We start from the raw sequence: 57671 nt of genomic DNA, 5'->3' as shown, positions 1-57671 counted from the left end.
CGATTCGTCCCTGCTGGACATCCGGCACAACCTGCGCACCGTGATCAGCCTCTCGGTGCTGCTCGTGCTCGCCACCGCGCTGCTGGTCGGCGTCGGCTTCGAGCTGTTCGTGACGGGCGCGACGCTGGCCGCCGGGGTGGCGCTGGGCGCGGCCATCGCCCCGCCCGACCCGGTCGCCGCCCTCGCCGTGGGCCGCCGGGCCGGCCTGCCGCCCAACATGATCACCCTGATCCAGGGCGAGGGCCTGCTCAACGACGCGACCGCGCTGACCATCCTCAGCGTCGCGGTCGCCTCGGTCGACGGCGAGCGTTTCTCGTTCCCCACCGCCGTCGGCCAGTTCGTGATCTCGGCGGCCGGCGGGGTGGTGGCGGGCGTGCTGGTCGCGTACGCCGTCCGGGCCCTGCGCCACCTGCGCGACGATCCGCTGAGCGCGAACGCGATCTCACTGATCACCCCGTTCGCGGCCTACCTGCTCGGCGAGCGGGTCCACGTCTCCGGCGTGCTCGCGGTCGTGGTGGCCGGCCTGATCATCCGGCACGACGCGCCCCGCCACTCCTCCGGCGCCAGCCGCCTGCAGACCACCGCGGTCTGGCGGCTCATCGACTTCCTGCTGGAGGGGCTGGTCTTCCTGCTGATCGGCCAGCAGCTGCGCCAGGTGGTCGGCCGGCTCGACGAGTACCCGACCGGCACGATCTGGACCGCGGTGGCCGTCTCGGCCGGCGTGGTCCTGCTGCTGCGTCCGGTCTGGCTGGTGCTCACCCAGCTGCTGCCCCGCTGGACGCACTCGAGACTGGGCGGGCTGGTCGACGAGAAACACGAGGAGAAGGCGCTGAACACGACCGAGGTGGTGGGCCTGAGCTGGGCCGGCACCCGGGGCGTGATCACGCTGGCCGCGGTCTTCACGCTCAAGGAGAACGTGCCCGACCGCGACCTGCTGCAGTTCTGCGCCTTCGTGGTCGTCCTGGTCACCCTGCTCGGCCAGGGCCTGACCTTCGCCCCGCTGCTGCGCCGGCTGGGCCTGCGCGCGAACAAGGCCGACCTGGCCCGCGAACGCAACGAGGCCCGCTCGGCCGCGGTGAAGGCGGCGCTGGGCCGGCTCGACGAGATCCAGCACGAGAAGCACGACCACATCGAGGACCGCGCGATCGAAACCATGCGAAAGCAATTGACCGTACGGCTGGAGCGCTACCGCAAACGCCTCGACCTGCTCGAAAAATCCGACTCGGACGAGGTCCCGGTGTCGCCCCAGTACGAGGCCGCGCTGGCGGTCCGCCGCGAGGTGATCGAGGCCCAGCGCGAGGAGTTACTACGCTGGCGCGACGCCGGCAACCTCACCGACGAGGGCCTGCGGGTCCTGGAACGGGAACTCGACCACGAGGAGCGCTTGGCCGAGCGCTCCTGACTTGGAGGTGGTTTGGTCGTGACAGCCGTGTTCGTCAACGGCAATCCCGAGTCGGCCGCGATCTGGGATTCGCTGCTGGACCATCTGGATTGCGCCGACGTGCTCCGTCTCAGTCCGCCCGGCTTCGGCGCGCCGATACCGGACGGCTTCGCGTGCACGGTGACCGGCTACCGGGACTGGCTGGCCGGTGAGCTCGAGGCCATCGGCGAACCGGTCGACCTGGTCGGGCACGACGTCGGCGGCAGCACGGTGCTGGGCGTGGCGATGACCCGGCCGGAGCTCATCCGTACCTGGGTCAGCGACTCCGTCGGCGTCTTCGACCCGGACTACACGTGGCACGCCTTGGCTACCACCTGGCAGACCGAGGGCGCCGGCGAGGCATCGGTCGCCGAACTGCTCGGCGGCACGATCGACGAGAGGATCGCGCGGCTGGCGGCCGCCGGGATGCCCGAGACCGCCGCCCGAAAGGTGGCGCCGGCTCAGGGTCTGGAGATGGGCCGGGCGATTCTGACGTTCTACCGGTCCGCTGCCCAGCCGGTGATGGCCCGGCTCGGCCGCGACCTCGAGGCCGCCGCCCGCCGCCCCGGCCTGGTCATCCTCGGTACGGCGGACCGGTTCGTCGGCACCGAGACCATGCGACGGCGCTCCGCCGCACGAGCCGGGGCCGCCGTGGCAACGCTCGACGACGTCGGCCACTGGTGGATGGCGCAGGATCCCGGAGGCAGCGCCGAAGCGCTGCGCCGTTTCTGGCACACCTAGCGGCGGCGGAGGGTTTCCGAGGGTGGGACGCCATAGGCGGCGTGGTAGCGGGCGGTGAAGCTGCTGTGGCTGGCGAAGCCCCAGCGCATCGCGATCGAGGAGACCGTGGTGAGGGCCGGGTCGGCGGCCTGCAGCTGGCGGTGGGCGTGGTCGAGGCGTACCCGGCGCAGGTAGGCCGTCGGGGTGGTGTCCAGGTGCCGGCGGAAGGCCAGCTGCAGGGCCCGGATCGTGACCCGGGCCGCCAAGGCGATGTCGGCCGGGGTGATGTCGCGGTCGGCGTTCTCGTCGATGAAGGTGATGGCTCGGCGCAGGTTGGCGGGGTGGGCGTCGTGCCGGTCGGCGATGGTGGGCTCGTGCATGGCGGTGTTGGGGAAGGCGCTCAGCGCCACCGTGGCGAGGAGGCGGACGGCGGAGTCGGCCACCAGTGACTCGGCCGCCTGGAGCGTGCCGGCGACGGTGACCCGTACGTAGTCGTAGGTCTGGCACCAGGTCGCGGCCGCCTGGGCGGAGATCGGCCGGTAGCCGGTGAACCGGATCGAGCCGGCCTTGCGGCCGGGCGCGACGTCGGCGAACTGGGCGAAGATGTCGGCGGGGAAGAAGGCGTACTCGCCGTCGAGATCTTCGACGCGCACGTGGCCCCGGACCGCCGGCGGGGGCAGGAAGAGCGTGCCCGGTCCGCAGTGGAGAGTCTCCCGGCCGATCTGGCGGGTCATCCGGCCGGACCGGCAGCGGGCGACCGAAATCAGGTCGGGGGGCGTCAGATCGGCGTCGAAGTGCATCCCGAAGGTGAGATGGTGCAGCGACAGCGATCCGAGGTCGGTCCGCGCGAGCCGCAGATGATGCTCGTCGCCGGTCACGTTGAGCCGCATCCGGGTGTAGGTGCGTTCCAACATTGCGTGTGCCTCGTCGAGATCCTCCGTCTCGAACACCGAAATCGGCCGCACGGCCCCAGCCTGGCCGAAATCCCCCGTCGCGAACATCCCCCGATGGCGGCGACGACTTCGCTGCCGCGACAGGACGGGCGACCCGACTTTCGTTTTCGGTGTAGTTGGCGGAAGGCGTACCGACCAGGGTGGGAGCAGGCTACTTCCATCGATTTCGAGACGGCGACGGCACTGCGAGGGGCAGGATGCGAACCACCAAAGTGCGAGATCTGGACACCGGCGTCACCACGGTCCGGCTCACCGGCGACTTGACCGCTACGACCCAGACCACGGTACGCGCCACGATCGGTACCGCCGCCGCGGAGTGTCCGCCGGCGGTGCTGGTCGACCTGTCCGATGTGTCCCGGGCCGACTCGGCTCCGCTGAACGTCCTCGCCGCCGCGACCCATCAGGCGCAGCGGGCCTGGGGCGTACCGGTCCTGCTCTACGCACCCACCCCGCAGGTCCGGCGGTGCCTCGGCGCGTTCCGTACCCTCGTCTCGCTCTACGACGACCGCTGGCATGCCTTGACCGCGGTCCATGCCCACGTGCCGCGCTGGATCCGGCAGCGGCTGCGGCCCCAGCCGACCGCCGCGGCCGAGGCCCGGGCGGTGCTCGACGAGGCGTGCCTGATCTGGAACCTGGGGCTGCTGAACGAGCCCGCCCGGCTGGTCGCCTCCGAACTGGCCGCCAACGCGATCCGGCACGCCGCCACGGCGTTCGAGCTCACCGCCGGGTATACCGGCCGCTATCTGCGCATCGCCGTCCGGGACGGCAGCCCAACCATGCCGCGCCCGGTGGACACGCGGCCGCCGACCTGCCATGTCCCGCCGCCGGAAACCGGGCGCGGGCTCCGGCTGGTCGAGATCACGAGCACGTATTGGGGCGCCACCCGGATCCCCGGCGGAAAGATCGTCTGGGCCCTGCTCCGGACGAATCGCCGCCGCTCCCCGGGGTCCGCCGGCGCGGCGGACCCCGGCACGCCGTAGGGAGCGGCGCCGTCCGGGAACGGCGCAGGCCGGGAACGGCGCAGGCGGGAGCGGCGTCGGCCGGGGAGCGGCGCCGGCCGGGAGCGGCGCCGGCCGGGAGCGCCGGCCGGCGGCCCTGCCGTCGCGCGGGGGCGAGGCAGGGCCGGCCGTCAGTCCGGGATGTTGCGGCGCCGCAGCCCGGCCAGGCCGGCGACACCGACCACCAGGGCGACCGCGAGCATGGTGAGGACCGGGGTCGCCGAGACGGCGCCGCCCGGCAGGCGCGGCACGTGGGTGAACGGGGAGATGTCGAGCAGCCAGTGGTTGAGCTGCAGCGTCTCGCCGACCAGCAGGATCAGCAGGCAGGCCGCCGGGGCCGCCCACGCCGCCAGCGACCAGCGTGGCAGCAGGCCGAAGATGAGCACGGCCACCGCGGCCAGCACCCAGACGGCCGGCAGTTGGAGCATCACGCCGCCGAGGATGTCGCCGAAGTCGCCCTGGGTGTAGACCAGGCCGGTCACCACGCCCTCGGCGAAGAGCGCCAGCGCCGGGCCCAGCAGCGAGAAGAGCAGGTGGCTGCCGGCCCAGGCCAGGCGGGACACCGAGGTGGCCAGCACCGCCTCGGCGTGGCCGGTGGTCTCCTCCTCGCGCAGCCGGAGCGTGGCCTGCACCGCGTAACAGGCGGCGATCAGGCCGACTATGCCGGCCGTGCCCGCCAGGTAACTGTCGACGATCTGGTCGGAGCCGCCGAGCCGGGCGAAGATGTCGGAGAGGCCCTTGTTGTCCTTGGCGATGTCGAGGACGCTGCCGCCCACGCCGCCGAAGATCAGGCCGAGCAGGCCGAGGCCGATCGTCCAGCCGATCAGCAGGCCACGGTGCAGGCGCCAGGCCAGCGCCAGCGGCGTACGCAAGGAAGGTGTTGCATTTGCTCTGCCCAGGCGCGCGGCGAACAAGCCGTCGCCCAGGTCGCGCCGGCCGCGCAGGTCGACCGCCACCGCGATGGCCACGGCGGTGAGCAGCGCCGACAGGACGACCGGCCACCAGTTGAGCGCGCCGTACGGGAAGATGTGGGTGACCCAGCCGATCGGGGAGACCCAGGAGAGCCAGGACAGGCTGCCGGTGCCCAGCGCGGAGATGTCGCCGCCGACGCGCAGCGCATACGAGGCGCCGAGGACGGCGATGGCGATCGAGCGGGCCGAGCGGGCGCTGCCCGTCAGCTGGGCGGTGATCGCCGCGATCGCCGCGAAGATCCAGCCGGCGGCCACGAACTCGGCGCCGAAGGCGAGCGAGCCGCTCACCGAGCCGCTCTTGCCGGCCAGGCTGGCGAAGATGAGCAGTCCGGTGAGGAGGGACGCGCCGGCCGTGGTGATCAGGGCGGCGGCCAGCGGCGCGTGCCGGCCGACGACCGTCGAGCCGATCAGCTCGGTGCGGCCGGCCTCCTCGTCGGCGCGGGTGTGCCGGATGACGGTGAGCAGCGCGGCCAGGCCGATCATCACGGTCCCGAAGCCGACCCGCCAGCTGGTCAGCGCCGCGAACGAGTCGCCGCGAAGCAGGCCGTAGAGGGCGACGAACCCGGCGTTGCCGGCCGAGACGTGCGCGAAGTTGATCCGCTCGGCATCGGTCGGGAACAGGCCCTGGAACGAGTTGAACGTGCCGATCGGGAGCAGGCCGAGGACCAGGATCCAGATCGGCAGGATCACCCGGTCGCGGCGCAGGATCAGCCGGATCAGCCGGCCGGTCCCGGTCACCGCTCGTCCCGCTGGTACTGCCGCAGGAACAGCTCCTCCAGCGACGGCGGCTGGCTGACCAGGCTGCGCACGCCCACCTTGACCAGGGTCTGCAGGGCCGGCTCGAGCGCGTCGGTGTCCACGTCGAAGCGGATCTTGCCGTTGTCGGTGCGCAGGTCGTGCACCCCGGGCAGGGTGGCCAGGCCGTCCGGCGGGCCGGTCAGCTCGGCCTGGATCGACGTGCGGGTGAGGTGCCGCAGGTCGTCGAGGGTGCCGGTCTCGACCGCGCGGCCCTCCCGGATGATCGTGAGCCGGTCGCAGAGGGCCTCGACCTCGGCGAGGATGTGGCTGGAGAGCAGCACCGTACGGTCGCCTCGGCTTTTTTCCTGCAGAACGACCTCGCGGAAGACCTCTTCCATCAGCGGGTCGAGGCCGCTGGTCGGCTCGTCCAGGATGAGCAGTTCGACGTCGGAGGCGAGCGCCGCGACCAGCGCCACCTTCTGCCGGTTGCCCTTGGAGTAGGTGCGGCCCTTCTTGCGCGGGTCGAGCTGGAAGCGCTCGAGCAGCTCGGCCTTGCGCCGCGGATCGAGCCCGCCGCGCAGCCGGCCGAGCAGGTCGATCACCTCGCCGCCGGTCAGGTTCGGCCAGAGCGTGACGTCGCCCGGCACGTACGTGAGGCGGCGGTGCAGCGCCGTCGCGGCCGACCATGGGTCGCCGCCGAGCAGGCGGACAGTGCCGCCGTCGTGCCGCATCAGGCCGAGCAGGATGCGGATCGTGGTGGTCTTGCCGGCGCCGTTCGGGCCGAGAAAGCCGTGCACCTCGCCGGTGCGGACCCGCAGGTCGAGCCCGTCCAGGGCGGTGACCTTGCCGAACCGCTTGATCAGTCCCTCGGCATCGATGGCCTCGGACATGGGTTACTCCTCGTTGGGGGTGTGGAGCCGGTCCAGCGCGGCACGCGCCAGAGCGGCCTGCTCCGCGGTGATCAGCGGGGTCGAGAAGATCTCCAGCGCGGCCTTCACCACCCGGGTCCAGCCCTCGGGCTCGCCGGTGTCGGCGCCGAGCACCCGGGTCAGCAGGTCGCGGGAGGTCATCATGGACATCTTCATCACGCTGAGCACGGCGAGAAACGCCTTCGGATCGTCGGTTTTGAGGTCGGTGGTCGCCAACCACCGCTCGCCGAACTCCATGACCCGGTCGAACAGCGCCGAGCCGGCGGGCGAGTGCTCCAGCACCGAACGGGTCATGTAGCGCTGCAGGCGCAGCGTGTCGGTGGTGATGCCGTCGACCGACTGGAACTCGGTGAAGCGCAGCCCCATGCCGATCAGCTCGCTCAACACGTACTCGTCGCAGGCGTCGCGGAGGCCCTCCTTGGAGCCGAAATGGTGCCGCAACAGCCCGGACGAGACGCCCGCCTTCTGCGCGATGTCGCGGATCGTGGCGCCCTCGATGCCACGGTCGGCGAACAGGTCGATGGCCGCGTCGCGGATCCGGGCGCGGGCCGTCAGGTCGCTGGGGCTACTCACACCTGCAGATTACTACACAAGTGTGTAGTCAGTGTGCCCCGTTCACTGTCACGGTTTTGACTGCTCCGTCACTCAGGCCCCAGCGGGCGAGCAGGTCGGCGTACGTGCCCGAGGCGATCACCTTTTCCAGCGCTGCCTGGAGCACCCCGCGGAGCTGGGTGTTGCCCTTGGCGACCGGGATGCCGAACAGCCCGGGCTCGTACTGGGCGGTCGAGGCCAGCTGGAAGTAGTTGCTGGTCCGGTTGTCCGTGGCCAGGTGCGACGCGGGCGGGTAGTCGTTGAGCACCGCGGCCGCCCGGCCGGTCCGCAGTTGCAGCAGCGCGTCGGCGTTGGTCTTGGTCTGGATGATCTGGATCGGCCGGCCACCGCACTGCTTCTGCGAACGGCGCAGCAGGTCGGCCTGCGTGGTGCTCTGCTCGACGGCGACGATCTGCCCGCACAGGCTGTCCAGCCCGCTGACCCCGGCCGGATTCCCGCGCTGCACCACGATCGAGGTGCCGGCCGTGAAGTAGTCGATGAAGTCGACCCTCTTCTCCCGCGCGGGAGTGTCGGTCATGGACATGAACGCGGCGTCGTAGGTGCCATCGGCGATCCGGTCGAGGGTGGTCTGGAACGATCCCTCGACCATCTGGACCCGCACGCCGAGGACCCGGCCGAGCGCGTCGGCGAGATCGGGCTCGAAGCCGACGATCGTACGGCCGTCCGGGGCGAACTGCTCCATCGGCGCGTAGCTCGCGTCGGTCAGGAAGCGCAGGGTCTTCGTGTTGCGCACCGACAGCGGCAGCTTGTCGTGCAGCGCCTGGTCGAACTGGACGCTGTTGTCCACCGAGGCGGTGGAGGCGGTAGCCGACATTTCGGACGAGCCGCAGCCCGCGGTCGCGAGCACCAGAAGAGCCGCCGCAATGATCTTCCTCATCGAACCCCCTCCAGAGTCGGCACCTGCGCCCACGGCACCGGCCGCGAGTAGAAATACCCCTGCGCGTCGTCACACCCGGCCGCCGCGACCCACGCCGCCACCTCGGCCGTCTCCACACCCTCGGCGGTCACCCGGCAGCCCAGCCCGTGCGCCAGGGCGACCACCCCGCGGACGATCGCCCGGTTCTCCGGGGATTCCTCGACGAAACTGCGATCGATCTTGATTTCGGTCAGCGGCACCCCGCGCAGCCGGCCGAGGCTGGTGTATCCGGCGCCGAAGTCGTCCACCGACAGGCCGATCCCGGCCGCGGCCAACTCCCGCAGCGCGTGCTGGGCCGCCGCCACGTCGTCCACCACCGCGGTCTCGGTGATCTCCAGAACCAGCCGCTTGGGAGAGTTCCACAGGTCGATCACCGAGGACGCGAACGAGGGCGTCTCCAGGTTGCGGGCCGAGACGTTGACCGAGACCGCCCAGTCCCGGCCGGCCGCCGTCCACGCCCGCTGGTCGGCCAGCGCCCGGCGCAGCACCCACGCGGTCAGCGGCTCGATCAGCCCGGACTGCTCGGCGGCCGGCAGGAACGCGGCCGGCGGCAGCAGTCCGCGCTCCGGGTGCTGCCAGCGCACCAGCGCCTCCACCCCGGTCACCACGCCGTCGGCGAGCCGCACCTTGGGCTGGTAGTGCAGCACCAGCTCGTCCCGTTCGAGGGCGTGCCGCAGCTCGGCCTGCACCACCAGCCACTGGGTCGGTTGCGCCACCCGCTCGCCGCTGTAGATCACGATGTCGGCGGCGCCGCGCTTGCCCTGGTACATGGCCGCGTCCGCGTGCCGGAGCAGCCGCTCGACGTCGTCGCCGTGCGCCGGGTAGAGCGCGACGCCGAAGCTCGCCTCGATGCTCAGCGGCACGCCGTCCAGCACCATCTCCCGGGTCAGTTCGGCGCGGACCCGCTCGAGCAGGGTGCGCACGCCGGCCGCGTCCAGCCCGGGCAGGATCAGCGCGAACTCGTCGCCGCCGAGCCGGGCCACGGTGTCCTCGGCGCGCAGCGCGCTCCGCAGCCGCCCGGTGATCACCCGCAGCAGCTGGTCGCCGGCGTGGTGCCCGAGCGTGTCGTTGACCTCCTTGAACCGGTTGAGGTCGACCACCACCACGGCGCCGTCCCGCCGCTCGCCCACCGCGTCGGCGGCCCGCTGCCGGAAGGCCTCCCGGTTGGGCAGGCCGGTGAGCCCGTCGTGCAGAGCCTCGTGCGCCTGCCGGGCCGCGTACCGCCGCAGCGACCGGGTGGTCGACCAGGAGATCAGCGAGACGGCCAGGTAGAGCAGGCCCAGACCGACGCCGAGGCGCCGGTAGGTGACGACCATCTGCTGGTGCAGGCGGGCGGCGATTTTGTCGTACGGCAGATAAAGCTCCAGCACGCCGATCGCCTCGCCGGAGGCCCGGGCGAAGACCGGCTGCAGCACCTGGATGATCTGCCCGCCCGGCGCCTCGGCGTCCCGGACCAGGGTGGCCGCCGACGTGCCGAGCGAGGCCGACTGGAAGGCCGGGTCGGTGACCGGCACCCCGCCGGAGGTCGAGCCATCGTCCGAGAAGATCACCTGGCCGTTGAAGTTGCGCAGCCGCATCCGCAGCACCGAGCCGTGGTAGAGCGCCAGGTCGGTGGCCTTGGCCAGGCTGTCCCGCTGGCCGGCGGTGATGCCCTGGGTCAGGTCGGCATCGTCCAGGGCCGGGGCGATGGCCATCTCGGCGATCACCGCGGCCTGCGCCTTGCCCTGGTCCTGGCCCTGCTTGGCGGCGTCGCCCCGCACGCCGGAGAGCAGTACCAGGCCGAGCGCGCCGACCGGCAGCAGGCTGACCACGGAGTAGATGGCGAACAGCCGCGACCCCGATCGCGTCCCTCGCCGCCCGCCTCTGCCTCGCCGCACGGACCGCCTATCGACCGGGTTGCAGCCCGGTTGAGAAGTCTCCGGCTACCAACGTGCCGCGTTCAACACCAGTCGCCTAGGGCTTGTCGGCGAAGAGGCTGGTGGGTCGGGTCGCGAGGATGTGCTCGACCGCGGCCAGCCCGAAGCGGACGCCGCCGGTCAGGATGGCGTCGTCGGCCAGCTGCGAGAGCCGCCAGTCGGGCGGATCGACCAGCAGCGTCCGGGCCTGGCGTTCGGCGGCGCCGCGCACCAACTCGGCGGCGGGGGCCGCGGCCGGGTCGGCGAACAGGCCGGTGCCGATCACGACCAGGGCCGGGTCGAGGGCCAGTAGGACGGGCGCGACGCCGTCGGCCAGGCGGCGGCCGGTCGACTCCAGGACCGCGACGGCCTCCGGCGTGCCGGCCGCGGCGGCGGCTATCACGTCGGATTCGCCCGCCCAGCGCAGGCCCGGGCGGTCCGGGTCGTCGCCGCCCGCGACGGCGGCCGGCAGCGGGAAGTGGATGAAGCCGATCTCGCCGGCCGCGCCGTGCTGGCCGCGGAGCAGGCGCCCGCCGGTGATGATGCCGGCGCCGAGGCGCTCGGCCAGCAGGATGAACATCATCTCCCGGACGTCGGCGCCGGCGCCCCGCCAATGCTCGCCGAGCGCGGCCAGATTGGCGTCGTTCTCCACCGCGACCGGGCAGCCGAGCGCGTCGCCGAGGACCTGGACCACGTCGGTGCCGGCCCAGCCGATCAGGTTGTCGGCCTGGCGGATGCGGAGGTTGCCCGGGTCGACGACGCCGGGGGTGCCGATCGTGGCGGCGCACACCCGGCCGGCCGGGACCTCGGCGGCGGCGAGGACGGCCTGCGCCGCGGCGACGACCGCGCCGGCTCGGCCGCGGCCGCCGGCGCCGTCGCGTACCGCGCGCTGGCGCACGGCGAGCACCCGGCCGTCCAGGTCGGCGAGCGCCGCGCGGATCGCCCGGGTGCGCACGTCGACGCTGATCACGTAGCCGGCCGAGGGGCGGAACCGGAACAGCCGGGCGGGCCGGCCGGGGGAGCGAAGCCCGCGGGCCGGCGGGCGGTCCGTCTCCTCGACCAGGCCGGAGCCGATGAGGTCGTCGACGATCATCTCGACCGTGGGGCGGGACAGGCCGGTCGCCTCGGCCAGGCCGGCCACCCGCGGCGGCTCGTCGGCCGTACGGACGGCGCCCAGCACCGCCGCGGCGTTGGCGGCGCGCAGGTCACCCACCCCGACCACGGCCGGCGACGGCGATCCGGCCACCCGCCCGCCGAGCGGCCAGACGAAGTCGGCACCTGAGGGGACCTGGTCCACCAGACTCCTTAGGGACGGTAACAGTTGGGTAACGGCGGCTTGCCCGCCGCGCGTCGCGAAGCCTATCGTCTCGGCAATTAAAAAAAGAAATTGCGTTATTAAACCTCTCCGAGGAGGTCGGCATGGGCGGGGACGACGATGTGGTGCGCGTGATCCTGGTCGGCGCCGGCATCCGCGGGGACATCTACGGTCACTGGATCGCCGAGCACCCCGAGCGGGCCCGCGTGGTGGCGGTGGCCGATCCCGATCCCGAGCGGCGCGCCGACGCGGTCCTGCGCCACCCGGGTGCGGTCGCGGCGGCCGACTGGCGAGAGTTGATCACCAGGCCGAAGGTCGCCGACGTCGCGATCATCACGACCCAGGACGCGCAGCACGTGGCGCCCGCGGTCGCGTTCGCCGAGGCGGGCTACGACATCCTGCTGGAGAAGCCGATCGCGCCCACCGAGGAAGAATGCCGCCGGGTCGTCGAGGCGGTCCGGCACAACAAGGTCGTCTTCGGCGTCTGCCACGTCCTGCGCTATGCGCCGTACACGCAGGTCCTGCGCGACATGGTGGCGTCCGGCCGGATCGGCGAGATCGTCAGCGTCGACCATCTCGAGCCGGTGGGCTTCGCCCACTACGCGCACTCGTACGTGCGGGGAAACTGGCGGCGCGCGGACCAGAGCGCGCCGATGCTGCTCGCCAAGTCCTGCCACGACCTCGACTGGCTCCGGTTCATGGTGGGCCGGCCGGTCCGGTCGATCTCCTCGTTCGGCGGCCTCAAGCTGTTCCGGCCGGAGAACAAGCCGGCCGGGGCGGCCGACCGGTGCACCGACTGCACGCTCCAGCAGACCTGCGCCTACTCCGCGGTCCGCATCTACAACGATCACCTGGCGGCCGGCGACCTGCACTGGCCGCTGCGGGTGCTCACCCCCCGGCCCGACGCCGAGTCGGTGGCCGAGGCGCTCCGCTCGGGTCCCTACGGGCGGTGCGTCTGGGCCTGCGACAACGACGTCGTCGATCACCAGGTGGTCGCGCTCGAGTTCGAGGGCGGCGCGACCGCGACGTTCACGATGACCGCCTTCACCACCAGCAGGCCGCGGCAGACCCACCTGTTCGGCACGCTGGGCGAGATCTATTGCGACGGCACCCGCATCCGGGTGACCGACTTCCGCACCCGCCGGACCGAGACGCTCGACGTCGAGGTGCCGGTCAGCCCCGACGACCCGCTGCTCTCCGGCCACGTGGGTGGCGACGCCGGCCTGATGGACGCGTTCATCAGGGCCGTCGCCACCCGCGACACCGGCTGGATCGGGGCCTCCGCCGACGAGGCGCTGGCCGCGCACCATCTCGTCTTCGCCGCCGAGCAGTCCCGGCGGGAAGGCCGCACCGTCTCCATCGACTGATCTGCGAAGCCCTATCCAGGGGAGATCATCATGAGCCCGCTGCCGCGTACCCCTCTCTCACCGATCGGCCGGGGATTCTCCCGGCGTGCCCTCCTCTCCGGCCTGGCCGCGGCCGGCGCCGTCACCGTGGCCGGGTGCAGCTCGCTGACCCCGGGATCCTCGGCGGCCGGCTCCACGGCGAGCGCCGGGCCGGTCTCCACGGCCGTGCCCAGTGACCCGGTCACGCTCACCGTGGCCGACGCCGACGACACCACGATGACCCAGGGACTGCTCGACGCGTTCCGGGCGAAATATCCGAACGTGACGTTCAAGCGCCAGTACACGGGCTGGGACGACTACCTCAAGAGCATCAACCTGACGATGTCCGCGGCGACCCCGCCCGACATCGCCCAGTTCACCCCGGGCATGCAAAACCTGGTGCCCGGCGGCCTGCTGCTCAACGCGGACGGCTATGCGACCGCGTACGGGTGGAGTTCGAAGTTCCCGGGCCTCGACCAGATCACCTTCAGCCCGGACGGCAAGACCGTCGGGACCGGTTCGCTGTACGGGGTTCCGGGCGGCCTGTCCTTCGAGGGCGTCTACTACAACAAGCAGAAGGCCGCCCGCCTCGGCCTGACCACGCCGGCCAAGACGGTCGACGAGCTGGAGGCCATGTTCGCCAAGGCCAAGGCGGCCGGCGAGCTGCCTCTGGTGGTCGGCAACCTGGACGGCGGCCTCAACCACCCGTTCAACGAACTGCTCTCGGTCTTCCTGGCCCCGGCCGACCGGGAGGCGTGGGCCTTCGGCCACTCGGGCGCCTCGATCGTGCTGCCCGGGGCCAGGACCGCGGCGGAAACCATCCAGCGCTGGGTGACCAAGGGATACATTTCCAGCAACGTGAACGGAATCAGCGACAACGACGCCACCGCCGCGTTCGCCAAGGGGCAGGGGGTCTTCCGGATCAGCGGTAACTGGGCGGCCGCCGCGGTCGGCAAGGGGCTCGGCGACAACGCGGGCTACTTCACGATGCCGCAGGCCACCGCCGATGCGAAGATCCACACGACCGGTGCGGGCGTGTACTACTGCGTGTCGGCCAAGACCAAGAGTGCCGCGGCCGCGGCCGCCTTCCTCGACTTCGTGGGCAGCGCCGATGCGGCCCCGTTGACAGCGAAGGCCGGGTTCATGGCGCCGAAGGCCGACGCCATGCCGAGCCAGGCCGGGCTGTTCGGCTCGCTGCTGACCGGCTGGCAGGCGACCGTACGAGATCAGGGTCTCGAACCGTTCATCCAGAACGCGTCCACGCCGACCATGTCCGACACGCTCACGAACGCGTTGCAGCAACTGGCCGGCGGCAAGGCCACGGTCGACCAGTTCCTCGCCCTGCTCCAGGCCGACTTCGACAAGTACCACCAGCAGTGATGCTGGACATCGCGCCCGCCCCGGTGACCGCGCCGCCGCGCGCACGACAGCGCCGGCGCCGCCGTCGCCGGTGGTCGGGCCTGCTCTACCTGGCGCCCGCGCTGTTGCTGTACACGCTGTTCACCGTGCTGCCCGCGCTGCACACGGCGTATCTCTCGTTCTTCAACTGGGACGGGGTGACCCTGCCGTCGTTCGCCGGTCTCGGCAACTACCGCTCGGTGGTCGCCGACCCGGAGCTGCGGGCGGCCGCCGAGCACGCCGGGACGCTGATCCTGTTCTTCTCGGTGCTGCCGATCGCGCTGGGGCTGGTCTGCGCCGCGATCGTGGCGCGCCGGCGGCGGCGCGGCCTCGCCGTGATCCGCGCGGTCGTGTTCCTGCCGCAGGTGCTGCCGCTGGTCGCGGTGGGCATCATCTGGCGCTGGGTGTACGCCGAGCAGGGCACCGTCAATCAGGTGCTGCAGGCGGTGGGGCTGGGCCGGTGGGCCCAGGCCTGGCTGGGCAGCTTCGACTGGGCGCTGGTCGCGGTCGGCGTGGTCGGCACGTGGGTGGTGTCGGGGCTGTGCATGGTGCTGTTCCTCTCCGGCACGCAGCGCATCGACGGGGAGATCTACGAGGCCTCCCGGGTCGACGGCGCCGGCCCGGTCCGGGAGTTCCTCTCGATCACGGTGCCGCTGCTGCGGCCCGAGATCGCGGTGGCCTTGTCGATCACCGTGATCGCCGCGCTGTCCAGCTTCGACCTCGTCTACATCACGACCGGGGGCGGCCCGGGCACGACCACGGTCGTGCCCGGCATCCTGATCTACCGCCTCGCGTTCGGCGGCGGCGCCGTCGGCCTGGCCAGCGCCCTCGCCGTGGTGCTCACGCTGGTGATCTTCGCGGTCGTCCTGGTGATCACCAGGCTGTCCCGGGAGCGGCCGTGAGCCTCCCGCGCCGGCTCGCGGCGCCCGCGGTCCTGACGCTGTTCCTGGTCGCCGTCTTCGTGCCGTTCCTGTCCCTGCTGTCCGCCTCGATCCAGCCGGCCGGCACCCCGCTGACCGGGCTGGAGGCGCCGCACGGGCTGCACCTGGAGAACTTCGGCACGGCGTGGAGCAAGGCGGGCTTCGGCCGGCTGCTGCTCTCCAGCGGCCTGGTCGCGGTCGCCGTAGTGCCGGCCTCGGTGCTGTTCGCCACGCTCGCCGGCTACGCGCTGGCCACCATGGAGGTGCCCGGCGGCCGCAAGATCTTCGGCTACCTCCTGCTGGGCCTCGCCCTACCGGCCGAGGTGACCGTGATCCCGCTCTACTACGACCTGCGCGCGCTCGGCCTGACCGACACCCGCTACGGCCTGGCGCTGGTGGAGATCGCCGCCTTCATGCCGTTCGGTACCTTCTGGATGCGCTCCCACTTCGCCACCATGCCGACCGGCCTGATCGAGGCCGCCCGCCTGGACGGCGCCACCTCCTGGTCGACCCTGTGGCGCATCCTGCTGCCCAATTCCCGTCCCGCCGTGACCACCCTGGGCGTCCTGTATTTCGTCTGGTGCTGGAACCAGTTCCTGCTGCCGCTCATCCTGATCCAGGACCCGGCCCGCCGCACCGCCCCGGCGGGCCTGGGCTACTTCACCGGCGAATACAACGTCGACATCCCGTCCCTGGCCGCCGCGACCCTGATCGTCATCGCCCCGGTCGTGGCGATCTACCTCTTCTTCCAGCGCCACTTCATCCGAGGAGTCCTGGACGGCGCGCTCAAGGGGTGAATGCGGACACGGGTGTCCCGGTCGCTTTCGATTTGCGGCGCTTGCGTGTTCTATTTGCGATGCCACCGCGTCACCGGATGGCGGCCTCCCGCACCCGCGTCGAGGCCCGCCATCGCGCGACCGCCCACACCGCCAACGCCGCCGTCGCGCACCCCGCCGCCAGCAAGCACGCGCCCGTCCAGCCGTAGCGGTGGTGCAAGACTCCGGTCAGGGCCGAGGAAATGGCGCCGCCGGTGAAGACCGTGGTCATGAAGACGGTGTTGATGCGGGCTCGGGCGTCGGCCCGCAACGCGTAGATCTCGTGCTGGCTCATCACCTGGTGGGCCTGGACCGCGAAGTCGAGCAGCACGCCGGCGACCGCCAACACGATCACGCTGCCGTGGCCCGCCGCGGCCAGCAGGGCCATCAAGGCCGCCAGCAGCAGGGCACCGCCGCTGCCCCGCGACCCGTAGCCTCGGTCGGCCAGTTTGCCGGCGATCGGGGCCGCCGCCGCGCCGCCCGCGCCGATCAGGGCGAAGACGGCGATCTGCGACTGGTTGAAGCCGTGTTCGTCGATCAGCTCGTACGCGATCCCCGTCCAGAATGCGCTGAACGCCCCGAAGAGCAGGCCCTGGCACACCGCCCGCCGGCGCAGGGCCGGCTCCGAGCGGGCGAGCTCCAGCACGCTGCGCAGCAGGGAACCGTAGCGCGCGGCGTGCGAAGGGGGACGCTGCGGCAACGCCCGGTACAGAACCACCGCCAGGGCCAGCATCAGCGCGGCCGAGATGAAGTAGATCGCCCGCCAGCCCCACAGCCCGCCGGCGAAGCTGGACACCGTCCGGGCCAGCAGGATGCCCAGCAACAAGCCGCTCATCACCTTGCCGACGATCGCGCCCCGCTGCGACGCCGGCGCCAGATGCGCCGCGAACGGCACGAGGATCTGCGCGACGACCGACGTGACGCCGATCAAAACCGAGAAGACCAAGAAGATTGCGTACGCCGGGGCCAGCGCCGCCACCAGCAGCGACGCCGCGGTGCCGAGCAACAGCCGGGTGGTCAGCCGCCGGTTCTCGACCAGGTCGCCCAGGGGCAGCAGCAGGAGCAGGCCCAGCGCGTACCCGATCTGGGTGAGGGTGACCACGACGGTGGCCGCGCCCTCGCTCACGCCGAACTTGCCGGCGATGAGGCCGAGCAGGGGTTGCGAGTAGTAGAGGTTGGCCACGGTGAGACCGCAGGCCAGGGCGAGCAGGGGAATCAGGGCGCGACGCACTCGGACCAGTCAACCCGGTGCGGCCCGGACGTGTCAGTGATCCAGGTCGCCCGGGCGGTGGGTGGCGATGAACGAGGCGATGTACTCGTCGAGGCGGCGGGTCGGCCGCCAGCCCAGCTCGCCGGCCCGCGTGGTGTCGGCCTGGCCGCGCACCCGCTCGCCGCGCAGGGCCGGCTTCAGCACGTACTCGGTGCGAAAGAGCTTGGCCACCTCGATCAGCGGCCACTCGTGGCCGGTGCCGAGCAGGTAGCCGTCGCCGGTGCCCTTCTGGGCGACCAGCACGATGCCGCGGACGATGTCGTCGACGTGGGTGAAGTCTCGAGTCTGGGTGCCGGGCGAGACGACCGGCAGCGGCTCGCCGCGCAGGTAGTGGTCTTCGAAGATGCCGATCACCGTGGCGTAGCGGCCGGACGAGATCTGGCCGGGGCCGTACACGTTGTAGAAGTACGTGATCGCGTAGTCCAGCCCGTACCAGCTCGCGTAGTTCGCGATGTACTCGATGTTCTTGGCCTTGGTCCAGGCGTACGGATTGAGGTTTTCGTCCTGTCCGTCGTTGCCGAACTTGGAGCTGGAGCCCGCGTAGATCAGTTTCGACCCGTTGGCGGACGCGAACTTGACCACCTCCATCGTGCCCAGGAGGTTGAACTCCCAGGTCAGATCGTGGTCGTCGAAGGACTGGACGATCCGCGAATACTCACCGAGATGGAAGACGATCTCGGGGCTGGCCAGGCCGCGCTCGGCCCAGATCTTGTTGATGTCGACCGTCGAGCCGTCGATGTACGTCACCCGGGGGTCGTTCGAGTGGTTCTCGCGGACGCCGGTGAAGTAGTTGTCGATGGAGACGATCGCCGCGGACGGATAGTCCTGGAGCAGCGCCTTGATGAGGTGGGAACCGACAAACCCGGCACCCCCGGTCACCAGCAACGTTTGGCTCACGAACTTCCTCCCACTCGGGCGATCGGCCGCCAAGGATACCCACAGAGAGCGGCCCCACTCGAATCAACGAGTGGGGCCGCGGCCCGGGGGTGACTACCAGGGGGACGGGGCGGGCGGCGGGACGACCGGGGGACGGTCGTCGCAGGTGATCGTGTTGGGCAGCATCCAGGGGGCGAGCCAGCCGCCGTCGTTGCCGCCCAGGTCGGTCACCGTGAATTCGCTGCCGGTCGCGGGGAAGTTGAACCGGCCGCAGTTGTTGACGCCGACCGCGCCGACGTTGCGGGCGTCGACGTTCTCGAAGGTCGCGTTACCGCCGACGCGGGCGGAGAGGACGCTGGTGCCCATACCGTCAATCCTGATGTCCTTGAAGTGGACGTTGGTGATCGAGTAGAGGTCCTTCACCGGCCAGTCCGCGACTTCCATGATCGCGTTGTACGTGGTGTCCAGGAAGGTGTCGCCGACCACCTGGATGTCCGCGTCCATGTTCCTCTCCAGCGCGTACAGCCAGATCGCGCCGAGACCGATGTTCCAGTTCAGCTCATACGGGCCGGACCGGACCGTGGTGTTGTCGGTGAACCGGAGGTACCCGGTGAACGGCTCGGCGCCGAACCGGGAGCCGGCGTGCAGCGCGCTGCCCTCGCGGATCGGGTCGGCGATCAGGTTGGCGGAGACGGTGTTGTCGGTGCCACCGTAGATCGCGATGCCGTTGGCCAGCACCGGCGTCTGGATCGTGTTGTGGTCGAAGGTGTTCCGCGCGTCCTCGGTCTTCTCCGACCACATCGCCAGGGCGTCGTCGCCGGTGTTGCGCAGGAAGTTGTTCTGGACGAGCGAATCGGTGACGCCGGTGTGGAAGTTCAGGCCGTCGGCGATCTGGTCGACGATCACGTTGTCGGTGATCCTCGTGTGCGACATCGGCCCGTCGAACCACAGGCCCACCTTGGTGTGATGGATGTAGAGCCCGTCGATGCTCGAGTCGCTCATCGCGCCGCCGATGCCGTTCACCTGGTCGGTGTCGATCCGCTCGCGGACGTCGCCCTCGATGGCGAAGCCGCTCAAATGGACATTACGCGCGTTGTCCCCATAAAAGCCGACCCCGGTGTGGATCGAGCCGTCCGGGGCCGGCGTCGACAACGTCTGCTGAGTGCCCTTGATGATCGTGTACCAGTTGCCGGCGCCCTCGATCGTCACGTCGTCGACCATGATGTGCCGGTTGACCTGGTAGGTGCCCGGCGGCACGTAGAGCTTCAGCGACGCCTTGCGGGCGAACGCGATCGCCCGGTCGAACGCCGCCGCCGAGTCCCGCCGCCCGGTCGGGTCGGCACCGAACAGCAGAACGTTCGCGGCCCGCAGGTCGATCTTGGGCGGCCCGACGAGCTCCGTGTCGAGCAGGTCGATCACCGTGGCGACCGAGGCGGTCAGCCGGACCTTCTCGCCGGCCCGATATGTCCTGCCCAGAGGCAGCCGCTGCTCGTCGTAGAAGTGGTTGGGCCGGAACGGCTTGGAGATGACCGGCGCCGGGGTGGTCGCGCTCGGCACACAGCCGCACTCGGTGATCCACCAGTCCGGATGCAACAGGCCCGCGGCCGGGTCGTTGCTGAACGGGTATTGGTTGTAGAGCCAGGAGTATTGCGAGGTCAACGTCATGGTCCGGCGGTCCTTCCCGACCTTGACGGCGAGCGGCGCGGTAATCCCGCCGCCGGTCGGCGCGTCCGGGATGCTGTACCGCACGGTGATCGCGTTGGTGGCCCTGGGCAGGGTGAACTCGACCCACTGACCGGGCGCGAGCTGGACCGCCGAGCGCCCGGAGGCCTCGGCGGGCAGGGTGTAGGCGTCCCGCCCGGGCCCGATCACCGTGCCGTCGGTCGCGGCCGACTCGGCCTCCTGCTCGGTGAAGGCGACGGTGGCGCCGCGACCGGCGACCAGCGCCGGATCGAGCGCGGCGCGGGTGCCGGCCGGCAGATCGGGCGCCGACGCGTACGCGGTACCGCTCGCGCCGACCGCCAGGGCCACGGCGACGGTGATGACGGCTCTCTTCATCCGAGTGACCATAGGATTGCTGTGATGTAGTCCACAAGGCTTCGTCCCCTCTTTTCGACAGATTGACTCCTTCTTTCATGCGTTCATCGTTTTATTGCAGGGTCGCGATCGCGCTGGCGGTGCTTTCGGGCAGCGCTTGCAGCAAGCCCGACCCGTCGCCGGCGTGGCACGAGTCCCGCCTGCCGGCCACGGCGCAGCTGCGCGCGGTCGCCGACTGCGGCGGCCGCTGGTGGGCGGCCGGGGCGCTGGCCGCGGGCGGGCCGGCCGCGTGGACCAGCGCGGACGGCACCGCCTGGCAGCCGGTGCCGTTCGCGCCGCTGCCGACCAGCTACTACGGGCCGCTCGAGGTGATCACCGACGTGGCCTGCACCGGCGACCGGGTCGCGATGATCGGCGCGGTGCCCGGCGGCGCGCACGGCAACCCGCGGGTCAGCTCCTGGCGGCTGGACGAAGGGCAGCCGGACGAAGGGCGCCTGGGCCAAGGGCGGCCGGCTGGCGGGCGGATGGTGGAAAATCCGGCGCCGTTCGGCACCTACGGCGGGGACACCGCGGTCGACGTGGGCCGCCTGGCCGCCGGCCCGGGCGGGTTCGCGATCGCCGGGAACCGCAGCACCGGGGCCGCCGCCTGGTTCGCGCCGCCGGACGCGAAGGTGTTCACCCTCTTCGAGAACGCGCCCGGGCTGGCCGGGGACACCGTGGCGCGGGCCGCGGTGGCGCTGCCGGACGGCCGGTGGGCGTTCGTCGGCGGGCAGGCCACCCGGGGCAGCGCCGACCAGCGCGCGGCGGTCTGGCTCACCACCGACGGCACGACGTGGACCAGGGACGATCCGCCGGCCGAGAGCGGCTACAACGAGATCCAGCGGGCGGTACGGGACGGCGACGACGTGGTCGCGGCGGGCGCCCGGGGCACCAGTTTCGGGCTCTGGCGCTGGCACGCGGGCCGGTGGACGACGGGCCGGACCTTCGGGGGCGATCCCGGCGGCGTACGGTCGATGGCGATCGCCGACGGGAAAACGCTGGTGGTCGGCGGTGGTCTGTTCCTCGACGGCCGCAAGATCGATGCGCCCGAGCCGCCCGTCGCGGTCGCCGCCCGCGGCCGCCAGGTGTTGCTGGCCTCGGGGAGCCGGCTCTGGCTGGGCCAGGTCTAGATTTCGGAATTCGTCAGGTTGGCCGGGGAGCGGCCGATACCTAGCGGTGTGAAATCCTCGGCCTCAGCGGACGGCACGCAGCTCGTTCACGTCGGGCGTCAGCCCATCTTCGACGTGCACGGCGGCGTGGCCGCCTACGAGCTGTTGTTCCGTGGGAGCGTGGACGCGGTCGCGGCGGGGCGCCAGGACACGTACGCGACCAGCACCGTCATGATCAACGCGTTCACCGAGTTCGGCATCCGCGAGGTGGCCGGCGACCGGCTCTGCTTCATCAACCTCACCCGCGACTTCCTGATCGGCGAGATCGCCCTGCCGTTCGGTCCTGAGCAGGTCGTGCTCGAGGTGCTCGAGACCGTGCGGATGGACGACGAGGTGGTCGCCGGGATCACCGCGCTCAGCGAGGCCGGCTACCGGATCGCGCTCGACGACTTCGTCTGGGGCTCCGGCCACGAGGTGCTCTTCTCGCTCGCCTCGTACGTGAAGCTCGACCTGCTCGACGGTGACCTCTCCCGGCTGGACGAGGTCGTCGCCGCCTGCCGGCAGTACCCCAAAATCAAGATCGTGGCCGAGCGCCTGGAGACCGCCGAGCAGCTCGCCATCGCCGACAAGTACGGCATGGAACTGCGCCAGGGCTACGCGCTCAGCCACCCGCAGGTGCTCACCGTCGCCAGCCTCTCCCCCAGCCGGCTGCGCCGCCTCGAACTGGTCGCCGCGCTCAGCTCCGCCGACCCCGACCTGCAGAAGATCGTCGGCATCATCGCCAGCGACCCGCCGCTGTCCCTGCGCGTGCTGCGGGCCAGCAACTCGGTCGCGGCCGGGCACGCCAACCGGGTTTCCTCGGTACGCCAGGCCGTGGTCATGGTCGGCATGCCGAGCATCCGCCAGTGGGCGCTGCTGATGGTGCTCGACGACCTGGGCGACGGCACCGAGGAGCGGATGCTCGGCGTGCTCACCCGGGCCCGGCTCTGCGAGAACATCGCCACCTGGTTCGGCGCGCCGCCGGACGCCGCGTTCATGGCCGGCGTGATCAGCGGCGTGGGCCAGCTGCTCGACGTGACGCCGGAGTCGATGGCCGAGCAGTTCCCGCTCGCGCCGGCGCTCGTGGCCGCGCTGGTCGAGGGCACCGGCCGGCTCGGGCGGGTGCTGCGGGCGGTCGACGCGTACGAGAATGGGGAGTTCGGCAGCTTCGATCTGGCCGGCCAATACATGGACGCGGTCCGATGGTCGACCCGCGCGCTGGACTTCTCGCACGGTCTGGCCGCCGCATAGACAGCCCTCACATCATCCTTTCGCACGCTACGAACGCGTAACAACCTCGGGAGATACTGCGAGGACGGACAGCCCGTCAGAGCGGTGGTCGCCGATGGTGAAACCAAAGATCCACATCCTCGCTGTCGCCGCGATCCTGTTTACCGCGGCCTGTGCCGCCCCCGAATACACCTATGTCAAGAATTCGGGGCAGAAGACCTACTTCAAGGTGCCGCACGACTGGCGGCAGACCGCCACCGACTCGCTCGACGACGCGCTCAGCGGCACCAATCCCGACTCGGCCACCAAGGCGGCCCGGCAGCGGGCCTGGTGGTCGGTCGCGTACGACGCCAGCACCTCGCCGGACGCCCGGCACCTGGTCATCAACGGCGTCACCGACCAGCCGATCGTCTACGCGCGGATCTCCCCGCTCAGCCAGACGCAGCAGAACGCCGTCTCGCTCGACATGCTCCGCAACATCATCCTGCCGGTGACCGACGACGCCCGCCAGGCGGCCACGGCCAGCACCGACCTGACCGACTTCGAGCTGCTGCACGACGAGGTGCTCGCGCCGCGGAACGGGCTGCGCGGGGTGCGGGTGGTCTTCGACTACGTGCTCGGCAGCGGCGTGATGCACACCTTCGACCAGACCGCGCTGGTCAACAACGACAACAGCAAGCTCTACCTGCTGATCATCCGATGCTCCACGGCCTGCTACAAGGCGCGGTACGACGAGCTCGACACGATCGCCACGTCCTTCACGGTAAGGAGCCAGTGATGACCGGCCCGGCACCCGAACCCGTACCCGCCGACGTCCTGGAAGGGCTGCCCGAGCCGGGCGAGATGCCGCGCGCGCACCAGCGCACCACCCGCAAGCGGCTCCCGCTCTGGGACCGGGTGAAGTTCCTGCTGCTCTTCGCGCTGGCGTTCTTCGCCCTGGTGTGGAGCTCGATGGCGGACGACCCGATCCTGCCGTTCCCGGACGCGATGCGCCTGATGGTGCGCAGTGGCAAGGGCATCACCATCATGGTGCTCTTCGGGATCGAATTGCTCCGCCAGATCCACTTCCTGGTCAGCGAGCACTGGCCCTGGTACCACCGACTGTGGACGGACGGGATCTTCGGCGGCGTCGAGCGCGCCACCCACCGGGTGTTCTCCGACTGGACGCGCTTCCGGCTGCTGCGGGTCTTCAAGTGGCTGCTGGTGATCGGGCTGTTGGCGCTGATCCTCGGCTCGGTGCTGCACACCTCGCCGGCCATGGCGCTGTTCCAGATCCCGGCCCTGCTCTGGTCGGCCATGCCGACCTTCATCCAGGTGGTCTTCATCCTGTTCGTCGGGGTCGGGCAGTTCGCGGCGATCTTCTGGTTCCTGTCCCGGGGCGGCGTCGACGTCTACTTCCCGGACGACGTGAAGACCCGGTTCTCCGACGTCTGGGGACAGGACCACGTGCTGGAGCGGGTCAAGGAGAACATCGTCTACCTGGAGAACCCGGAGGCGATCGAGTCTCGCGGCGGCTACGTGCCCGGCGGCATCCTGCTCTGGGGGCCGCCCGGCACCGGCAAGACGCTGATGGCCGAGGCGGTGGCCGGCGAGACCGGCAAGCCGTACGTGTTCGTCGACCCGGGCGCGTTCATCAACATGTTCTTCGGGGTCGGCGTACTCAAGGTCAAGTCGTTGTTCCGCAAGCTGCGCAAGCTGGCGCTGCGCTACGGCGGCGTGATCGTGTTCTTCGACGAGGCGGACTCGCTGGGCAACCGCGGCGCGCTGGCCCAAGGTGGTCAAGGGGGCTTCCCGCGCGGCATGACGCCCGCGCCGTTCCAGACCGGTGGGTGCCACGGCTTCTCGTACCTGTCCGAGGACTCGCGCTGGGCGCTGACCCGGCAGTCCCTGCACCAGGACCGGGTGGTCATGGGCGGCGGCATGGGTGGCGGCGGTGGTGGCATGGGCACGCTGGAGGCCCTGCTCACGGAGCTCTCCGGCCTCAAGAAGCCGCGCGGCTTCATCAACCGGTACGTACGCCGGACCCTCGGCATGCGCCCGAAGCCGCCACCGAAATACCGCATCCTGGTGATGATGGCGACCAACCTGCCCGAGGCGCTCGACGAGGCGCTGCTGCGGCCGGGCCGGATCGACCGGATCTACAAGGTCGGCTACCCGAGCAAGGCCGGCCGGGTGCGCACGTACCAGGGTTACCTGGACAAGGTGAAGCACGAGCTGACCGAGGAGCAGATCGACAAGCTGGCGACGATTACGCCGTACGCGACCGGGGCGACCATCAAGGACATGGTCAACGAGGCGCTGATCACCGCGACCCGCGACGACCGGGACACCATCACGTGGCGCGACATCATCCGCGCCAAGCAGCTCAAGGAGCTGGGCCCGGCAGAGAACGTCGAGTACATCGAGCGGGAACGGCACGCGGTCGCGGTGCACGAGGCGTGCCACGCGGTGGTGGCGTACCGGACCCGCCACCACATGGAGATCGACATCGCCACGATCGAAAAGGGCAGCGGCTACCTCGGCATGGTGGCCAGCATCCCGCCGGAGGACCAGTTCACCACCTGGCGCAGCCACTATGAGTCGGACATCTACGTCTCGCTGGCGTCGCTGGCCGGCGAGCGGATGTTCTTCGACGGCGACAGCTCCTCCGGCGTCTCCGGCGACCTCGAGTCGGCGACCGCGGTGGCGACCAACATGGAGGGCGTATGGGGCATGGGCTCCACCGTCTCCTCGTACGCGACCAGCAACCGGCTCGGCGTCGGCACACCCGGGGCGCCGCCCAAGGGCGAGAAGAACGACATCAGCGCCCGCCGCGCGCTGGCCGACCGGATCGAGGACAGCCTCGGCGAGATGCTGCAGCGCACCGAGAAGATCCTCAAGGAGAACCGTCGCCAGGTGCTGGCCCTGGCGCACGCGCTGGAGGCGCACAAGACGCTGACCGGCGAGGACGTGATCGCGGTCGTCGAAGGCCGGCGGGGGCCGCTGATCGACGGCTCGATCTACGCCGACGACCAGTTCATCGCCGAGATCGAGGCATACCACAGGGCGGCGCTGACCGCCCACCGCAACCACGCCCGGCTGACGACGGCGTTGCCGTCCCGCGAGCCCGGGAACGTCGTGGTCGTCGACGGCAACCCGGCCCTCGACGACCTGGCGATCTGGCGGCGCCCGGCGCCGGCGCCCGCGCCGCCCGACTGAGGTGTGGCCAAATGGCTACTTATCCGGGCGTTCCCGGCGGCAGATCATGAAGGGGTACCAGCACATGTTGGAGCCAAAGGGGGCCCGTCATGTTGATGCAAGGTAGCCCGTCCACGACACACGCCCGGACCTACCCGCCGATCACCTGGGACCACCCCAGCCTCGGCAAGGTGCTCGCCGAGGGCATCGGTGGCATCGGCAAGACCACGCTGCAGCTCGTCCTGATCGGCGCCGCCCTGATCGGCTCGGCGGTGGCCATCGCCCTCCTGATCACCACCGTCGTCAGCGCCCTCGGAATCAACGCGGCGGCCGGTTACTAGCCCGTTTCGACGATGCGATGCTCCCAGGCCCAGACGGCGATCTCGGTGCGATTGCGGAGGCCGAGCTTGGTCTGAATGGCCGAGACGTGGCCCTTGACGGTGCTGAGCGAGATGAACAGTTCGGCGCCGATCTCCAGGTTGGTACGGCCGCGGGCGACCTCCCGTACCACCTCGATCTCGCGTTCCGACAACGACGGCAGCGACTCGCCGGGCGGCCGGGGCCGCCCTTGTCAGATGGCGTAGTAGTCGCACCGTCACCTGCGGGGAGACGAGCGCGCCGCGGTCACCGTGTCGGCGTCGCTACAACGTCTTCCAGAAGCGCAGCAGGGGTTCGGCGAGATCGGCCGGGCGCTCGACCGGGAAGAAGAGGCGGGCGCCGGGCACCTCGATCACCTCGCGGGTGCCGGGGATCAAATTCCTCAGCTTGTACGCCCAGGAGCGGGCGAAGAAGGCGTCCCCGGTGCCCCACACGAGCTGGGTCGGGACCTCCAGGGTGGCCAGCTTCGGCTGGACGGCCACCAGGTCGCGGGCGCGGATCGCGGCCATCCAGCGCTCGGCCTCGCGGGCCCGGGCGCCGGAGAGCGGGGCCAGCCACTCTTCGACCAGGGCGATCGGCAGGGCCTCGACGTTCTGGAGGCCCGGACCGTACAGCAGCTTGCGGGCCTGGCGGGAGTTGCGCAGGGCCAGGCGCTGCAGGGGAGCCAGCAGCCGGGCCCGGGCCAGCCAGACGACCGGGGCGAAGATCTTGGGCGGGATGTTGCCGATCGTGTCGCAGTTGGTGAGCGTGAACGAGCGGAGCGACTCCGGGTGCCGGGCCGCGAAGATCTGGGCGATCGCTCCGCCCGTGTCGTTGGCGACCAGGTCGATGCCGGTCAGCCCGAGCGACGCGCAGAAGGCGGCCACGAAGTCGGCGGTCTCGCCCAGCTCGTAGGAGGCGGCGGCGGGAGTGCGCCCGTGCAGCGGCAGGTCGAGCGCGACGCAGCGGCGTTCGTCGCCGATCAGGTCGATGACGCCGCGCCAGAGGCTGCTGCCGGTGCCGACGCCGTGGATGAACAGGGCCGCGCCGCCGGGGCCGGAGCCGGTGTCCAGATATCCGGCCGGGCCGCGGGTGGTGGTGGCGGTCAGTCGTTGTGCCATGTCGTTCCCTCCCCGCAGGGATTGGTACGGTCAGAAACCGACTGTCGGTCTAGATATTGCAGACCGACTGTCGGTCTGTCAATGAGAGGGCACGAGTGAACAGAAACGTGGCACGCGGCCGGGAGACCCGGGAGCAGTTCGTACGGGTCGCCACCCGGCTCTTCGCGACGCACGGGTACGAGGGCACGTCGATCGAGGCGGTGCTGCAGGAGACCGGCGCCAGCCGCGGCTCGCTCTACCACCACTTCCCGGGCAAGGAGGCGCTGTTCGTCGCGGTCCTGGAGAGCCTGGAGGACCGGGTGATCGCCGAGGTCGTCGGCGGGATCGCCGAGCTGACCGATCCGGTCGAGGCGCTGCGCACGGCCTGCCTGGCCTGGATCCGGCTGGCCGGTGATCCCGTGGTGCAGCAGATCGTGCTGATCGACGCGCCGGCGGTGCTCGGCTGGGAACGGTTCCGCGAGCTGGACCAGCAGAGCGTGCTGGGCCAGTTCCGGGCCGCGCTCGAGGCAGCCGCGCAACTGGGTCGACTCGACGCCCGGCACGTGGAGATGTTTTCCCATTTGGTGCTGGTCTCGGTCAATGAGGCGGCGATTCTGGTCGCCCGCTCGCCGGATCCGGTCGCGGCGATGCCGGGGGCGCAGGATGCGTTCGAGGAGTTCCTGCGGCGGCTTTTGGGTTGAGTGCTAACGCGAGAGTCGCGTCCACGGCCTTTTGTTGCAGGTGGTCGCGGGGAGAGGCGGGGGCGGCCGGGATCGGCGGGGCCCCGCTTCCTCGTACGTCCGCATTGGTTTTGAAAGGGTGATGCTGGGCGGCTCGGTGGTGACCGCCCAGCATCGATGCGAAAGCCGTCAGATCTTGCCGGTGCCCGCGCCCGCGGTGACGATCGACTTGACGCTGCTGTTGGCGTCGACCGTGTACGAATACGGGATCGCGGCGACGCTTCCGCTGTTGCGGCTGGCCGGTGTGCCCGAGTTCACCAGGTAGTTGTTGAGCAGCTTGACGTTGCCCGAGGGCGAATCGCCGGTCTGCGTGACAACGGAATTGGGCGTGTTCTCGAAGTAATTGCGCTCGACGTAGACGCCCGCGTTGCAGGTGCTCGCGATGCCGTAGGTGCCGCTGTTGTAGTAGTAGTTGTTGTAGACGTGCACGGGGTTGCCGAAACGCACCCGCGGCCCGCGCTGGTCACAATTGCGGAAGTAGTTGTGGTGGTAGGTGACCCGCAGGTGGCCGGTGTCCTCGGAGGCGTTGTCGTCCGAGTGGCCGAGCAGGTCGCACTTGATGTGGTCGTGCTCGTAGTTCCAGCTCACGGTGATGTAGTCGGCGGCGTGCGTGATGTCGAGCAGGCCGTCGTAATAGTCGGTGCCGTGGCTGGTGTCGCTGGACAGGTCGTTGTGGTCGATCCAGATGTGCGTCGCCTTCTCGATGTGAATGGCGTCGCCATTGCCGTTGCCGGCCAGCACCTTGGCAATTTTCAGGTTGCGGACGATGACGTTGTTGACGCCCTTGATCTTCAGGCCGCAGCCGGTGAGGCCGGAGCTCGAGCCGACGCCGAGGATCGTCTTGTTGGAGGCGACCGTGACATCGGACGAGCAGGTGAAGTTGCCGCTGACCTTGACGGTCTGCGAGGTGCTGGAGCCGGCCGCGCTCGTCAGCGCGGAGAGGCTCGTGACGGTGACCGTGGTGCTGGACGAGCCGCCGCTGGTGCCACCGGCCTGGGTGGACCAGCCCTCCTGGTTGTAGGTGGCGGCGAGGGCGGCGGGGGCGTACGCGAGCAGGGCGGCCGCGGTGGCTGCGGCGACGCCGGTGGCGAAGAGGGGAGTGCGCCAGGAGCGGGTAGACATCAGGAACCTCCGATGCGGTGTGTTCCGCTTGCGGACGGGACTGAGGTAAGCGCTTTCCTGACGCTTGACGGTATCGATTAACCTCTATGTCGTCAAGAAGTCGGGTCAGACGGTCGGCAGGCTGACCCAGGCGCCGGTCGCCACGGACCGCTCCAGCGCGTCCAGCGCCTCGGCGCTGCGGATCGCGTCGTCGATGGTGGCGCCGTACGGGCGCCCGTCGGCGATCGAACGCAGGAAGCGGTACGCCTCGATGACCTTCAGGTCGTCGTAGCCCATGGCGATGCCGGCGCCGGGCTGGAACGTCCCGTACTCGCCGTCGTGTGGACCGGCGAAGACGGTGCGCACGGGTTCGTCCTGATAGGACGAGCCGGTGCTGACGCCGAGCTCGCCCATGCGGCGGAAGTCCCAGAAGAGGGCACCCTTGGTGCCGTGGATCTCGAACCCGTAGTTGTTCTGCTCGGCCACCGCCACCCGGCTCGCCTCGACCGTGACGCGGGCACCGCTCCGCATTCTCAGCAGAGCGCCGAGCCAGTCGTCGTTCTCGACCGGGCCGGGCTCGCCGGCGCCTCGCTGGTGGCCTTTCGTGGTGCCGGTCGGGCGCGGGCGGGTGGGAATGAAGATCGCGGTGTCGGCTACGAGGGAGTCGATTTCGCCGAGGAGATAGCGGATCAGGTCTATGCCGTGGGAGCCCAGGTCGCCCAGGACGCCGTTGCCGCCGCGCTCGCGTTCGAAGCGCCAGCTCAGGGCGCCTTCCGGGTGGGCGGCGTAGTCGCTGAGCAGACGGAACCGCGCGTGGGTGACCGTGCCGATTTCTCCGTCCTGGAGGATTTGCCGGGCCTTCTCGACCGCCGGGGCGTTGCGGTAGTTGAAGCCGACTCCCACCTGGATATCGCCCTTTATCGCCCGGGCGTCGTCGGCGGAGAGCCCGACCGGCTTCTCGATCCAGATGTGCTTACCGGCGGCGGCGAAGGCCGAGCCCACCTCGCGGTGCAGGAAGTTCGGCAGGGTGATGCTGACCGCCTGGATGTGAGGGTCGTCGAGCAGGTCACGCCAGTCGAGGACGGCACGGTTGAAGCCGTAGCGGGCGGCGGCTTCGGCGGCCCGGCCGGGGACGTCGTCGGCGACGGCGATGAGGGCGATGGCCGGCGCGTCGGGGTAGTGGTGCGGGATTCGGGCGTACGCCTGGGTGTGCACCCGCCCCATCCACCCGAACCCGACAACACCGATCCCGATAACCGCGCTCATCGGCGCCGTCCTCCGTTCGCCGGCTCAAAGGCCGAGGCTCCCGCACGGCTCAGGAGTGCAGCTCCGCCAAGGTCGCACCAGCGACGATGCGTGCGATGTTTCCGTCGTGGTCGCGGGCGGCCAGTCGCCGGGCGAGGTCGTCCAGGTCGGCGAAGTCCCCGAATTTCGCCCGCAGGAGCGCCCGCATCCCATCGATGTGGCCCTGCTCCAGACCCTTCTCCAGGCCTTTCTCGAGGCCCTGCTCCCGGTTTCGGCGAGCGATCTCGCGGCCCGACTCCGTCTGCTCGAGAACGTCGTTCATGCCTCTCCTCCGCAGCGCTTCGACTACCTGGGCCGCCAGTGAACCTCCCACGAGCATACCCAGCTCGATCTGGACCAGCTGTTCCTCGAGAGCGCCCGTCGCGGCGATCCGATCGGCAACCCGTTCCGGCAGGTCGGGCGGTGCCTTCCGCGACCACAAAGCGAGCGGCGCCAGCGGACCCGCCAGAAGCATGCCGGCGTCCAGGTCGTCGGGTACGTTGACCGACCGATAGTCGAGCCGCGCCCGGTCACGGCTGAAATGACCCGGGTACCCACCGCCCAGCGGCCAGACCACGACTTGGTGGATCCGGTGATCCGCGCGGCGGTATTTGAGAGCCAGGCTCGCCCAGTAGGCGACCATCCGCTCTTGGAAGTCCTCGGTGCGCTGGACCTGGACCTCGACGTGGTAGACGTCGGCGGGTATGCCGTCGCGATTCTGGACCAAGAACACTTTGTCGCGCTGGCGGCTGCGTTGCCGTGGTTGCTCCGTCGGTCCGTCGAGGATCACGGTCTGGCCGTCGAGTCGTGCGCCGCACAGCAGGTTCAGCGCAACATGGGGGTGAGCCTCCAACAACGCCTTGTACAGACCGTCGAAGTCACGGGCCGGCGCCGTTGGCGGAGAAGGGGCATCCGAGGACACGCCGCTAGTCATGGGCCCTCCCTTCCGCGTCTGCCACTGGTGCCGAGGGAATCTTCGCGCGTCGCATGACTACTAGTCAAGTGCCTTCTGGTCGCTTGCCGAGTCGTTGCGCTGATCGCGGAGGGAGTTGGTCCGCCACGGACGGGTCGTCCAAGGGGCTGAGCCGCGGTCACGTCTGGGCGAAACCGAGTGCGTGGTACCCCGGCATCCGGCGCGCCAGCGAGGCGGCGACCATCGGCACCGCCCGGTCGTGGTAGTCGTGGACCTCGGTGACCTCCTTCCCGGGGGCCGCCCGCACCACCCGCCCCGCGCACTGCACCAACAACCCGTCGAACGAGATCGGCCCGGCGAGGAACAGCGTGTCGAGGGCCGGCCCGTCGAATCCCTCCCCGATGAACGGCGTCGTGCCCACCACCAGGACGCCGTCCTCGGCCTTGGCATCGGCGATGCGACTGACCGTCGCCCGCCGATCCGCGACCGACATGCCACCCTGTAACACGAGCGCCGGGTGCCCACGCTCGGCCAGCCGTCCGGCGAGAAGGTCGAGGTGAGCGATCCGCCGGGTGAGCACGAGACAATTGCGGCCCCGCCCCAGGGCGGCCACGACATCGCCGACTATCTGCGCGTTGCGTGCCTCGTCGGCGGCCAATGCCCGATGGATCGCCGCCAGATCCTCTTCGTCGCAGCGGAAGTCCGTCTCATGCTCGCGGCCGAGCTGCTCAGCGCGGCAACCTCGGTACCGACCGCCGTGCCCTTCGCCCGCCGCGCGAGCCTCTCGGCGTCGCCCGCACTCAGACGGTCCAGCGTCGAGAGGAACGCCCACTGATCCTCGTACGGTTCCAGCGTCGAAAGGTCGAGAAACGCGGTCAGCCCGTTCCTGCGCCGCCTGCCCTGCAACGGCGCCGCGATGAGATTGCCGAACCCTCCGGCGGGCAACACATCCTGGTTCGGGAACAGGCGGTCGTACGACCGAAGGTCCATCGATCCGCGCAACACCATGGCCTCGTGCACCAGCAGCGTGCCGAGGTTCCGCGCCACCGTGGCCGACACCGCACCGGCGAAGAACACCCACACGTGCGCACCGCGTCCCGACTGTGAGATCTCGACCGCCGCCGGGACGCCGGCGGCACGCGCGGCCTTGCCGTACGCGAGGGCATCGAGCATCGCCGCCGGTCCGTCGAAGTCCGCCGCCAGGAAGTGGCAGTTGTTGGTCGTCAGAAGCGGGTACAACCCCACGAAGACGTCACCGCGCAGGTGAGCGGCCAGCACGTCGGCGGTCAGCGGCAGATAACTCACCGCGCGCCTGTCCAGGCCCTTACGCCAGCCGCCTGCCACCGCCCGCATCCAGCCACTCGCTCCGGTGCGGGCGTTCTCCCAGCGCACCGCGTCCACATCGGTCCGGGCCCGGAAGAGGTCGCCGTACAGCCGCAGCTTGTCGTCGACGGGCGACGCCATCGTCACCGGCCGTGCGGCAGCGAGCTGCTCGGGCGGCGGCGCCGTATTCTGCCCGCGAAGTTCGAGCAGGCGGGAGAGGCGTACGTTTTCGGCCCGCGCCCGCTCCAGGCGGACCCGCGTCAGCTCGTCGTCCATGGCACCCATTTGTCAGTCACTCCCGTCGTCGTTCAGACGAGGCCCGGCTTCTCCGGGGTGCGCCGCCACCACCATGCGTCGCCGCCGGAGACCGGGAGCGTGGTGGTTTCGTGGGTGACCGTCTTGAACTTCTCGTCGACGCGACCGATCGCCCACCGGAACCGGCCCGTGACGGCCGCCGGCAGAGCGGGAACCGCCGCTGCCAGCCGGTCGCGGGCCTTCAGATCGTCGCGGTAGAAGTCGGCCGGATACCAGCCGTCCGGCGGCCACCCGGCGGCGATGCGCTCGGTGAGCTGCTCCCAGACGGCGAGGTAGATGCCGGCCTGCCGGACCGCTTCCGACGAACCCTCGGGTAGCACGGTGTCCTCGTCGGCGAGCCAGGCCGTCAGCTCGTCGGTGACCGGCGTCGGCACCCGATGCTCGCGGATCACCTCGGGCAGCGGCTCGACCCGCGCCGAGGGAAAAGACGGCAGCGGCTTCTCGATCGCTTCTATGCGGTACGCCCCGTCATCCTCGTAGACGCGCGCTCGCGTCCGCGCACCGTCCGGGGTGACCAGCCAGAACGCCGACGGAAGGGACTCCTGCGCGGCCCAGAGCACCGGCGTGCCCAGCTGGGTGGCGATCAGCCCGGCTGCGACGGACACGTCCGGTTCGCGGGCCGCGCCCGGCACGACATAAATGTCCAGCAGCCAGGAGACGTCGCCGCCGGCTGGCTCGTACGTGCACAGGACAGGCGAATCCCAGGCGCGGTCCTCGGCGTCGCGGTCCGCGATGTCCACCGCCGCGGCCGGCACTCCGGCCAGATCGGCGAGCGCGCCCGCAAGGGTTGCCCGGTCGAAGTCGCCGGCGAGGAGCAGGTCGTATGTCATCCCTCGTAGGTCCCGTCGTAGATGGCCTTGGCCTTCGCGATCGCCTCCGGATTGTTGACGAACCGCGGGTTGTGCTGGAAGGCGGGTACCTTCGCCGGGTCACCGCCGGCCTTCGCGATCTCGGTCAGGGCCGCGTATTCGTTGCGGTCCAGCTTCACGATGCCGGGGCCGGAGTCGGGGAAGACGGTTCCGCTCGGCTCCACTCCGTACGACCTCCCGTTGATCTCGTAGCGGTTGGTGGCCGGGTTCCAGTGGGCGTTGCCGGCGGCGATCTGTGCCACATCGTCCCGCATCGCGCCCTCGTTGCCGCGCAGAACGACACTGTTGTCGGGCCGGACCATGCCACTGCGGGCACCGGCGACCGTGTGCCGCGCGTTCGGCGGGTTGAGTGCCTTGCCGCGCGCGGCGCCCTCGACGCCGTCCGCGACCGGCCACGGCGGTCCCGGCGGCACCGGGCGGGTCCCCGCGCCCGCGGCCTCCGACGTGTCCTTCTTACCGGCCGCGGTGATCCGGTCGGCCGCCTTGGCGTCCGCATCGACGATTTCGGCGACGTTGCGTTCCTCGATGTCCGCGGTCTGCTCGGTCACCTTCGCGATCGACTGGGCTGCCTTCTCGGCGGCCTCGGCCGCGTCCTTGGCGAGCGCGCGGAAGACCGCCCCCAGTTCGCCCTCGGCCATCAGAAGCCCAGGCCGGCGACGGCCGTCGAGAACCGGGCACCGTGCTCACGCATCACGGCGGCGTGCTCGCGCATGATGCCGAGCTGCGTCCGTACCGCCGCGGGATCGATCGACACCTGAGTGGGCTCGGCGCCCCCGCCGCCCGACTGCGACCAGTCGAGCCCCGACATGGCCTCGGCGACCTTGGCGAACAGCGGTTTGGCCGCCGCCTCGATGACCTCGCCGATCACGTGCTGCTGCAGGTCCATGATGAGCGACTTCACCAGCCGCTCGGCGCCCTCGATGATCAGGGGAACGGCCGCCTCGGCGATGCCGGCGGTAGCGACCGCGGCGGCCTGGTCGGCGACGAACGCCGCGGCCATGCCGATCAGGACCGCGATCGCCTCCGCCTTCTGCGCGACGATGTAGCCGGCTGCCGCGTCGAGCGCCACGGCCAGAGCGTCCGAGCCGGTTACGATCTCGTTCACGTGCTTGTCCGACATCGTGCCCCAGCCGGAGCGCATCGCCTCGGTGGACGCAGCCTGGTGTGCCTCGGCGATCGCGTGTACCGCGCTGGTCGCATCCTCATGCGTGGTACGTACCGCCTGCCCGAACTCCCGCGTCAACGACGCGAACCGCAGAACAACATCCTCGTCTATGTACGGCCAGGGCACGCCGATGACATTGAGAAAGTTGACCACCGGAAGGGGCAGATCATCGATTGCCATGAGCGGACCTCCGGTCCACACCCTAGACAATCCCGGCAATCCTCTAATCGAGGAGTGCGCGGATGTCGGCGGCGCTCAGCCCCGCGGAGGCGAATTCCCCGCCGTCCAGCACGCCCGCGAACAGTTCGGCCTTCCGCCGCTGCAACGCCATCACCTTCTCCTCGATGGTGTCCCGCGCCACCAGGCGATAGACCATCACATTACGGACCTGCCCGATGCGGTGCGCACGATCCACCGCCTGCGCCTCCGTCGCCGGGTTCCACCACGGGTCGAGGAGGATGCAGTAATCCGCCTCGGTGAGGTTCAGCCCGAACCCACCGGCCTTCAGGCTGATCAGGAAGACCGGGGCGGCACCGGTCTTGAACTCCTCGACCACCCGCCGGCGATCGCGGGTGGTGCCGTCCAGGTACGCGCAGGCGATGCCGGCCTGCTCCAGCCGATCGCGGGCGCTGCCCAGGAAACGGGTGAACTGGCTGAACACCAGCGTACGGTGGCCCTCCGCCGCGATGTCGGTGAGTTGCTCGACGAGCAGATCGAGCTTGGTCGAGGGAACCGCGCGATGGTCCGGGTCGACCAGGGCCACGTCCAAACTGGCCTGCCGCAACAGCGTCAGGGAGCGGAAGATCTCGAAACGGTTCCGCTCCAGGTCGCCCAGCAGGCCGAGCACCTTCTGCCGCTCCCGCTGCAGGTAGCGCTGATAGATCCGGCGATGTCCGGCCGCCAGGTCGACTTCGATCACCTGTTCCTGCTTGGCCGGCAGCTCGGCGGCCACCTCGGCCTTGCGCCGGCGCGACACCAGCGGACGGATCCGGCGGCGCAACCGGGCCAGCCGCTCCTGATCGCGGTCGCGCTCGATCGGCCTGCGGTAGTACTCGGTGAACTGATCCAACCGAGGGAAGAGGCCCGGGGCCGCGATCGAACAGAGTGCCCACAGCTCGGCCAGGTTGTTCTCCATCGGGGTGCCGGTGATAGCAATCTTGAACGGCGCCGGGAGGCGGCGGGCGCACTTGTACGCCTGCGACTGCGGGTTCTTCACGAACTGCGCCTCGTCGAGCACCAGCCCGGCCCACTCCACCGCCGCGTACTCGTCGTACTCCAGGCGAAACAGGGTGTACGACGTGACCACGACGTCCGCCTCCCCGATCGCCTCGGCCAGGTCCACTCCTCGCCGCGCCGCGGTCTGGACGATCGCCCGGACCTCCAGATCGGGCGTGAAGCGGTCGGCCTCGGCCGGCCAGTTGTGTACGACGCTGGCCGGCGCCACGACCAGGAAACGGCCGTGCTTGCGGGCGTGGCAGAGCAGGGCAAGCGTCTGCAGCGTCTTCCCGAGGCCCATGTCGTCGGCGAGGATGCCGCCCAGCCCATTGTCGTGCAACGCGGCCAGCCACCGGAAGCCCTCCCGCTGGTAGGGGCGCAGCTCGACGCACACCTCGTCGGGCACCGGCTGGTCGAGGGCCAGGCCCGTCTCGCTCAGCGCGGCCACCGCCCGCCGCCAGTCCGCGGCGTGGCCGGTCATCTCGCCCAACTCGCCCAGCTCATCCCAGACGCCGGCCTGGAACCGGCCGACGCGGAGCACGCCCGGCGGGCTGTCGGTGAGCGCGCGCGACTCGGCGATCAGGTCGCGCAGCTGCTGAAACTCCGCCCGGTCCAGGGCGAAGTAGACGCCGCTGGGAAGAATCAAGAACCTCTGGTCCCGGGCGAGCGCGACGAAGAGCGCCTCGAAGTCGACCTGCTCGCCACCCACCTCGACGCGCACGGACAGGTCGAACCAGTCCCGCTCACCGGTGTGTTCGGTGTCGGTGAACGTGATCGTCGGCGCCGCCCTGTTTTCCCGTACGTCCCAGCCCTCGTCCGGCTCGATCACCGACACGCCGAGTTCGGCCAGCGCGGGCATCGCCGTACTCAGGAAATGAATCATCGCGTCGCCACCCAGCACCGCCTCGGCGGCAAGACGCGGACCGACCGGCCCAGGCTCGAGCAGCCCGGGCAGGCCATGACCAACAAGACCAACCACTTGCCGTACGAGATCAGCACGCTCGTCCGGCAGCGCCGTCGACCAGAGCGGCTCACCATGCCGCCCGCCGCCCACCTCGACCACCCACTCCCAGCGCAGCCGCAGATGGTGGTGGCGTTCGGCACTCAACGTCACCGTCAGGGTCGGAGCACCCACCTCGGGGAGGCGCACGGCGGACCCGGCCGCCACCACCTCCATCTGCCGCACCAGGCTCGGATAGAACTCGGTGAAGAACCGCTCCTCCTGTTCGCCCGGAATCTGGATGCTGGGCGCCGTCAGCGCCTTGCGAGCAGTCTTCGGCAGCGGACGGGCCAGCGGAGCCAGCCGCATGACCTGCTCGGCCGGCTCCGCCTCGCCGCGCACACCCCACGACGCGATGCCATGCGCCGGCTCGCCGATGAACAGCGCACTTGCCATGTCGACCGCGATGCCCTCGTCCTGCACCACCGCCTCCAGCACTAGGTCGCCGCCGACCCGGTCCACCTGCATCGTCACCCGCGCCGGCCGACGCGCCACAACCACCGGCTGGCTGTTCCTGCCGTACTGCACCAGCGGCAGGCCCGACTCCTGCGCCTCCGCCAGCAGGTCCCAGATCCGCCGACTCTCGAACTCGTCAAGGAAGACGTTCGTGCTGGTGCTGTAGTAGTTCGAGGACCCGGACAGCTTGACAATCTCCGTGAGCAGCCGACGGTGGTGCGCCAGCTCCGACGATCGCCCACCGACGTACCCGAGCGAGTGCCAGTTGATCCCCGTACGCACCCAACCCTTGCGGCCCGGCAGCACCGGACGCATCGAGATCCGGCGCCCCATCTTGCGTGTCCGTGGAAGATAGGCCTCCACCAGCTCGAACTGCAGACCGAGAGCGGGCTCTTCAGGTCCCGGGGATGACGGAACCCCGGCCACGTCCCGCATCCAGGCGGACAGCGCGGACTCCCATTTCACGGACGTCGATGCCTTCGAGCCGCCCTTACGCTGAGCGACGATCAGCAACGCCGCGACATGTACGCACTCCGCGTCGGAACAGGTGCAAGCGCCGGTCACCGCACCCCGGACGACCTCGCCGGTCACCACCCCGCCGCGCCGAACCTTCCCGACCGCCCGCCCGGATCGGTCGACGGCCGGGTCAACGATCTCCCCGGCGGCCAGCGCTTTTCGAGCCCGGACAAACGTACGGACCCCGACCAGCTCACAGAGGAGCGCTTCCGCCGGAGGAAGGACCAGCTTCGCCATCGTCGCCCTTTCGCCGAGGCCGGGCGCCAACTCTAAACGGGCGGCGAGAAGCGCCGCACTCCTCGTACTCAAGAAGAGGGATGCCGTACACCCACGCGCGCTTGGCTCAGTAGTAGTAGGCGTGGGCCGTAGCCGGAGCCGATCCCGCGCGCCGAAATGCGCGCAGGATCGCGACAACCACCTGGTTGAACAGACGTCGATGCACGCCCTCGGCATCGCCGGAAGGCTCACGAGGACAGGTCCAGCTCATCGGCGCCGCCCGTGCCGCGGCGCGCGGATCTCATCAGTCACGGTTGATGGCCACCGAGGCGCATTGGATCGAGTTTCTCAGCTGGATCGAGGCCAACGGGTGTCGTCCCACGCGATCCGATCCTCTGTTGGACCGTGCTCACTCGCTGGCGGCGGAGTCCGGCGATGAACACCTGGCGGCGTACATCCTCATGCGGCAGAGCCAGCAGGCCCTCGATAACGGCGACGCTGTCCGGGCGGCGGGACTGGCTGAGCGGGCACGCGAGACTCGGCGGCTACCGCGCCGGGCCTTGGCGCTTTGTCACGTTCGTGAGGCGGAAGCTCGTGCGCTCACCGATGACGCGGCCGGGAGCCGCGAGAGTATCGCCCTTGCCCTGCGCCTCTTGTCGAGCCCGCTGGACACCGTCGACCGTCTGGGAAAGCACTGCACGGTCGACTACGTGCGGGCGAGCGAGGCACGCTGTCGACAACTGCTCGGCGAAAGCCTCTCCGCGACGAGGGCGTATGAGGAGGTTCTTGCCGCGTGGCCCGAAGGTGGCCGCCTCGACGAGGGACTGTGGCGGGCCGACCTGGCCCAGGCGTACCTGGACGAGGGTGAAGTCGAACGAGCGGCCGCCGAGGGCATGTCGGCGGTGCGGATCGCGGACGCGACTTCCTCGGCGCGAGCGCTTCGCGCGGTCGGCCGGCTGCTGCCGCGTCTGCGTCGGCATCGGGAGCTTGTCATGCTTCCCGAGCTCACGGAGTCCTACCGGGTGGCCCTGGCGGCCTGCAACGATTGACCCATGACTCTGCTGCCCACTGCCACCAGCGTCGATGAGCGGAGGCGCGCGGCGAAGGTCGCGGTGCTACCGGTCGGAAGCTTCGAGCAACACGGCACCTATCTACCCCTGGTGACCGATACCGTCGTGGCCTGTTCGATCGCTGAGCGCGTCGCGGCCGCGTACGACTTGTTCCTGCTTCCCCCGGTGACGATCTCCTGCTCCCACGAACACAGCGCCTGGCCCGGCACGGTAAGCATCAGCCACAGCACGCTGACCGCAATCATCTCCGACGTGCTCGGCTCACTCCGGCAGTCCGGCACAGACCCGCTCGCGTTGGTGAACGGGCACGGCGGGAACTACGTGCTTAGCAACATCGTGCAGGAAGCCAACGTAGAGCGACCGACGATGACCCTGTTCCCGGTACGGGAGGACTGGAACGCCGCCCGCGAGGCGGCCGGCCTCGCCAGCACCGGCCACGACGACATGCACGCCGGCGAGCTTGAAGTCTCAGTGCTGCGCCACGTCGCCCCCGAACTGCTGAAACCTGGTGTTGAGGACAGCGATCACCACGCCTCGGAACGCAAGCTGCTCCTGGTCCACGGCATGGCCGCGTACACCGAGACCGGAGTGATCGGCGCGCCGTCGAACGCCTCCGCCGACAAGGGCCGGATGCTCCTCGACAGCCTCACGGCGACCTTCAAGGAGCATCTCGACGCACTGACCGCGTCCCCATAGCGCCTGGCGTTTGGACCGACGCTGGTCGGTACGCTGCGTGTACGGCGTCTTCTGATTCCGGCGTTCGTGTCCGATTCGCTCCCTCGCCCACGGGGATGTTCCACGTGGGTAACGCCCGCTCGCTGCTCTACAACTGGGTGCTGGCGAAGCAGTCCGGCGGCACCCTGGTGCTGCGGATCGAGGACACCGATGCCGAGCGCAGCAAGCCGGAATGGGTGCAGGGCATTCTCGACGCCATGGCTTGGCTGGGCTGCGGGCCGGAGGAATACGAGGGGCCACTGTTCCAGTCGGCCTATGTCCAGCATCACCGCGACGCCATCGACAAGCTCCTGGCCGCGGGCCGGGCGTACTACTGCGACTGCACCCGTGAGCAGGTAGTGGCTCGTACCGGCAGCGAGCACAGGGGATACGACGGGTTCTGCCGCGACCGTGGCCTCACGGCCGCACCGGGCCGGGCCGTGCGGTTCCGTACGCCGGACGAGGGACAGACGATCGTCAAGGATCTGGTCCGGGGCGAGCCGACGTTCGACAACGCCACGATCGAAGACTTCGTGATTGCTCGCGGGGATGGCTCGCCGGTGTTCTTGCTGGCCAACGTCGTCGACGACATGGTCATGGGCATCACCCACGTCATCCGGGCCGAGGAGCACCTGCCGAACACTCCGAAGCAGCAACTCCTGTGGGTGGCGCTGGGTCACGAGCCGCCGGTATGGGCACACGCGCCGATCCTCGTGAACGAGAAACGGCAGAAGCTGTCCAAGCGACGCGATCGGGTAGCGCTTGAGGACTTTCGTGCGGAGGGCTACCTGGCCGAGACGATGCGGAACTACCTGATGCTGCTCGGCTGGGCGCCGTCCGGTAACCGCGAGATCCTCCCGTGGGAGGACATCGTCGAGGAGTTCCGGCTCAGCGACGTGAACCCGTCGCCGGCCTTCTTCGACGTCAAGAAGCTCCGCGCGTTCAACGGTGACTACATCCGGGCGATGACCGTGGAGGAATTCATCTCCGCCTGCCAGCCGTGGGTGCGCGGCGAGTCGACGCCGTGGCAGGCAGACCACTATGACGAGGGCGTGTTCGCAGCCGTGGCGCCGCTCGCGCAGACCCGGGTCGCCCTGCTCGGTGAAATCGTTTCGATGGTGGACTTCCTGTTCCTGCCCGAGCCGCCGTCAGACGAGGCCGCCTGGAACAAAGCGATGGCCGGCGAGGCCGCGGCCCTGCTGGCCGACGTCCTGGCAGCGTTCAGCACGGTGGCCTGGAGCGCCGACGCGCTGAAGCAGTCGGTGGAGGAGTTGGGAGCGGCGCGAGGGTTGAAGCTCGGCAAGGCTCAGGCGCCGGTGCGAGTGGCGATCACCGGCCGGACTGTCGGCCTTCCGCTGTTCGAGTCGCTTGAGGTACTGGGCCGTGAGCGGACGATGAGCCGGGTTCAGGCTGCTCTCGCGAGACTTGGCGGGTGATCGCCACTCGTTCGGGCGGCTCCAGTGGCCCGAAGGCCGCCCCGAACAGCCGATCTGCCGTTCCGAAGACCTCGATAGCGACCGACTGGTGACTCAAAGCCGCCGGCAGGAAGAGGCGCCGGAGTCTGGCGGTCATGATCGTGCCGCGTGGTCCATTGTCAGGTTTACGGCGCAAGGCCGCCCGAACCGCAGGGCCGGACGTGCCGCGCCTGCGTCAGCCTGCCGGCGTCACCCCGCCGGCGCAGGCTCAGCAATCAGTTCGAGCCCCACGCCGCATCAGTGGTAGAGGGGGTGCGCGGTCGTCGGCGGCTTTCCCCGCTCGGGCATAGCCGCGCAGAATCGCAGCCACCACATCGCTGGAAACACGGTGACCTGTCACCCGGTCGGGGGATCCGTCTGAGCGTGAGCTGGCACGTACGGGATCAAGCCCTGCCGCCATGCCTGCACCTGTAGTTCCGGCGGTAGCTGGCGCGCGTCGACGAGGAACCCGTTGACCTCCAGGAGCCAGGCCATCGGGTTCTTGTGCAGCATGTCGCGCCGGCTGAACTCGGGATCCATCAAGCCGATCCGCAAGGTGTCTGCGATGAGCCGGCCCTTGCTGGCCATCGTGGTCTGCTTGACGCCGAGCAGGTCCGCGAGGTCATCGTTGCGTAGATGGGGCTCCTGGCTCCGGTCGGCGAGGAAGTTGACCCGGCCGATCGCGTACACGATGCCGGCGGCCCAGATCCCGCGGTCACCGCGGAGTAAGGGCGATGGCCGCTTGCGGGCGAGCTTGGCGGCCAGCTTGACGCAGAGCCCGGCGTATTCCGCGTCCAGATGCTGCTGGCAGAACAGGTCGGTGATCGAGACGATCTCGTCGAAGACCGGCTTCACCGCGGCCGGCACTTTCGGCGGCGCTGGTGCCGACATGATGGTGTTCCTTTCACCGTCGCAACGCGCTGGCGGGAGAGCCTACAGCCCACCCGCGCCAACCCAGCCGAGAGGACATGACCACGTACCGGACGGTGACCGTCGTACGATCGACTGCGCACGGTACTCATTGCCTCCTCGGATAGGTGACCATGGCCTACCAGCCGATGACCCTGAGCAGTCTCGCCGGTCACCTCTCTCGACGAGCAGACGAGAAGGTCCGGTGGAAGCACGTCTGGGAGTTCTTCGAGGAGTACCGGTGGGCTCCCGTCGAAGAGCGGCCGTTGCTGCTCTGCGAGGAACCCTCGTCAACCGGCGATGAGCAGTGGGACGTGTTGCTGGCTGCCTTGGCGGAGCATCTCGCCGCTGAGTTGGATCTCGCTCCGCCGGAGTGGTCCCGGTCCCGCGTGCTCGCGACTCCGTGGTTTCCGTCGTCGCTGCGGTCCAAGCGGATGGAGGCGTTGGTGTCGGCGCCGGCGGCCTTCCGTAAGCACGGTGTTTACCTTTCCGCACGAGACCTTGAGGCCGCATGAGTGAGGACGGGCTTCTTGGCCGCGCCGAACTGGAGCGTGCTTTCGCCGCGCTCGGCGATCGGCTTGTCCGGAGAGGTGTCGTAGCCGACCTTTTCGTTGTCGGCGGCGCCGCGATGGCTTTGGCCTACGACGCTCAGCGGGTGACCCGGGACGTCGATGCCACTTTCGTACCGCATGGGGTGGTCCTCGAAGAGGCCCGCAACGTCGCCGAGGCGATGGGTTTGCCCCCGTGGTGGCTGAACGAGCAGGCCAGCTCATATGTCTCTGCCCAACACGACGCAGGGAAGCGAGAGGTGTTCGATCACCCGGGAATACGGGTGATGGCGGCCTCGCCGGAGCATGTGTTCGCGATGAAGGCGTTCGCTGCGCGTACCCGCGACGAGGAGGACCTCCGCGCCCTCGCGGAGATCCTCGGCGTCGCGACGATCGATGCGGCGGTCGACATTTGCACGCGGTTCTTCCCCGGGGAACCGCTGCCGGCGAGATCGCGCGCGATGCTGGAGGACCTGTTCGGGCTCGAGTAATGACCGATCCCCATGGCCATCCCTTGGCCGGTCTCGCCCAGATGGGACAAAATTCGGCGGGTGCGTCGCCAGACTGCGGTTCGCCGCCTCCGAACGGTCGCCGAACGCTGCCAGCGGGCCAGTGGGCTGTGGGACGACGAGCCGTTCCTGCTCGCCGCGTACGTTCGGCTCGGTGTTGGAATCCGTCGCCGACATGGACATGGTCGATGTGGCGTTCGTGATCAACCTGCCCGCCGAAGCGCTGACCTGGTTCGCGGAGCCGCAATCCCTGGTCGGCTTGCCGAGCCTGCTGGAGATCGACAAGGCGCCCGTGCGGTGGTACTGGCGGCCATCGGCATGGCCGGTCGCCAACCACCTGATACACCGTCCACTGCGGGTGTGGTCGCTGGACGGACCTGACAAGACTGCGCTCGACGCCCTGGAAAGTCGCCAAGCCGAGCATCTGCGCATGCCAGCACCCACGGCCGAACAACAGCGGGAACAGGTGAGCGTCGAGTTGGCCGCGAGCCTCTCCCACCTACGCAACGTCGACGCGGACTTCTGGGAACGCGACTGGCGTTCGACCCACAGAGGATCCGGAATTTATCCCGAAAACCACCTGTGGAACGCCGTCCACGGCTATCTGGACCTGCTCGCCACGACCGGCCAGCAACAACCGGGACTCACCACTCGCTCCGACCCGCCCGAGAGGACATGACCACGTGTCTGGCGGTGTCCCGGCGCGAACTGCGTGGCGCGATCTCAGTCGGGTGGTCCGTCCGTGGGCGAATGAGGTGCGATTCGGGCATTGGTGCAGACTGTCGCGATGAGTTCTGGTAGCCGACGCCCTCGGAACCGCGGTGCCGCCCGATCGTCCGGGCGCCCCGATCTCACCGTCGTGGCCGGCAACGAGGATCAGGATTGCGACTGCCCGGCCTGTCGCGGCGAGGTGGTGGATCCCGAGCGGATGCTGGCCGAGATGGTCGATGACGCCGCCGATCTGGCCGAGGTCGAGGATCCGCTGGAGGCGGAGCTGGCCGGTGCGTTGTTCGTGGCGATGGCGCAGGCCGGCGACGATGACGCCCTGAGTGCCTTCACCGACGGCCTCATCCCGGCCATCGAGGCACGGGGCAATCGTGCAGCTTCGACCATTCTCGTCGCGATCGGCGCCGTGGCCGGCGACGAGTCGGGCCGGGTCGCCGCCTCCGCGCGGGCGGCCGCCGAGCGGCTGGCCGGTGCCGGTGTCGCGCCGCCGTCCTGGGCGGGTGATCTGGCGCAGCCGCTGACCGCCGGGCCGTTCACCCGCCTGTACGACGTCGAGGACACCATGTCGGTGCTGATCGGGGTGTTCCATCGGGCGGATCGTGACCACGCGCTCATGATCGTGGTCGATCACGAGCACTGTGGCGCTGCGGAGGAGATCTACCTGCTCGGCGGGGAAGATCTTCCGACGGCCGTGGCCGGGATCCATCAGGGCGCCCGGCAGGACGGGGTGACCATCAAGACCAAGAAGCTGAGCGCGCCCGAGTTCCGCTGGTACGCCGAGCAGGCCCTGGACGCGCGTGCCGTCCACGACGAGGACGACGAATCGGACGACGTCCCGGCCGGCTTCGACCTGATCGACGACGAGGACGGGCCGGGATACGCCCCGCTCGCTGTGCTGACCCGCAACCGGCTGGCAGGTCTGCCGCCGGCTCGCCGCCCGCGCGGGGCGGCCGCGTCCGGCCACGCCACGGACCGGACGGCACTGGACGTGCTGCAACAGTTCGCCGCCGTGCTCGGCAGGTCCGGCGGGCCCGCCGCGTTCGGCCTGGACCTACCGGCCCCGCGTCGGCCGCAACCGGCGAAGCTGCCGGCCAAACGGAAGAAGTCGAACGGTCCAGCGCCGGTCTATCAGATCAAGGTCAGCCTGCGAGGCGCGAAACCGCCGATCTTCGTAGGTGCTTGACGGCTACCGATGAGGGCGGGCGGTGGGTTGTGTCCGAGCCTGACATTTGCCCTCGGTCAGGCGCTGCGCGCGCGCAACTCTGACCAGTACGCCTGGGTCTCGTCGAAAACCGCGGTGTAGTCCGCAACGGGGACGAATGCTGCCAGCAGTGGCCCGACCAGAACGTCTTCCTCGTCGGCGTACGCCTGGACCAGGAAGACAGCCTGCTTGTCGTGGATGTAGGCGCACACCAGCCAGCGGTCCAGCGATTCCGCAACGGACAGAGTCGTCATGTCATGCAGGTCGTCGTCGGTCTGCAGAACGGCCATGGCCGCCGCCGGATCGTTCCTGGCGGAGTCGAGTCTCGCATCTTCCACGGTCGGCAGCCTGCCCAGCGTGCCCATCGCCGACTCGAGGAAGGAGGGCTCGTCGTCACCCACCAGCTCCCTGGCCACGATCAGCTGAAAGCGATACATGCCGGAGTAGCTCGTCGGTTCCACGAGATACCCGAACTGGCCGTCGTCGGTGGTGAAACGCACGGCTACATCCTCCTGATCTCGATGGGAACCTGATTCATCGGAATCTTCGCCGGCCGGCCCCTATTGGTGACGCCCTCGGTGCTTCCGCTCCAGTGCCAGACATTCGGCTCGTGCTGGAAGTAGCGATAGTAAACGCTCTTTTGCCGGTGCCGACCTTGGCCCATCGTACGTTCTCGCCGGTCTGCACACTGTTGGCGAACTGCGCGTCGGCGTCCGCCGGCAGGACCGCCTTTTTGGGGATGTACGGGTTGGGGCCGCCGTGCGGGTCGTGGTGGCCGGGATTCTCGTATCTCGGCTGGCTCCGCTCGCCCGCAGCGCTCGCCTTCTCGGCGGCCGTACCGCCACGCAGACCTTCAAAGCGTTCCTTGACCTTGGCATCGGTCGCTTTTGCATCGGCGACGCCCTTTTCGATTCCCTCCGCGCCTTCCTTCCCGAGCCGCGACACCCGCTCCGCGGCCTCCTCGAGGCTCTTGCCGGCTATCTCGGCCAGCTCGCGGAAGACCTCGCCGAACTCCTTGCCCATCAGAACGTCAGCCCTCCGACGAGCTGACGGAACTGGGCGCCGTGCTGCTGAATGGTGTCGGCGTGCGTTCGCAGAGCGGTGACATGAACGGCGACCGCGTCCGGATCGAGCGATACGCCGGTGGCCGGCTCGACCTCTGCGCCGGACTGTGACCAGTCCAGCCCCAGCCAGCGCGTCGGAGATCTTCGTGAACAATGGTTTCGCGGCTGCCTCGATCACCTCGGCGATCACGTGCTGCTCAAGGTCGAGGACCAGCGACTTCACCAGCCGCTCGGCCCCTTCGACGATGAGCGGCACGGCCGCCTCGGCAATACCGGCGGTAGCCACCGCGGCCGCCTGATCAGCGACGAACGCCGCCGCCATGCCGACCAAGAGGGCGACCGCCTCAGCCTTCTGCGCCACGATGTAGCCGGCCGCCACGTCCAATGAGGTGGCCAGCACCTGACACCCGTCGACGATCTCGTCGACGTGCCGGACCGACAGTTTCGCCCAGCCGGAGGTCATCGCATCGGTTGCCGATCCCTGGTACGCGCTGGCGATGCCCCGGATCGCCGTGGTGGCGTCGTCGTGGGTGGTCTGCACCGCTCGCGCGAACTCCCGGATGAATGTCGCGAGCTCCGACACCGTGTCCTCGTCGATGTAGGGCCAGGGAACGCCGATGACGTTGAGCAGATTCACCACCGGCAACGGAAGGTCATCAATTGCCACAGAGCAACTGTATGTATCCAGGTCAATACCCTTGGCGAGATTGGAGCCAGCTCGGAACGATGATCGTCGACAGAAAGATCGCCACGCGTGAACACGGTCGGCCCGCCCGTCAGCGCTCGCAACTCGATCTTGTGGTTGCCCAAGCGGCTGGACCGACCTGCGAAGCCACGCGCCGGGCACCTCGTGCGCGAGGTGCCCGGCGACGCTGCCGCAGGAGGCGCACCCCGCGGTACCGGTGCACGAACGATCGCGTTGACCCCGCGCGAGGTCAAGTCGACCGCGGAAGGTGTTCCCCCTGTTCAAGACGGTCGACAAATGCTCCGGATGTGCTCGGCGAGCGGGTAGCAGCCGAGATCAGCGCCGGGCACCCGCGTTCACCGCCGGGCAGACCGGACCGGATGTGCTCCGAATGTGCTCCATGCGTGCCCCGACCAGCGAAGGAACCGCCCCCAGCGCGCCCCGACGGCACCGTTTGGCACCCCATGGGACGCCCGGGCACTCGTGAGTATCCCCAGCTAGGTACGATATGGGCCGTAGGCCCTCGTAGCTCAGGGGATAGAGCATCGGTTTCCTAAACCGTGTGTCGTAGGTTCGATTCCTACCGGGGGCACAAAATTGCGACATCGAGTGACTGCTATTTCTCCTGGTCAAGACAGGTCATGATGCGTCGCAACCTTATTGCAAAGGTATGGCAGCATGGCGTTTGCGCAGCTCACGCGGACGCAGTTTCGAAACGCCGTTTGGCGTGGATCCACGCATCACGCCGATCGCTCGGAGCCGCAATATGCCTAGATCAGTCGATATCGCCCGTTTGCCTGACCGTGTCCTGCGTTGAGCCGTTGATGTCGTTCTGATCAGCTGTTTCGCCGGTGCAGATGGTGGCGAGCAGCGACCTCAGCGCGCGGCCCTGTGCCGCGGCGACCGCACGGCCGGCCGACCCGCCAACCAGCTGCACGTTGACGCGAACTGTCAGGGTCGGAGCCGACCGGCGAGTCACGGGCTTTGGCACGTCACCAGCGTGGCCGACGATCGCACCGGAGACCACCCGCAAGCTCGCAAATACCTCGACCGTGGCGCTTCTTGCCCCCTGCCAGTCGACGAGTACAAGTGTGAAGCGGAAGCGTCCTTGCCGTCCAGATGCGATCGCAGAGAGTCGCAAGGAGTCGGGCTGAGCTAACTCAGATCAGCGAGCACGGGCGGACCCTCACTGCGCTGTGGTCTCCGCAGGGCTTGGTGGCGAGCCGCAGCCGTTCGGCGACCCAGTCCACGGCATCGAAGATGGCTTGTGCCTGTACCGGCGATGCCGATCCTCTGCCGTACACCGCCGGGCGCGGCGCGACGGCCCGGCCTCGGTCATGGTCCTTACGGGGCGATCCACGCCGTGGTGTCGGGCGGGAGGATGCGGTTGTCGTCGAGTGGTTCGCTGGCGAGCAGCAGTTGCCCGGTGAGCAGGACGTCCTGGGTGCCGGTGTTGACCACGCATCGCCAAGTGGGGCCGCGGTCGAAGGCGAGCGCGCCGAGTGGGGCTTCGCGCCAGGTGATGGTCTGCTCGGCGGTGGTGTTGAGGCGGCGGCGCGTCCGCAGGGCTTCCCGGTAGAGGGTGAGCATGGATGCCGGGTCGTGTTGCTCGGCTGCGGCGGTGTGGTCGGTCCAGGCGGCGGGTTGGGGTAGCCATGGTGTGCCAGGACCGGTGGTGAAGCCGAAGGGTGGTTGGTTGCCGATCCAGGGCAAGGGGACGCGGCAGCCGTCGCGGAGCAGGCCGCTGTGCAGGCGGGCGGGGTCTTGTAGTACCTCTTCGGGGAGGTCTTCGATTTCCCAGAGGCCGAGTTCTTCGCCTTGGTAGATGTAGGCGTTGCCGGGTAGGGCGAGGGTGAGCAGGGCGGCGGCTCGGGCTCGGCGGGTGCCCAACTGGAGGTCGGTGGGGGTGCCGTGGAGGCGCCAGGCGTCGTGCAGGCTGGTCTCGGCGCGGCCGTAGCGGGTCACGTGCCGGACGACGTCGTGGTTGGACAGCACCCAGGTTGCTGGTGCGGCGACGGCGGCGTGTGCGGTGAGGGTGGTGTCGATGACGATCCGGAGCTGGGTGGTGTCCCAGGGGCATTCGAGGTAGTCGAAGTTGAACGCGGTTTGCAGGACGCCATCGCCGAGGTAGCGGGTGAGCCGGTCGGGGTGGGTGACCCAGGCTTCGGCGACGAAGGCGCGGTCGCCGGGGTATTCGTCGGCGACCTGGCGCCAGGTGCGGTAGATGTCGGGGACTTCGTCGCGGTCCCAGTGCGGGTGTTGGCCGGCGGGGATGACGGTTTTGCCGTTGACGTCGGGGTGCTCGAGGTCGGGTAGGTCGGGGTGTTTGGCCAGGCCGTGCGCGACGTCGATGCGGAAGCCGTCGACGCCTCGGTCGAACCAGAACCGCAGGACGTCTTCGAACTCCTCGCGAACGTCGGGGTTGTTCCAGTTGAGGTCCGGTTGTTGCGGTGTGAACAGGTGCAGGTACCAGTCGGTGTCGTGCGGGTCGCTGGGGTGGGCGCGGGTCCAGGCGGGGCCGCCGAAGCGGGAGGACCAGTTGTTGGGGGGTTGCTCGCCGTGGGGTCCGCGGCCGGGACGGAACCAGTAGCGGGCGCGTTCCGGCGAGCCGGGGTTGGCGGCCAGCGCCGCCTTGAACCAGGCGTGCTGGTCGGAGCTGTGGTTGGGGACCAGGTCGATGAGCACGCGCAGGCCGAGCTCGTGGGCTTCGTCGACGAGTTTCTCGGCCTCGGGCAGGGTGCCGAACAGCGGGTCGATGTCGCGGTAGTCGGCCACGTCGTAGCCGGCGTCGGCCATCGGGGACGGGTACCAGGGGGTGATCCAGAGAGCATCGACGCCGAGATCCCGCAGGTAGGGCAGGCGCGATCGCAGGCCGGCGATGTCGCCGACGCCGTCGCCGTCGCCGTCGGCGAAGCTGCGGAGGTACACCTGGTAGATCGCGGCGTCTCGCCACCACGGGCTGGTCTGGGTGGGGGTGTCGGTCGGGTCGGGCACGCGTGCCTCTCTCTGCTGGCTAGGGGGATGCCGTGCGCGGGTGTTGGCAGTGGCGATGTGGGCGGTCATTTCTTCGGTGGAGTCGGTTCAGGAGATGGAGAAGGGCGCCGCGAGCAGGTGCGCGAGACGTGCGGACTTGCCGACGAGTAGCTCGAAAGCGCCGAACTCGACGGTGCGGCGCCCGTCGGCGGTCACGATCGAACAGGCGCCGGCCGGCACTGAGAGGGTCACTTCTTGGGTGGTTCCGGGTTCGACGGACACCTGTTTGTATGCCTTGAGTTCACGGTCGGCCCAGGTCGCGGAGGTCACGATGTCGCGCACGTACACCTGGACGGTTTCCAGGGCGGGCCGTGATCCGGTGTTGGTGAGCCGGACGGTGGCCCGGACGGCATCGTCGGGCGTCACCTCGGGGGTGAGGATGGACAGGTCGCTGTAGGTGATCTCGGTGTAGGACAGACCTTCACCGAAGACGAATTGCGGTTCCTGGGTGAGGTCGGCGTAGCGGTCTCCGTGCTGGCCGCGCACGGTGTTGTAGAAGACCGGTAGCTGTCCGGCGTGGCGGGGGATCGAGATGGGCAGGCGTCCGCTCGGTTCGATGTGGCCGAGCAGTAGTTCGGCGATCGCGCGTCCACCCTGCATGCCGGGGCTGAATGCCTGGATCAGCGCGTCGGCGTTGAGGGCGGAGCCGGGCAGCACCAGCGGCTTGCCGCTGATGACCACCACCGTGGTCGGGGTGCCGGTGGCGGCGACCGCGTCCAGCAGCGCGATCTGTGCGCCGAACAGTTCCAGCGTTGCTGTCGAGCGGCCTTCGCCGGTGAGCAGGATTTCGTCGCCGACCACCACGACCGCGTGGTCGGCGGCTTTGGCGAGCAGGACCGCCTCGTCGATGAGCGCGGGGTCGACCGCTGCGGGGGTGGGGAGCGCGGGGGCGGGCTGTCCGTCGGGCAGGAGCATCCCCGTCGGGCCGGCGACGGGCTCGACGATGTCGGCACCGCGCGCGTAGCCGATCTCCCAGCCGGTGGGTGCCACCGACCGCAATCCGTCCAGGACCGTCTGAATGGCTTCCCGTGGGTGGCCCTGCGGCATCCAGTCGATCTGGCCGCTCGACCCGGCCCAGTCACCGAGCTGGCCTTGGGCGTTGTCGGCGTTCGGCCCGATCACGGCCACGCGCAGGCGTGCGGCGCGGTAGTCGAGCGGGAGAGTTCCGTTGTTGCGCAGCAGCACGAGGGATCGGCGTGCCGTCTGGAGGTTCACGGAGGTGTGCGTTTCGGCGCCGATCTGCCGCTGACGCTGCGGCGGGGGCAGCCGGGCATCCTCGAACAGGCCCAGCTCGAACTTGAGCCGCAGGATGTTGCGGACGGCGTCGTCGAGCTGAGTTTGCTCGATCAGACCTCGGTGTACGGCTGTTTCAGCGCCGTCGGCGAACGTCGGCGTGGTCATCGCGACGTCGTTGCCGGCCTGCACGGCGGCGGTCGCCGCGTCGGTGATGTCGGCGCGGATCTGCTGCTCCCAGACCATCCGTCCCACGTTGTCCCAGTCGGTGACCACGGTCCCGTCGAAGCCCCATTCACCGCGCAGAACGTCGCGCAGCAGCCAAGTGTTCGCGGTGACCGGGACACCGTCGATCGCCTGGTAGCCGGTCATGACGGTCCGGCATCCCTCGCGGACGGCACGCTCGAACGGCGGGAGGAACCAGGCGCGCAGCTTCCGCCGGCTGATGTCCGCCTCGCTGGCGTCGCGACCGCCTTGGGTCTCGGAGTAGCCGGCGAAGTGCTTGGCGCAGGCCAGGACCGCATCCCGGTCGGACAGCCTGTCTCCCTGATAGCCGCGGATCATGGCGGCGCCGAGTTCGGAGATGAGGTGCAGGTCTTCTCCGAAGGTTTCGTTGACGCGTCCCCAGCGGGGGTCACGGGCGATGCACAACGTCGGTGAGAAGACCCAGTGGATGCCGGTGGCGGCGGCTTCGACGGCCGTGACCCGCGCTACTAGCTGCACCAGCGTGGGGTCAAATGTGGCGGCCAGCGCCAGTTGGACGGGGAAGATGGTGGCGCCGGGCCAGAACGAGTGGCCGTGGATGCAGTCCTCGGCGACCAGCAACGGGATGCGCAGTCGCGTCCGCTCGACCAGTTCGTGGGCCTGGTGGATCCGGGTCGGTGAGGCGTGCAGGATCGCGCCCGCATGCTTGTCGAGGATCGCGTCGGGCAGGTCCTGCCGGGCGTCGAGCAGCATCATCTGGCCCAGCTTCTCGCCGAGGGTCATGCGGGAGAGCAGGTCCTCCACCCGTTCGGCCACGCTTCGGCCGGCGTCGCGGAAGACCTCCTCCCCGGACAGAGCACCGCCCGGTGAGGTGCGGCCACTGGCGTCGAAGATCATCTGACGGCTCCGGCGACAGCGCCGCGGGTCAGCGTGCGCTGGAAGATCAGGAAGAACACGACGGCGGGCAGGATGCCCAGCAGGGAGGCCGCGGCGAGGCTGGTGGGTGAGCTGGTGTACTGGCCTTGCAGGCTACCCAGGGCCACTGACGCGGTCTGGTTGTCGTTGGACACGAGCATGATCAGGGGCAGGAAGAAGTCGTTCCAGGTCCAGATGAAGAAGAGCGTCATCAGGACGGCCAATGTCGGCCGGATGACCGGCACGACGACGTGGCGCAGTACCTGCCAGCGCCCGGCACCGTCGATGCGCGCGGCTTCGAGGATTTCCGGTGGGAAGGTGGACAGCACCGAGGCGAGCAGGTACGTGCCGAACGCGCTGGACATCACCGAGCTGATGATGATCACGACGAGTCGGGTGTCGTACAGGTCGACGGCCTTGGCCAGGTAGTAGAGCGGATAGATGAGCGCTTCCTGCGGGATGGTGGTGGCCAGCAGCAGGGTTACCAGCAGGGCCTTGCGTGCCTTGATCCGGCCGATACCGAGAGCGTAGGCGTTGAGCAGGCTGATCGCGGTGCCCAGGACGGCGACCGAACCGCTGATCAGGATGCTGTTGAACAGCTTGTTCGTGTAGTCGACGTTGCGCCAGAAGTCTTTGATCGCGGTGAGGTCGAACGAGCGCGGCAGGGCCAGCGGTCCGTGCGCGGTGTAGTCCCCGACCGTCTTGATCGCGTTGATCGCGGCCATGAAGAACGGGAAGAGCGTGACCAACATCGTCACGACGAGCAGGGTCAGCACGATCCAGCGGGTGATGCCGCGCCGGTGCCGCGATGCGGACCCGGCTCGATCGGTGGCCGCACCGGGCCGGCGTCCGCGCCGGCGGGGGCGGGCGGCGGTGGCGGGCGGCGCCACTTTTGTGGTGAGGGCCATTGCTGCTACGCCCCTTCGGCCTTGGACTGAATCTTGATGAAGACGACGGTCAAGGCGATGACCACCACGGTGAGGGCGGTGGCGATCGCGGACCCGTAGCCGACCTGAAGGTTTCCGAAGAAGTTGGAGTACGAGTAATAGGACGGCACATTGGTCGCGTCGCCCGGGCCGCCCTTGGTCAGCACGAAGACCGGCCCGAAGACCTTCAGGGCGGCGATCGTCGTGGTGAGCAGCACGACGAAGATCTCGGGCCGCATCTGCGGGACGGTGACGTGGCGGAAGCGGGTCAGCCAGGACGCGCCGTCCAGTTCGGCGGCCTCGTGGAACTGCGGGTCGATGCGGGCCATGCCGGCCATGAAGATGACCAACCCGTAGCCGAGCTGCATCCAGACCAGGACCAGCATGACCGAAGGCATCGCCCACGAGGTGTCGCCCAGCCAGTTCGGTGGATCGGCGATCCCGACCTTCTGCAGGACGCCGTTGAGGGCGCCGTAGGGAGTGAGGATCCAGCTCCACACGATGCCCGCCACGGCGACCGGCAGGACCTGGGGCAGGTAGAAACCGGCCCGCAGGGCGCTGGAGACCCGCGGCCCGAAGCGGGGCTCGAGGTAGTCGAACAGGCCGGCGGCCAGCACGAGCGCCAGCGCGGTCGGCACGATCGCCATCGCGACGATGAACCAGATGCTGTGCGCGAAGGCGGACCAGAACATCTCGTCGTGGATGAGTCGCTGGTAGTTGTCGAGGCCGGTAAAGGTGGGCGTGCCGATCCCGGACCAGGCGGTGAAGCTGATGGCGATGTTCATCACGAACGGCACCAGGACCACGACGGCGAAGCCGAGCGCGCCCGGAGCCAGGTAGCGCAGGTAGCCCTTGCGGGCGGCGTGAGACAGCGGGGCGGTGGACATGGCGGCCCTCCTCGGGAGGCGCTTGGGCACGGCGGGGACACGGATCACACCGGGTCCCCGCCGTGCGGACTCAGCCGACGGAGGACTGCACCTGGTCGTACGGTTTCTTGAGCTGCTCCATGAATTGCGCCGGGGTTTGGCTGCCGCCGACCAGTGTCTGGGTGTTCGAGAAGATCACTTGGTAGAAGTTGGGCACCGGCCAGTCGCCGTAGAGGCCCAGCCCGTCGGAGGAGGCCAGCTTGGCGAAGGTCTCGTTCACCTGCTTGCCGACCGGGTCGGTGACCGCGGCCGGGTCCGCGGCGAGTGCGACGCCGCCGGCGTTGGCCATCAGGTTCTGCCGCTTGGTGTCCATCGTGAGCTTGATGAAGTCGTACGCCAGGTCTTTGTTCCCGGCCTTGGTCGGCACCACCCAGATGTTGCCGCCGGAGCCCGCGCTGATCCCCGAGCCGGGCATCAGGAACTGACCCCACTGGAACGACTTGATCTTCTCCTTGAAGTCGCCGACCATCCACGTGCCGGCGTAGGTGATCGGGGCCTTGCCGGAGCGGAACTGGTCCCAGGCGTCCTCGGCCTTCAGGCCCGTCGACTTCTTGTCGATGTAGCCCTTCGCGGTCCAGTCGGCCAGCGTCTGGGCGGCCTGGGTGAGAGGGCTGGCCGCGCTGGTGTCCAGCGGCGCCTTCAGCCCGAAGTACCCGTTCAACCAGTTCCGGTCGGCTTTGGCCACGGCGAGCCCCCAGAGCAGGTGCTGCGCCGGGTAGTCGCCTGCGCTCTCGGCCAGCGGCGTGATCCCCTTCGCCTTGAACGTCTCGAAGGCGGCGACCAACTGGTCCATGGTGGTCGGCACTGTCACGCCGTACTTGGCGAACATGTCCTTGTTGTAGGCGAAGCTGACGTACTCACCGTACGAGGGAATCCCGTACACCTTGCCCGGGCCCATGAGCCCCTTGCTGTCGTACGTGCCCACCGTGAGCGCCGAACCGGCGGTCTTGTCCCAGCCCTGCTTGGCTGCCTCCGCGGTCAGGTCGGTGAGCAGGCCCTTGGCGGAGACAGCGCCGGCGGTCGCGTTGCCCTTGTTGTACTCCAGCAGGTCGGGAACGTCGTTGGAGTTCAGGATCATCGCGCCGGCGTCCTGGATCTGTTGCCAGACCTTCCGCTCGAACTTGACCTTGACGTCCGGGTGGGCAGCCTGGAAGTCCTTCAGCGCGTCCTGCCACGCCGCGTCCTGGGGGTTGCCGGCGTCCTCGTACCACCACACCGTGAATGTCTTGCCGTCGCCACCGCTGGCACCGCCCGAACCGCAGGCGCTCAGCGCAAGCGTCACGGCTGCCGCGAGCGCGACAGCGCCGCTCAGCCGACTTCTCATGAGCATGTCGGACCTCCTCCGAAGAGCTGCGAGCACCCGCGCCAGCAGCATCGAAACGATGTGTCAAAACGTTTCGACTAGACGTTTCGACGAAGTTACGAGGAGCGGCCTGAGAGTGTCAACGGAGGCCGATCCGGCCGTTACCTGTTCGTTATCTTGAGGTCGGCGCGATGGACGGAGGTGCGGTGAAATGCCTGCATCTGGGATGACGGAGGGGCGCTGCTAGAGTCGTCGAAACGTTTGGACCGCGTCGCGATCCAGGCCGGTGAAAGCTGGGCGCAGATCAGCGAGGTGCGCTCACGGTGCGAGGGGAACGGGAGCGGACGTGAACACGATGGTGGACGTCGCCCGGCTGGCAGGGGTGTCCGTCAGCACCGTGTCCTACGCCCTCAACGGCACCCGCCCGGTCTCCGCCGAGACCCGGGCGCGCATCGAGGCGGCAATGGCCGAGCTGAAGTACACCCCCAACCTCATGGCCCGCAGCCTCCGCGGCCGCCGCAGCAAGATCATCGCCTTGGTGTTCCCCGGCCAGGGCCGAGGCATCGACATCAGCAGCCTCGGTTACATCCTCGGCGCCTCCGACCACGCCCAGTCGCTGGGCTACCACCTGCTGCTCTGGACCACCGAGATCGACTCCCTCGCCTCCCTGCGCACCCTCGTCGGACAGGGACTACTCGACGGCGTACTGCTCATGGAGGTCCGGATGGACGACCCCCGGATCGCCGTTCTCACCGAAGCGGACGTCCCCTTCGCGATGATCGGCCGGACCGACCAGGCCACCGAAACGGACTGGGTCGACACCGACTTCGACCAGTGCGTCCACGACGCCCTGCACCACCTGACCGACCTGGGACACCGACACGTCGCGCTCGTCAACCAGGCCGCGCCGATCCTCGAGATGGGACTCTCCGGAGCGATCCGCACCCAGCGGGCCGCACAGCGCTCAGCCGCCCAACTGGGTCTCGACCTGACGGCCGTGACCTGCGATTCCACCGCACCTGCGGGCACGGCGCTGATCAACCACCTGCTCGACCGGCATCCCCAGCTCACCGCAGTCCTCGCCCTCAATGAGCAAGCCGTTCCCGGAGTCATGGCCGGCGCCCTCGAACGCGGGCTGCGCGTGCCCGACGACCTGTCCATCGTCGCCGTCGCCATGTCCGAACAAGCCGCGCTCATGGCGGTACCCGCCATCACCACCATCAGCGCCGACGAACACGAGATGGGCCGCCAGGGCGTCGAGGTCCTCATCAACCGCCTCGAAGGCCAACCCGGCCCCAACACCCAAAAGCTATTCGAAGGAACCCTCCGCGTACGCGGAACCACCGGACCCGCACGCTCCTGATCAGATGGGGATCGTCCCTTGAGTCGTGTCCTCGCACAGACGGGCGCACGAGAGCACGATCTGCGCTTCCGCCCTTCCTGGTCATGGATCAGGCGATGCTGACGCGGTTTGTCAACCGGACAGGGCGTCGCAGATCCGTTCTGGCTCCCGCCGGGGGCACACTGTAGATCTGCAAAATCAGACCGTGGTCGGTCGACGACTACGCGTCGAGGCAACCTTCCGGCTGGCATAGCTCGCCCAGGGCGCGTTACCTGGCATCGTGTCGGACGTCATCCGCCTGATGGTTCGTGAGGCTATTGGCACCCCGCTCGGCGTACGTCACCGTCGTCAGAGCCATCGCCCACATTCGGGCGTTTTCTATCCGTTAGATCCGTTTGTGGCGTCAGTTGGCCAGTTCTGGCCCGGACGCCTCGTGACGTCCGGCCAGGATCAACCGAGCCCATCCTTACCGGTGGATGGGTGCGTTTTGCGCTGAGTGACTTTCTCGATCTTGGTCAGGCGGCGAGGTCGTATTGATGCTGGTAGCGGCTGGTGTGGGTGCGCTGGTATTCCTGCT

Annotated in this window: 51 protein-coding genes and 1 tRNA gene (1 of these 52 running past the window's edge); 22 read left to right on the top strand and 30 right to left on the bottom strand. The window is 69.4% G+C overall.

Annotated features, from left to right (window positions below; translation table 11 throughout):
* On the top strand, window positions 1-1402 hold the 3' portion of the coding sequence (locus tag IH26_RS0137310; RefSeq protein WP_034216747.1) for a Na+/H+ antiporter. The gene continues 224 nt to the left of window position 1, outside the view; only the last 1402 of its 1626 coding nucleotides appear in the window; the start codon falls outside the window, past its left edge; its stop codon occupies window positions 1400-1402.
* Between the two features lie 18 nt (window positions 1403-1420).
* Window positions 1421-2161, top strand: coding sequence for an alpha/beta fold hydrolase (locus IH26_RS0137305; RefSeq protein ID WP_030440994.1), 741 nt, complete (start codon window positions 1421-1423; stop codon window positions 2159-2161).
* On the opposite strand, the gene IH26_RS0137300 is transcribed toward IH26_RS0137305, so the two are convergent.
* On the bottom strand, window positions 2158-3105 hold the full coding sequence (locus tag IH26_RS0137300; protein ID WP_030440993.1) for a helix-turn-helix transcriptional regulator: 948 nt from the start codon (window positions 3103-3105) through the stop codon (window positions 2158-2160). The genes IH26_RS0137305 and IH26_RS0137300 overlap by 4 nt on opposite strands.
* 185 nt (window positions 3106-3290) lie before the next feature.
* On the opposite strand from IH26_RS0137300, the gene IH26_RS56470 reads away from it, so the two are divergent.
* Window positions 3291-4073: an STAS domain-containing protein gene (locus IH26_RS56470; protein WP_051809224.1), complete on the top strand. Its 783-nt coding sequence runs from the start codon at window positions 3291-3293 to the stop codon at window positions 4071-4073.
* Window positions 4074-4222: 149 nt separating this feature from the next.
* Here IH26_RS56470 and IH26_RS0137290 read toward each other — a convergent pair whose 3' ends face one another.
* The 6 genes from IH26_RS0137290 to IH26_RS0137265 form a co-directional block, all read right to left on the bottom strand.
* Complete coding sequence (locus tag IH26_RS0137290; protein ID WP_030440991.1) at window positions 4223-5800, bottom strand: ABC transporter permease; 1578 nt, start codon at window positions 5798-5800, stop codon at window positions 4223-4225.
* Window positions 5797-6690, bottom strand: coding sequence for an ABC transporter ATP-binding protein (locus tag IH26_RS0137285; protein WP_030440990.1), 894 nt, complete (start codon window positions 6688-6690; stop codon window positions 5797-5799). The genes IH26_RS0137290 and IH26_RS0137285 overlap by 4 nt, the downstream gene beginning before the upstream one ends.
* Before the next feature lie 3 nt (window positions 6691-6693).
* Entirely contained in the window at window positions 6694-7302 is a 609-nt protein-coding gene (locus IH26_RS0137280; RefSeq protein ID WP_030440989.1) for a TetR/AcrR family transcriptional regulator, read from the bottom strand.
* A 28-nt stretch (window positions 7303-7330) separates the two neighbouring features.
* On the bottom strand, window positions 7331-8218 hold the full coding sequence (locus tag IH26_RS0137275; RefSeq protein WP_030440988.1) for an ABC transporter substrate-binding protein: 888 nt from the start codon (window positions 8216-8218) through the stop codon (window positions 7331-7333).
* The gene (locus IH26_RS0137270; RefSeq protein ID WP_245665843.1) at window positions 8215-10068 is read right to left on the bottom strand and encodes a putative bifunctional diguanylate cyclase/phosphodiesterase; all 1854 of its coding nucleotides are present in this window, start codon (window positions 10066-10068) and stop codon (window positions 8215-8217) included. The genes IH26_RS0137275 and IH26_RS0137270 overlap by 4 nt, the downstream gene beginning before the upstream one ends.
* Before the next feature lie 142 nt (window positions 10069-10210).
* Window positions 10211-11449 (bottom strand): ROK family transcriptional regulator, encoded by a 1239-nt coding sequence (locus IH26_RS0137265; protein WP_051809222.1) that lies wholly within the window; start codon window positions 11447-11449, stop codon window positions 10211-10213.
* Window positions 11450-11571: 122 nt separating this feature from the next.
* On the opposite strand from IH26_RS0137265, the gene IH26_RS0137260 reads away from it, so the two are divergent.
* From IH26_RS0137260 to IH26_RS0137245, 4 genes are read left to right on the top strand one after another with little or no spacing between them, the layout of a single operon-like run.
* Window positions 11572-12834, top strand: coding sequence for a Gfo/Idh/MocA family protein (locus IH26_RS0137260; RefSeq protein ID WP_030440985.1), 1263 nt, complete (start codon window positions 11572-11574; stop codon window positions 12832-12834).
* 30 nt (window positions 12835-12864) lie between these two features.
* On the top strand, window positions 12865-14232 hold the full coding sequence (locus IH26_RS0137255) for an ABC transporter substrate-binding protein (protein ID WP_051809219.1): 1368 nt from the start codon (window positions 12865-12867) through the stop codon (window positions 14230-14232).
* Window positions 14232-15152, top strand: coding sequence for a carbohydrate ABC transporter permease (locus IH26_RS0137250; RefSeq protein ID WP_034216760.1), 921 nt, complete (start codon window positions 14232-14234; stop codon window positions 15150-15152). The genes IH26_RS0137255 and IH26_RS0137250 overlap by 1 nt, the downstream gene beginning before the upstream one ends.
* A complete protein-coding gene (locus tag IH26_RS0137245) occupies window positions 15149-15967 on the top strand; it encodes a carbohydrate ABC transporter permease (RefSeq protein ID WP_030440982.1) in 819 nt (272 codons plus the stop codon). The genes IH26_RS0137250 and IH26_RS0137245 overlap by 4 nt, the downstream gene beginning before the upstream one ends.
* Before the next feature lie 70 nt (window positions 15968-16037).
* Here IH26_RS0137245 and IH26_RS0137240 read toward each other — a convergent pair whose 3' ends face one another.
* The 3 genes from IH26_RS0137240 to IH26_RS0137230 all read right to left on the bottom strand — a co-directional run bounded on the left by IH26_RS0137240 (window position 16038) and on the right by IH26_RS0137230 (window position 20189).
* Window positions 16038-17216, bottom strand: a complete 1179-nt coding sequence (locus tag IH26_RS0137240; protein ID WP_281179829.1) for an MFS transporter — start codon at window positions 17214-17216, stop codon at window positions 16038-16040.
* A gap of 33 nt (window positions 17217-17249) precedes the next feature.
* On the bottom strand, window positions 17250-18152 hold the full coding sequence (locus IH26_RS0137235) for an NAD-dependent epimerase/dehydratase family protein (RefSeq protein WP_030440980.1): 903 nt from the start codon (window positions 18150-18152) through the stop codon (window positions 17250-17252).
* Window positions 18153-18245: 93 nt separating this feature from the next.
* On the bottom strand, window positions 18246-20189 hold the full coding sequence (locus tag IH26_RS0137230; protein ID WP_030440979.1) for a glycosyl hydrolase family 28-related protein: 1944 nt from the start codon (window positions 20187-20189) through the stop codon (window positions 18246-18248).
* Window positions 20190-20266: 77 nt separating this feature from the next.
* Here IH26_RS0137230 and IH26_RS56465 point away from each other — a divergent pair, with 77 nt between their 5' ends.
* The 5 genes from IH26_RS56465 to IH26_RS0137205 all read left to right on the top strand — a co-directional run bounded on the left by IH26_RS56465 (window position 20267) and on the right by IH26_RS0137205 (window position 26103).
* Entirely contained in the window at window positions 20267-21337 is a 1071-nt protein-coding gene (locus IH26_RS56465; RefSeq protein ID WP_157437576.1) for a WD40 repeat domain-containing protein, read from the top strand.
* Between the two features lie 48 nt (window positions 21338-21385).
* A complete protein-coding gene (locus IH26_RS0137220) occupies window positions 21386-22606 on the top strand; it encodes an EAL and HDOD domain-containing protein (RefSeq protein WP_034216746.1) in 1221 nt (406 codons plus the stop codon).
* 94 nt (window positions 22607-22700) lie between these two features.
* Complete coding sequence (locus IH26_RS0137215) at window positions 22701-23363, top strand: hypothetical protein (RefSeq protein ID WP_030440976.1); 663 nt, start codon at window positions 22701-22703, stop codon at window positions 23361-23363.
* The gene (locus IH26_RS0137210; protein ID WP_245665842.1) at window positions 23363-25783 is read left to right on the top strand and encodes an AAA family ATPase; all 2421 of its coding nucleotides are present in this window, start codon (window positions 23363-23365) and stop codon (window positions 25781-25783) included. The genes IH26_RS0137215 and IH26_RS0137210 overlap by 1 nt, the downstream gene beginning before the upstream one ends.
* An 89-nt stretch (window positions 25784-25872) precedes the next feature.
* Entirely contained in the window at window positions 25873-26103 is a 231-nt protein-coding gene (locus IH26_RS0137205) for a hypothetical protein (protein ID WP_157437575.1), read from the top strand.
* Here the strand turns inward: IH26_RS0137205 and IH26_RS54455 are convergent.
* The gene (locus tag IH26_RS54455; protein WP_245665840.1) at window positions 26100-26294 is read right to left on the bottom strand and encodes a response regulator transcription factor; all 195 of its coding nucleotides are present in this window, start codon (window positions 26292-26294) and stop codon (window positions 26100-26102) included. The two genes, IH26_RS0137205 and IH26_RS54455, sit on opposite strands and share 4 nt — an antisense overlap.
* A 109-nt stretch (window positions 26295-26403) precedes the next feature.
* Window positions 26404-27240, bottom strand: a complete 837-nt coding sequence (locus IH26_RS0137195) for an alpha/beta fold hydrolase (protein WP_030440973.1) — start codon at window positions 27238-27240, stop codon at window positions 26404-26406.
* 95 nt (window positions 27241-27335) lie between these two features.
* Here IH26_RS0137195 and IH26_RS0137190 point away from each other — a divergent pair, with 95 nt between their 5' ends.
* Complete coding sequence (locus tag IH26_RS0137190; protein WP_030440972.1) at window positions 27336-27920, top strand: TetR/AcrR family transcriptional regulator; 585 nt, start codon at window positions 27336-27338, stop codon at window positions 27918-27920.
* Window positions 27921-28088: 168 nt separating this feature from the next.
* On the opposite strand, the gene IH26_RS0137185 is transcribed toward IH26_RS0137190, so the two are convergent.
* The 9 genes from IH26_RS0137185 to IH26_RS0137145 all read right to left on the bottom strand — a co-directional run bounded on the left by IH26_RS0137185 (window position 28089) and on the right by IH26_RS0137145 (window position 38353).
* Entirely contained in the window at window positions 28089-29081 is a 993-nt protein-coding gene (locus IH26_RS0137185) for a pectate lyase family protein (protein WP_030440971.1), read from the bottom strand.
* 105 nt (window positions 29082-29186) lie between these two features.
* Entirely contained in the window at window positions 29187-30326 is a 1140-nt protein-coding gene (locus IH26_RS0137180; RefSeq protein WP_030440970.1) for a Gfo/Idh/MocA family protein, read from the bottom strand.
* Window positions 30327-30375: 49 nt separating this feature from the next.
* Entirely contained in the window at window positions 30376-31278 is a 903-nt protein-coding gene (locus IH26_RS0137175) for an RpnC/YadD family protein (protein WP_030440969.1), read from the bottom strand.
* 157 nt (window positions 31279-31435) lie between these two features.
* Window positions 31436-31915: a DEAD/DEAH box helicase gene (locus IH26_RS63395; protein WP_030440968.1), complete on the bottom strand. Its 480-nt coding sequence runs from the start codon at window positions 31913-31915 to the stop codon at window positions 31436-31438.
* A complete protein-coding gene (locus IH26_RS54450; RefSeq protein WP_051809213.1) occupies window positions 31882-32856 on the bottom strand; it encodes a TOTE conflict system archaeo-eukaryotic primase domain-containing protein in 975 nt (324 codons plus the stop codon). Before IH26_RS54450 ends, IH26_RS63395 begins: the two co-directional genes overlap by 34 nt.
* Window positions 32857-32888: 32 nt before the next feature.
* Window positions 32889-33725: a hypothetical protein gene (locus IH26_RS0137160; protein WP_051809212.1), complete on the bottom strand. Its 837-nt coding sequence runs from the start codon at window positions 33723-33725 to the stop codon at window positions 32889-32891.
* Window positions 33722-34402 carry a hypothetical protein gene (locus IH26_RS0137155; RefSeq protein ID WP_030440965.1) on the bottom strand — a complete coding sequence of 227 codons (681 nt, stop codon included), beginning with the start codon at window positions 34400-34402 and terminating at the stop codon, window positions 33722-33724. The genes IH26_RS0137160 and IH26_RS0137155 overlap by 4 nt, the downstream gene beginning before the upstream one ends.
* Complete coding sequence (locus IH26_RS0137150; protein ID WP_051809210.1) at window positions 34402-35109, bottom strand: WXG100-like domain-containing protein; 708 nt, start codon at window positions 35107-35109, stop codon at window positions 34402-34404. Before IH26_RS0137150 ends, IH26_RS0137155 begins: the two co-directional genes overlap by 1 nt.
* A 43-nt stretch (window positions 35110-35152) precedes the next feature.
* Window positions 35153-38353 (bottom strand): DEAD/DEAH box helicase, encoded by a 3201-nt coding sequence (locus tag IH26_RS0137145; protein ID WP_051809208.1) that lies wholly within the window; start codon window positions 38351-38353, stop codon window positions 35153-35155.
* A gap of 185 nt (window positions 38354-38538) precedes the next feature.
* On the opposite strand from IH26_RS0137145, the gene IH26_RS0137140 reads away from it, so the two are divergent.
* The 3 genes from IH26_RS0137140 to gltX are packed head-to-tail and all read left to right on the top strand — an operon-like array spanning window position 38539 to window position 41552.
* Window positions 38539-39381, top strand: coding sequence for an NsdA family TPR-like regulatory protein (locus IH26_RS0137140; protein WP_483757046.1), 843 nt, complete (start codon window positions 38539-38541; stop codon window positions 39379-39381).
* Window positions 39382-39384: 3 nt separating this feature from the next.
* The gene (locus tag IH26_RS0137135) at window positions 39385-40098 is read left to right on the top strand and encodes a creatininase family protein (RefSeq protein ID WP_030440961.1); all 714 of its coding nucleotides are present in this window, start codon (window positions 39385-39387) and stop codon (window positions 40096-40098) included.
* A complete protein-coding gene (gene gltX, locus IH26_RS0137130) occupies window positions 40095-41552 on the top strand; it encodes a glutamate--tRNA ligase (RefSeq protein WP_281179830.1) in 1458 nt (485 codons plus the stop codon). The genes IH26_RS0137135 and gltX overlap by 4 nt, the downstream gene beginning before the upstream one ends.
* Window positions 41553-41927: 375 nt before the next feature.
* Here gltX and IH26_RS0137125 read toward each other — a convergent pair whose 3' ends face one another.
* The gene (locus tag IH26_RS0137125; RefSeq protein WP_030440959.1) at window positions 41928-42461 is read right to left on the bottom strand and encodes a DUF6398 domain-containing protein; all 534 of its coding nucleotides are present in this window, start codon (window positions 42459-42461) and stop codon (window positions 41928-41930) included.
* 146 nt (window positions 42462-42607) lie between these two features.
* Between IH26_RS0137125 and IH26_RS56455 the strand changes: the two genes are divergently transcribed.
* The 4 genes from IH26_RS56455 to IH26_RS0137110 all read left to right on the top strand — a co-directional run bounded on the left by IH26_RS56455 (window position 42608) and on the right by IH26_RS0137110 (window position 45445).
* Window positions 42608-42994, top strand: a complete 387-nt coding sequence (locus IH26_RS56455; protein WP_051809202.1) for a hypothetical protein — start codon at window positions 42608-42610, stop codon at window positions 42992-42994.
* Window positions 42991-43518, top strand: coding sequence for a DUF6036 family nucleotidyltransferase (locus tag IH26_RS56450; RefSeq protein WP_051809200.1), 528 nt, complete (start codon window positions 42991-42993; stop codon window positions 43516-43518). The genes IH26_RS56455 and IH26_RS56450 overlap by 4 nt, the downstream gene beginning before the upstream one ends.
* Window positions 43519-43690: 172 nt before the next feature.
* Window positions 43691-44215 (top strand): DUF7711 family protein, encoded by a 525-nt coding sequence (locus IH26_RS0137115; RefSeq protein WP_030440958.1) that lies wholly within the window; start codon window positions 43691-43693, stop codon window positions 44213-44215.
* A 108-nt stretch (window positions 44216-44323) separates the two neighbouring features.
* Window positions 44324-45445, top strand: coding sequence for a hypothetical protein (locus IH26_RS0137110; protein ID WP_030440957.1), 1122 nt, complete (start codon window positions 44324-44326; stop codon window positions 45443-45445).
* A 56-nt stretch (window positions 45446-45501) separates the two neighbouring features.
* Here IH26_RS0137110 and IH26_RS0137105 read toward each other — a convergent pair whose 3' ends face one another.
* Both IH26_RS0137105 and IH26_RS56445 read right to left on the bottom strand, forming a co-directional pair.
* Complete coding sequence (locus tag IH26_RS0137105; protein WP_030440956.1) at window positions 45502-45963, bottom strand: hypothetical protein; 462 nt, start codon at window positions 45961-45963, stop codon at window positions 45502-45504.
* A 34-nt stretch (window positions 45964-45997) separates the two neighbouring features.
* Window positions 45998-47194: a WXG100-like domain-containing protein gene (locus tag IH26_RS56445; RefSeq protein ID WP_157437574.1), complete on the bottom strand. Its 1197-nt coding sequence runs from the start codon at window positions 47192-47194 to the stop codon at window positions 45998-46000.
* Window positions 47195-47731: 537 nt separating this feature from the next.
* Between IH26_RS56445 and IH26_RS0137095 the strand changes: the two genes are divergently transcribed.
* Window positions 47732-47804 (top strand) — tRNA-Arg (locus IH26_RS0137095).
* 183 nt (window positions 47805-47987) lie between these two features.
* Here the strand turns inward: IH26_RS0137095 and IH26_RS60320 are convergent.
* The 6 genes from IH26_RS60320 to IH26_RS0137065 all read right to left on the bottom strand — a co-directional run bounded on the left by IH26_RS60320 (window position 47988) and on the right by IH26_RS0137065 (window position 55779).
* The gene (locus IH26_RS60320; RefSeq protein WP_157437573.1) at window positions 47988-48353 is read right to left on the bottom strand and encodes a hypothetical protein; all 366 of its coding nucleotides are present in this window, start codon (window positions 48351-48353) and stop codon (window positions 47988-47990) included.
* 203 nt (window positions 48354-48556) lie between these two features.
* Window positions 48557-50206, bottom strand: coding sequence for a glycoside hydrolase family 13 protein (locus tag IH26_RS0137085; RefSeq protein WP_030440954.1), 1650 nt, complete (start codon window positions 50204-50206; stop codon window positions 48557-48559).
* 87 nt (window positions 50207-50293) lie between these two features.
* On the bottom strand, window positions 50294-52579 hold the full coding sequence (locus IH26_RS0137080; RefSeq protein WP_084599409.1) for a glycoside hydrolase family 3 N-terminal domain-containing protein: 2286 nt from the start codon (window positions 52577-52579) through the stop codon (window positions 50294-50296).
* Window positions 52576-53505, bottom strand: a complete 930-nt coding sequence (locus IH26_RS0137075; RefSeq protein WP_084599407.1) for a carbohydrate ABC transporter permease — start codon at window positions 53503-53505, stop codon at window positions 52576-52578. Before IH26_RS0137075 ends, IH26_RS0137080 begins: the two co-directional genes overlap by 4 nt.
* 5 nt (window positions 53506-53510) lie before the next feature.
* Window positions 53511-54410 carry a carbohydrate ABC transporter permease gene (locus tag IH26_RS0137070; RefSeq protein ID WP_030440951.1) on the bottom strand — a complete coding sequence of 300 codons (900 nt, stop codon included), beginning with the start codon at window positions 54408-54410 and terminating at the stop codon, window positions 53511-53513.
* A gap of 70 nt (window positions 54411-54480) precedes the next feature.
* Complete coding sequence (locus tag IH26_RS0137065; protein ID WP_030440950.1) at window positions 54481-55779, bottom strand: ABC transporter substrate-binding protein; 1299 nt, start codon at window positions 55777-55779, stop codon at window positions 54481-54483.
* Window positions 55780-56107: 328 nt separating this feature from the next.
* On the opposite strand from IH26_RS0137065, the gene IH26_RS0137060 reads away from it, so the two are divergent.
* On the top strand, window positions 56108-57115 hold the full coding sequence (locus tag IH26_RS0137060) for a LacI family DNA-binding transcriptional regulator (RefSeq protein WP_084599405.1): 1008 nt from the start codon (window positions 56108-56110) through the stop codon (window positions 57113-57115).
* Window positions 57116-57671: the final 556 nt, after the last annotated feature.

This window comes from Actinoplanes subtropicus (assembly GCF_000721705.1).
In the GTDB taxonomy this organism is placed as follows: domain Bacteria; phylum Actinomycetota; class Actinomycetes; order Mycobacteriales; family Micromonosporaceae; genus Actinoplanes; species Actinoplanes subtropicus.
Note: the sequence above shows the minus strand (reverse complement) of the source record. Positions and strands in the feature narration are given on the sequence as shown.

Coding starts and splice junctions, on each gene's coding strand:
- IH26_RS56470 (WP_051809224.1), top strand. CDS start 3,291: ATGCGAACCACCAAAGTGCGAGATCTGGACACCGGCGTCACCACGGTC.
- IH26_RS0137285 (WP_030440990.1), bottom strand. CDS start 6,690: ATGTCCGAGGCCATCGATGCCGAGGGACTGATCAAGCGGTTCGGCAAG.
- IH26_RS0137275 (WP_030440988.1), bottom strand. CDS start 8,218: ATGAGGAAGATCATTGCGGCGGCTCTTCTGGTGCTCGCGACCGCGGGC.
- IH26_RS0137260 (WP_030440985.1), top strand. CDS start 11,572: ATGGGCGGGGACGACGATGTGGTGCGCGTGATCCTGGTCGGCGCCGGC.
- IH26_RS0137255 (WP_051809219.1), top strand. CDS start 12,865: ATGAGCCCGCTGCCGCGTACCCCTCTCTCACCGATCGGCCGGGGATTC.
- IH26_RS0137250 (WP_034216760.1), top strand. CDS start 14,232: ATGCTGGACATCGCGCCCGCCCCGGTGACCGCGCCGCCGCGCGCACGA.
- IH26_RS0137230 (WP_030440979.1), bottom strand. CDS start 20,189: ATGAAGAGAGCCGTCATCACCGTCGCCGTGGCCCTGGCGGTCGGCGCG.
- IH26_RS56465 (WP_157437576.1), top strand. CDS start 20,267: ATGCGTTCATCGTTTTATTGCAGGGTCGCGATCGCGCTGGCGGTGCTT.
- IH26_RS0137215 (WP_030440976.1), top strand. CDS start 22,701: ATGGTGAAACCAAAGATCCACATCCTCGCTGTCGCCGCGATCCTGTTT.
- IH26_RS0137210 (WP_245665842.1), top strand. CDS start 23,363: ATGACCGGCCCGGCACCCGAACCCGTACCCGCCGACGTCCTGGAAGGG.
- IH26_RS0137205 (WP_157437575.1), top strand. CDS start 25,873: ATGTTGATGCAAGGTAGCCCGTCCACGACACACGCCCGGACCTACCCG.
- IH26_RS0137195 (WP_030440973.1), bottom strand. CDS start 27,240: ATGGCACAACGACTGACCGCCACCACCACCCGCGGCCCGGCCGGATAT.
- IH26_RS0137185 (WP_030440971.1), bottom strand. CDS start 29,081: ATGTCTACCCGCTCCTGGCGCACTCCCCTCTTCGCCACCGGCGTCGCC.
- IH26_RS0137180 (WP_030440970.1), bottom strand. CDS start 30,326: ATGAGCGCGGTTATCGGGATCGGTGTTGTCGGGTTCGGGTGGATGGGG.
- IH26_RS0137175 (WP_030440969.1), bottom strand. CDS start 31,278: ATGACTAGCGGCGTGTCCTCGGATGCCCCTTCTCCGCCAACGGCGCCG.
- IH26_RS54450 (WP_051809213.1), bottom strand. CDS start 32,856: ATGGACGACGAGCTGACGCGGGTCCGCCTGGAGCGGGCGCGGGCCGAA.
- IH26_RS0137160 (WP_051809212.1), bottom strand. CDS start 33,725: ATGACATACGACCTGCTCCTCGCCGGCGACTTCGACCGGGCAACCCTT.
- IH26_RS0137155 (WP_030440965.1), bottom strand. CDS start 34,402: ATGGCCGAGGGCGAACTGGGGGCGGTCTTCCGCGCGCTCGCCAAGGAC.
- IH26_RS0137150 (WP_051809210.1), bottom strand. CDS start 35,109: ATGGCAATCGATGATCTGCCCCTTCCGGTGGTCAACTTTCTCAATGTC.
- IH26_RS0137145 (WP_051809208.1), bottom strand. CDS start 38,353: ATGGCGAAGCTGGTCCTTCCTCCGGCGGAAGCGCTCCTCTGTGAGCTG.
- IH26_RS0137135 (WP_030440961.1), top strand. CDS start 39,385: ATGACTCTGCTGCCCACTGCCACCAGCGTCGATGAGCGGAGGCGCGCG.
- IH26_RS0137125 (WP_030440959.1), bottom strand. CDS start 42,461: ATGTCGGCACCAGCGCCGCCGAAAGTGCCGGCCGCGGTGAAGCCGGTC.
- IH26_RS56450 (WP_051809200.1), top strand. CDS start 42,991: ATGAGTGAGGACGGGCTTCTTGGCCGCGCCGAACTGGAGCGTGCTTTC.
- IH26_RS0137110 (WP_030440957.1), top strand. CDS start 44,324: ATGAGTTCTGGTAGCCGACGCCCTCGGAACCGCGGTGCCGCCCGATCG.
- IH26_RS0137080 (WP_084599409.1), bottom strand. CDS start 52,579: ATGATCTTCGACGCCAGTGGCCGCACCTCACCGGGCGGTGCTCTGTCC.
- IH26_RS0137075 (WP_084599407.1), bottom strand. CDS start 53,505: ATGGCCCTCACCACAAAAGTGGCGCCGCCCGCCACCGCCGCCCGCCCC.
- IH26_RS0137070 (WP_030440951.1), bottom strand. CDS start 54,410: ATGTCCACCGCCCCGCTGTCTCACGCCGCCCGCAAGGGCTACCTGCGC.
- IH26_RS0137065 (WP_030440950.1), bottom strand. CDS start 55,779: ATGCTCATGAGAAGTCGGCTGAGCGGCGCTGTCGCGCTCGCGGCAGCC.
- IH26_RS0137060 (WP_084599405.1), top strand. CDS start 56,108: ATGGTGGACGTCGCCCGGCTGGCAGGGGTGTCCGTCAGCACCGTGTCC.